Source organism: Vibrio sp. J2-4 (genome assembly GCF_021728155.1).
GTDB lineage: Bacteria > Pseudomonadota > Gammaproteobacteria > Enterobacterales > Vibrionaceae > Vibrio > Vibrio diabolicus.
In genome coordinates this window covers 171,642-229,312 of the sequence record NZ_JAKKCN010000005.1, presented here as the reverse complement: position 1 = coordinate 229,312, position 57,671 = coordinate 171,642, and the positions used below count along the sequence as shown (strand labels likewise).

General features: G+C 46.0%; 51 protein-coding genes (1 of these 51 only partly in view). 36 read left to right on the top strand and 15 right to left on the bottom strand.

Features of this window, described 5'->3' with window-relative positions:
- The first annotated feature begins 18 nt into the window (after positions 1-18).
- The 8 genes from dctP (at position 19) to L3V32_RS18310 (ending at position 8,176) form a co-directional block, all read left to right on the top strand.
- Positions 19-1,032, top strand: a complete 1,014-nt coding sequence (gene dctP, locus L3V32_RS18345) for a TRAP transporter substrate-binding protein DctP (protein ID WP_237284860.1) — start codon at positions 19-21, stop codon at positions 1,030-1,032.
- A gap of 103 nt (positions 1,033-1,135) precedes the next feature.
- Complete coding sequence (locus L3V32_RS18340; protein ID WP_006741393.1) at positions 1,136-1,615, top strand: Lrp/AsnC family transcriptional regulator; 480 nt, start codon at positions 1,136-1,138, stop codon at positions 1,613-1,615.
- 155 nt (positions 1,616-1,770) lie between these two features.
- Positions 1,771-3,291: an NAD-dependent succinate-semialdehyde dehydrogenase gene (locus L3V32_RS18335; RefSeq protein ID WP_237284859.1), complete on the top strand. Its 1,521-nt coding sequence runs from the start codon at positions 1,771-1,773 to the stop codon at positions 3,289-3,291.
- 41 nt (positions 3,292-3,332) lie between these two features.
- Entirely contained in the window at positions 3,333-4,739 is a 1,407-nt protein-coding gene (locus tag L3V32_RS18330) for an aspartate aminotransferase family protein (RefSeq protein ID WP_053808062.1), read from the top strand.
- Between the two features lie 86 nt (positions 4,740-4,825).
- Positions 4,826-5,800, top strand: coding sequence for a hydroxyectoine utilization dehydratase EutB (eutB, locus tag L3V32_RS18325; protein ID WP_006741390.1), 975 nt, complete (start codon positions 4,826-4,828; stop codon positions 5,798-5,800).
- Between the two features lie 14 nt (positions 5,801-5,814).
- Positions 5,815-6,774: a cyclodeaminase gene (locus L3V32_RS18320; protein WP_237284858.1), complete on the top strand. Its 960-nt coding sequence runs from the start codon at positions 5,815-5,817 to the stop codon at positions 6,772-6,774.
- Positions 6,775-6,830: 56 nt separating this feature from the next.
- Positions 6,831-7,607, top strand: coding sequence for an Asp/Glu racemase (locus L3V32_RS18315; protein WP_237284857.1), 777 nt, complete (start codon positions 6,831-6,833; stop codon positions 7,605-7,607).
- A 47-nt stretch (positions 7,608-7,654) separates the two neighbouring features.
- On the top strand, positions 7,655-8,176 hold the full coding sequence (locus L3V32_RS18310; protein WP_006741387.1) for a DUF2058 domain-containing protein: 522 nt from the start codon (positions 7,655-7,657) through the stop codon (positions 8,174-8,176).
- Positions 8,177-8,269: 93 nt separating this feature from the next.
- Here L3V32_RS18310 and L3V32_RS18305 read toward each other — a convergent pair whose 3' ends face one another.
- The 3 genes from L3V32_RS18305 to L3V32_RS18295 form a co-directional block, all read right to left on the bottom strand.
- Positions 8,270-8,884: a LysE family translocator gene (locus L3V32_RS18305; protein ID WP_006741386.1), complete on the bottom strand. Its 615-nt coding sequence runs from the start codon at positions 8,882-8,884 to the stop codon at positions 8,270-8,272.
- Positions 8,885-8,962: 78 nt separating this feature from the next.
- Positions 8,963-9,355, bottom strand: a complete 393-nt coding sequence (locus L3V32_RS18300) for a ribosome recycling factor family protein (protein ID WP_237284856.1) — start codon at positions 9,353-9,355, stop codon at positions 8,963-8,965.
- 3 nt (positions 9,356-9,358) lie between these two features.
- Complete coding sequence (locus tag L3V32_RS18295; protein WP_237284855.1) at positions 9,359-10,228, bottom strand: LysR family transcriptional regulator; 870 nt, start codon at positions 10,226-10,228, stop codon at positions 9,359-9,361.
- Positions 10,229-10,333: 105 nt separating this feature from the next.
- On the opposite strand from L3V32_RS18295, the gene L3V32_RS18290 reads away from it, so the two are divergent.
- Both L3V32_RS18290 and ansB read left to right on the top strand, forming a co-directional pair.
- Positions 10,334-11,590, top strand: coding sequence for an adenylosuccinate synthase (locus tag L3V32_RS18290; protein WP_005373814.1), 1,257 nt, complete (start codon positions 10,334-10,336; stop codon positions 11,588-11,590).
- 370 nt (positions 11,591-11,960) lie between these two features.
- Positions 11,961-13,025 (top strand): L-asparaginase 2, encoded by a 1,065-nt coding sequence (ansB, locus tag L3V32_RS18285; protein ID WP_237284854.1) that lies wholly within the window; start codon positions 11,961-11,963, stop codon positions 13,023-13,025.
- An 84-nt stretch (positions 13,026-13,109) separates the two neighbouring features.
- Here ansB and L3V32_RS18280 read toward each other — a convergent pair whose 3' ends face one another.
- Complete coding sequence (locus tag L3V32_RS18280; RefSeq protein ID WP_005392709.1) at positions 13,110-13,946, bottom strand: pyruvate, water dikinase regulatory protein; 837 nt, start codon at positions 13,944-13,946, stop codon at positions 13,110-13,112.
- Between the two features lie 251 nt (positions 13,947-14,197).
- Between L3V32_RS18280 and ppsA the strand changes: the two genes are divergently transcribed.
- From ppsA to tyrS, 4 genes are all read left to right on the top strand, one after another.
- Positions 14,198-16,570, top strand: coding sequence for a phosphoenolpyruvate synthase (gene ppsA, locus L3V32_RS18275; protein WP_226420388.1), 2,373 nt, complete (start codon positions 14,198-14,200; stop codon positions 16,568-16,570).
- Positions 16,571-16,740: 170 nt separating this feature from the next.
- Complete coding sequence (locus L3V32_RS18270) at positions 16,741-17,520, top strand: hypothetical protein (RefSeq protein WP_006741381.1); 780 nt, start codon at positions 16,741-16,743, stop codon at positions 17,518-17,520.
- Between the two features lie 193 nt (positions 17,521-17,713).
- Positions 17,714-18,520, top strand: a complete 807-nt coding sequence (locus L3V32_RS18265) for a response regulator transcription factor (protein ID WP_046876144.1) — start codon at positions 17,714-17,716, stop codon at positions 18,518-18,520.
- 82 nt (positions 18,521-18,602) lie between these two features.
- Complete coding sequence (gene tyrS / locus L3V32_RS18260; protein ID WP_237284853.1) at positions 18,603-19,862, top strand: tyrosine--tRNA ligase; 1,260 nt, start codon at positions 18,603-18,605, stop codon at positions 19,860-19,862.
- Between the two features lie 78 nt (positions 19,863-19,940).
- On the opposite strand, the gene L3V32_RS18255 is transcribed toward tyrS, so the two are convergent.
- Positions 19,941-20,300, bottom strand: a complete 360-nt coding sequence (locus L3V32_RS18255) for a DUF6559 family protein (RefSeq protein WP_181869521.1) — start codon at positions 20,298-20,300, stop codon at positions 19,941-19,943.
- Between the two features lie 112 nt (positions 20,301-20,412).
- On the opposite strand from L3V32_RS18255, the gene L3V32_RS18250 reads away from it, so the two are divergent.
- The 5 genes from L3V32_RS18250 (at position 20,413) to L3V32_RS18230 (ending at position 27,493) form a co-directional block, all read left to right on the top strand.
- The gene (locus L3V32_RS18250; RefSeq protein ID WP_005392703.1) at positions 20,413-21,294 is read left to right on the top strand and encodes a LysR family transcriptional regulator; all 882 of its coding nucleotides are present in this window, start codon (positions 20,413-20,415) and stop codon (positions 21,292-21,294) included.
- Positions 21,295-21,398: 104 nt separating this feature from the next.
- A complete protein-coding gene (locus tag L3V32_RS18245; protein WP_237284852.1) occupies positions 21,399-22,481 on the top strand; it encodes an efflux RND transporter periplasmic adaptor subunit in 1,083 nt (360 codons plus the stop codon).
- 10 nt (positions 22,482-22,491) lie between these two features.
- The gene (locus L3V32_RS18240) at positions 22,492-25,554 is read left to right on the top strand and encodes an efflux RND transporter permease subunit (protein WP_237284851.1); all 3,063 of its coding nucleotides are present in this window, start codon (positions 22,492-22,494) and stop codon (positions 25,552-25,554) included.
- The gene (locus L3V32_RS18235) at positions 25,551-27,053 is read left to right on the top strand and encodes an efflux transporter outer membrane subunit (RefSeq protein ID WP_237284850.1); all 1,503 of its coding nucleotides are present in this window, start codon (positions 25,551-25,553) and stop codon (positions 27,051-27,053) included. The genes L3V32_RS18240 and L3V32_RS18235 overlap by 4 nt, the downstream gene beginning before the upstream one ends.
- Positions 27,054-27,238: 185 nt before the next feature.
- Positions 27,239-27,493: a hypothetical protein gene (locus L3V32_RS18230; RefSeq protein WP_046875806.1), complete on the top strand. Its 255-nt coding sequence runs from the start codon at positions 27,239-27,241 to the stop codon at positions 27,491-27,493.
- A 101-nt stretch (positions 27,494-27,594) separates the two neighbouring features.
- Here the strand turns inward: L3V32_RS18230 and L3V32_RS18225 are convergent, their stop codons facing one another.
- Positions 27,595-30,003, bottom strand: coding sequence for a glycoside hydrolase family 2 protein (locus L3V32_RS18225; protein ID WP_237284849.1), 2,409 nt, complete (start codon positions 30,001-30,003; stop codon positions 27,595-27,597).
- 304 nt (positions 30,004-30,307) lie between these two features.
- On the opposite strand from L3V32_RS18225, the gene L3V32_RS18220 reads away from it, so the two are divergent.
- Entirely contained in the window at positions 30,308-31,894 is a 1,587-nt protein-coding gene (locus L3V32_RS18220; protein ID WP_005392697.1) for a BCCT family transporter, read from the top strand.
- A gap of 62 nt (positions 31,895-31,956) precedes the next feature.
- Here the strand turns inward: L3V32_RS18220 and L3V32_RS18215 are convergent, their stop codons facing one another.
- The gene (locus L3V32_RS18215) at positions 31,957-32,685 is read right to left on the bottom strand and encodes a UTRA domain-containing protein (protein ID WP_046873801.1); all 729 of its coding nucleotides are present in this window, start codon (positions 32,683-32,685) and stop codon (positions 31,957-31,959) included.
- A 210-nt stretch (positions 32,686-32,895) separates the two neighbouring features.
- On the opposite strand from L3V32_RS18215, the gene L3V32_RS18210 reads away from it, so the two are divergent.
- From L3V32_RS18210 to L3V32_RS18185, 6 genes are read left to right on the top strand one after another with little or no spacing between them, the layout of a single operon-like run.
- A complete protein-coding gene (locus L3V32_RS18210; RefSeq protein WP_005392695.1) occupies positions 32,896-33,963 on the top strand; it encodes an ABC transporter substrate-binding protein in 1,068 nt (355 codons plus the stop codon).
- A gap of 12 nt (positions 33,964-33,975) precedes the next feature.
- Positions 33,976-34,800: an alkaline phosphatase family protein gene (locus L3V32_RS18205; RefSeq protein WP_046873802.1), complete on the top strand. Its 825-nt coding sequence runs from the start codon at positions 33,976-33,978 to the stop codon at positions 34,798-34,800.
- On the top strand, positions 34,797-35,687 hold the full coding sequence (locus tag L3V32_RS18200; protein ID WP_047102769.1) for an ABC transporter permease subunit: 891 nt from the start codon (positions 34,797-34,799) through the stop codon (positions 35,685-35,687). Before L3V32_RS18205 ends, L3V32_RS18200 begins: the two co-directional genes overlap by 4 nt.
- Before the next feature lie 2 nt (positions 35,688-35,689).
- Positions 35,690-36,478, top strand: coding sequence for an ABC transporter permease (locus tag L3V32_RS18195; protein WP_006741368.1), 789 nt, complete (start codon positions 35,690-35,692; stop codon positions 36,476-36,478).
- Positions 36,475-37,494 carry an ABC transporter ATP-binding protein gene (locus L3V32_RS18190; RefSeq protein ID WP_237284848.1) on the top strand — a complete coding sequence of 340 codons (1,020 nt, stop codon included), beginning with the start codon at positions 36,475-36,477 and terminating at the stop codon, positions 37,492-37,494. Before L3V32_RS18195 ends, L3V32_RS18190 begins: the two co-directional genes overlap by 4 nt.
- 2 nt (positions 37,495-37,496) lie before the next feature.
- On the top strand, positions 37,497-38,156 hold the full coding sequence (locus tag L3V32_RS18185) for an HAD family phosphatase (RefSeq protein ID WP_237284847.1): 660 nt from the start codon (positions 37,497-37,499) through the stop codon (positions 38,154-38,156).
- A 643-nt stretch (positions 38,157-38,799) separates the two neighbouring features.
- Here L3V32_RS18185 and L3V32_RS18180 read toward each other — a convergent pair.
- The 3 genes from L3V32_RS18180 to L3V32_RS18170 all read right to left on the bottom strand — a co-directional run bounded on the left by L3V32_RS18180 (position 38,800) and on the right by L3V32_RS18170 (position 43,732).
- Positions 38,800-39,066: a hypothetical protein gene (locus L3V32_RS18180; RefSeq protein WP_046873807.1), complete on the bottom strand. Its 267-nt coding sequence runs from the start codon at positions 39,064-39,066 to the stop codon at positions 38,800-38,802.
- Positions 39,067-39,408: 342 nt separating this feature from the next.
- Positions 39,409-42,561 carry an efflux RND transporter permease subunit gene (locus L3V32_RS18175; protein ID WP_237284846.1) on the bottom strand — a complete coding sequence of 1,051 codons (3,153 nt, stop codon included), beginning with the start codon at positions 42,559-42,561 and terminating at the stop codon, positions 39,409-39,411.
- Positions 42,562-42,574: 13 nt separating this feature from the next.
- Positions 42,575-43,732, bottom strand: a complete 1,158-nt coding sequence (locus L3V32_RS18170) for an efflux RND transporter periplasmic adaptor subunit (protein WP_085343282.1) — start codon at positions 43,730-43,732, stop codon at positions 42,575-42,577.
- A 518-nt stretch (positions 43,733-44,250) separates the two neighbouring features.
- On the opposite strand from L3V32_RS18170, the gene L3V32_RS18165 reads away from it, so the two are divergent.
- Together L3V32_RS18165 and L3V32_RS18160 are read left to right on the top strand one after the other, a co-directional pair.
- A complete protein-coding gene (locus tag L3V32_RS18165) occupies positions 44,251-45,768 on the top strand; it encodes a phospholipase D family protein (RefSeq protein ID WP_046873810.1) in 1,518 nt (505 codons plus the stop codon).
- An 88-nt stretch (positions 45,769-45,856) separates the two neighbouring features.
- Positions 45,857-46,444: a bifunctional 2-polyprenyl-6-hydroxyphenol methylase/3-demethylubiquinol 3-O-methyltransferase UbiG gene (locus L3V32_RS18160; protein ID WP_237284845.1), complete on the top strand. Its 588-nt coding sequence runs from the start codon at positions 45,857-45,859 to the stop codon at positions 46,442-46,444.
- 50 nt (positions 46,445-46,494) lie between these two features.
- On the opposite strand, the gene L3V32_RS18155 is transcribed toward L3V32_RS18160, so the two are convergent.
- Positions 46,495-46,965, bottom strand: a complete 471-nt coding sequence (locus L3V32_RS18155; RefSeq protein WP_237284844.1) for an ASCH domain-containing protein — start codon at positions 46,963-46,965, stop codon at positions 46,495-46,497.
- Between the two features lie 200 nt (positions 46,966-47,165).
- Here L3V32_RS18155 and L3V32_RS18150 point away from each other — a divergent pair, with 200 nt between their 5' ends.
- A complete protein-coding gene (locus L3V32_RS18150; RefSeq protein WP_005392681.1) occupies positions 47,166-48,011 on the top strand; it encodes a tetratricopeptide repeat protein in 846 nt (281 codons plus the stop codon).
- A 13-nt stretch (positions 48,012-48,024) separates the two neighbouring features.
- Positions 48,025-48,420 carry a DUF2391 family protein gene (locus L3V32_RS18145; RefSeq protein WP_031780282.1) on the top strand — a complete coding sequence of 132 codons (396 nt, stop codon included), beginning with the start codon at positions 48,025-48,027 and terminating at the stop codon, positions 48,418-48,420.
- A gap of 9 nt (positions 48,421-48,429) precedes the next feature.
- On the opposite strand, the gene soxR is transcribed toward L3V32_RS18145, so the two are convergent.
- Positions 48,430-48,861 (bottom strand): redox-sensitive transcriptional activator SoxR, encoded by a 432-nt coding sequence (gene soxR / locus L3V32_RS18140; protein ID WP_005392679.1) that lies wholly within the window; start codon positions 48,859-48,861, stop codon positions 48,430-48,432.
- Positions 48,862-49,062: 201 nt separating this feature from the next.
- On the opposite strand from soxR, the gene L3V32_RS18135 reads away from it, so the two are divergent.
- The 5 genes from L3V32_RS18135 to fusA all read left to right on the top strand — a co-directional run bounded on the left by L3V32_RS18135 (position 49,063) and on the right by fusA (position 55,776).
- Positions 49,063-50,271 (top strand): MFS transporter, encoded by a 1,209-nt coding sequence (locus L3V32_RS18135; RefSeq protein ID WP_074190012.1) that lies wholly within the window; start codon positions 49,063-49,065, stop codon positions 50,269-50,271.
- A gap of 156 nt (positions 50,272-50,427) precedes the next feature.
- Entirely contained in the window at positions 50,428-51,309 is an 882-nt protein-coding gene (locus L3V32_RS18130; protein WP_237284843.1) for a LysR family transcriptional regulator, read from the top strand.
- A gap of 101 nt (positions 51,310-51,410) precedes the next feature.
- Positions 51,411-52,415 carry an N-acetyltransferase DgcN gene (gene dgcN / locus L3V32_RS18125; protein ID WP_237284954.1) on the top strand — a complete coding sequence of 335 codons (1,005 nt, stop codon included), beginning with the start codon at positions 51,411-51,413 and terminating at the stop codon, positions 52,413-52,415.
- A gap of 50 nt (positions 52,416-52,465) precedes the next feature.
- On the top strand, positions 52,466-53,458 hold the full coding sequence (gene dgcA / locus L3V32_RS18120; RefSeq protein WP_237284842.1) for an N-acetyl-D-Glu racemase DgcA: 993 nt from the start codon (positions 52,466-52,468) through the stop codon (positions 53,456-53,458).
- 293 nt (positions 53,459-53,751) lie between these two features.
- Complete coding sequence (gene fusA / locus L3V32_RS18115) at positions 53,752-55,776, top strand: elongation factor G (RefSeq protein WP_100088706.1); 2,025 nt, start codon at positions 53,752-53,754, stop codon at positions 55,774-55,776.
- Positions 55,777-55,847: 71 nt separating this feature from the next.
- On the opposite strand, the gene L3V32_RS18110 is transcribed toward fusA, so the two are convergent.
- Positions 55,848-56,042, bottom strand: a complete 195-nt coding sequence (locus tag L3V32_RS18110) for a hypothetical protein (RefSeq protein ID WP_005392673.1) — start codon at positions 56,040-56,042, stop codon at positions 55,848-55,850.
- Positions 56,043-56,252: 210 nt separating this feature from the next.
- Between L3V32_RS18110 and L3V32_RS18105 the strand changes: the two genes are divergently transcribed.
- Positions 56,253-57,047 carry a phosphotransferase gene (locus L3V32_RS18105; protein WP_237284841.1) on the top strand — a complete coding sequence of 265 codons (795 nt, stop codon included), beginning with the start codon at positions 56,253-56,255 and terminating at the stop codon, positions 57,045-57,047.
- Here the strand turns inward: L3V32_RS18105 and nqrM are convergent.
- Positions 57,025-57,234: a (Na+)-NQR maturation NqrM gene (nqrM, locus tag L3V32_RS18100; protein WP_005392671.1), complete on the bottom strand. Its 210-nt coding sequence runs from the start codon at positions 57,232-57,234 to the stop codon at positions 57,025-57,027. The two genes, L3V32_RS18105 and nqrM, sit on opposite strands and share 23 nt — an antisense overlap.
- 1 nt (position 57,235) lies before the next feature.
- Positions 57,236-57,671: the 3' portion of a NifB/NifX family molybdenum-iron cluster-binding protein gene (locus L3V32_RS18095; protein WP_237284840.1), read on the bottom strand. The gene runs 80 nt beyond the window's last position; 436 of the gene's 516 nt are visible here — the last part of the coding sequence; its start codon lies off the right edge, out of view — the gene reads right to left on this strand; the stop codon is at positions 57,236-57,238.

Sequence of the window (57,671 nt, the reverse complement as noted above, 5' to 3'; positions counted from 1 at the left end):
TGATTAAGGAAGAAATGGATGAATCCGATGAAACACAGCTACCTAACGAGTGCCGTACTGATCGCTGCCAGCTTTGCCACCAGCAATGTTTATGCAGAGACGTGGAAATTCGCTCTAGAAGAAGTCAAAGGCTCGGTGCAAGATGCTTATGCGCAAGAGTTTAAAAAGCGCATCGAAAATGCAACCGATGGCGACGTCACAGTGGAAGTCTATCCATACGGTACATTGGGTCAGTCAGAAGATCTTACCGAGCTTACTGCGAACGGTATTATCCAATTTACCAACGCATCGCCAGGTATTTTTGGTTCATTCGTGCCCGAAATGCAGGTTTTCTCCATCCCTTACCTTTTGTCGCAAGACAATGATGTGAATAAAAAAGTGCTGAGTTCAAGCCCTACTATCTATGACACACTCGGCGGAAAGCTAGAACAGAAAAACCTCAAACTTCTCACTATGTATCCAGAAGGTGAAATGGTGTGGACGACCAACCGTGAGATTCGTTCTCCAAAAGATTTTGATAACTTCAAAATGCGCGTGATGGCATCGCCAATGCTGGTTGAGGCTTATAAATCGTTTGGAGCCGACCCTACGCCTTTACCCTACTCAGAAGTCTATGGTGCTCTGCAACTTAAAATGATCGATGGTCAAGTAAACCCCGTTTTTGCTATCGAAGAAATGAAGTTCTACGAAGTGAACGACTACATGATCTGGGCAGGACAGCAACAATTTACTACGACTGTCATTACCAACAACAGTTGGTTCGAAACCCTCCCACAAGCCCGCCAAGATCAGGTCAATAAAGTCATCGCTGGTATGACTGACTTTATATTTGAAAAACAGGATGAGTTTAACCAAAAACGTCTTGATCAAATTAAGCAAGCCAAACCAGATATGCAGATGATCAAACTCGACAGTGACGAACGTGCAGCATTTAAACAAGCCTCTATGTCAATGCGGGACAAATACATCGAGCTTACAGGCGACAGCGGTAAAGCGGTGCTGAGCTCACTGGAACAAGAGTTCAATCAATAACAGAATCAATAACAGAAAAAGGAGTGGCCTTCGGGCCACCTTATAGCGGTTGACCAGTCATCAACTATTCTGAACTGATTGGTATTTTACAGGGAGACCAATTATGCGCCTCGATCGCTACGACGTAAAAATTCTACAAATACTTCATGACAATGGCCGTATTACCAAATCTCACCTTGCCGAGGCCATTAACCTATCCGTGAGCCCTTGCTGGGAGCGTGTCAAAAAACTGGAAGAAGCAGGCATCATTGAAGGCTACGGGGCAAAAGTAAATACCGATGTTTTGTTCAAACGAACGTCGGTCATGGTTGAAGTTACGCTCAAAGAGCACAGCGCCCAAGCGTTCAAACGTTTCGAGCAACTGGTTCAACACTCACCAGAAGTCACTGATTGTTATGCCACAGGCGGCGGTGTCGATTACATCCTCAAAATTCAGTCGGAAGATATTGATCAATATCAGCGGCTTATCGACAACTGGTTAGAGTCAGAAGTGGGCATTGAGCGCTACTTTACTTACATCGTGACGAAAACAATCAAACGTGATGCAGGCACATTAGAAGTGAACCAAAACGCCTTGTTCTAAAAGGGAAAACACGCTTAAAAGACGACCAGAAAAATCACCATATCTAACGGTGTGGAAAAGAAATTTTTGATGGTTTAAACCTCGGCATCAGAAATTATTTCGGTCACTTCTCCATTACAGTTTAACTATGGACAACGACGCTGGGAGAAGGACTCATGACAGCACTGCACAGCTTACATGCTGAGGAATTAAAAGCCTCGCACGACATGATGGCGATAATGAAAGACGTACGTTTGGTGAGAGGTTTAGCGTACATAAATGGCAAATGGGTAAGTGGTGACCAATTTCATCCGGTGGATAATCCAGCGGATGGTACGGTCATCGGCTACATCACCAAGCTATCTCAGCAACAACTCTATCAAGCGATTGATGAAGCCGACCAAGCCTTTCGTCAATGGCGAAAAATGCAAGCAGAAGAGCGCGCTGAAATTCTCATGCGTTGGCACGATCTGATTTTAGAATCAAAACAAGATCTTGCTCGTTTGATGGTTATGGAGCAAGGCAAAACATTAGGTGATGCTTTGGGTGAAATCGACTACGGCGCATCTTTTGTTCGTTGGTTTGCAGAGGAAGCACGCCGCAGCTATGGCGAAACCATCCCAAGTCATATTCCGAATGCGCAACTATCGACGGTACGCGAACCGATTGGTGTCGCTGCACTGATTACACCATGGAATTTTCCTAATGCAATGGTCACCCGTAAAGCCGCCGCAGCATTAGCGATAGGCTGTCCGGTGCTCATCAAACCTGCCAGTGAAACGCCTTTCTCCGCATTGGCCTTGGCAGAATTAGCAGACCGAGCTGGCTTTCCACCTGGTGTATTTAACGTGATCACTGGCGATGCGGTGATGGTGTCACAAACCTTGTGTCACTCCGATAAAGTCAAAGCGCTCTCGTTCACAGGTTCAACTCGAGTGGGTAAGTTGCTGCTGCGCGACGCGGCACAAACCGTGAAGAAATGCAGTATGGAGCTCGGTGGTAATGCCCCTTTCATCGTGCTGCCAGATATGGATGTCGAGCAAGCAGCCAAAGCCGCCGTCGATGCCAAGTTTCAAACTGCAGGACAAGACTGCTTGGCTGCAAACCGTATCTTCGTCCCTGACGATAAGTACGAAGCGTTTTTGGAAGCGTTTGCCAAAGAAATGAACCACATTGTTTTGGGCAATGGTTTAGATGAAAAAACCACCATGGGGCCGATGATCAATCGCGCTGCGGTGGATAAAGCGCATGATTTGGTGCGTGACGCACTCGACAAAGGCGCGCGATTGGTAGCGGGATACCACCAGCCCGTACCAGGCGAAAACTTCTTCGCGCCGACATTGCTGGCCGATGTCACCCCTGATATGGCGGTGTATCGCGAAGAGAATTTTTGTCCTGTGGCAGGCGTGTTGCCTTACCAAGACTTAGATACCGTGATTGAAATGAGCAACGACACTGAGTACGGCTTAGCTGCCTATGTTTATGGCCACGATATTCACCAAATTTGGCGCTGCATGCGTGGTTTGGAATTTGGCATGGTGAGCGTGAACTCCGTCAAGATGACTGGCCACCCTATCCCATTCGGCGGCGTGAAACAGTCAGGGCTTGGACGAGAAGGCAGTCGCCACGGCTTTGAAGAATACAGTGAAATCAAATACTGCTGCTTAGGCGCTTTACCAACCGTCAGTGGCAGTTAAGGCACGAAATATGGATATCCAATTATTCGAGGAGAAGAATCATGAGCAACAAAACCCAACAACTTTTAGAGATCGACCGTCAGAGAGTATTTCATGCCTCAACCCACCTGAAGCAGTATGCGGCTGGGGAGCTTTCGGGAAGAATTATCTCGAGCGGAAGCGGAATACGCATCACCGATTCAGAAGGCATCGAGCTGATAGACGGCTTTGCCGGGTTGTATTGTGTGAACATTGGCTATGGTAGGACTGAAATGGCCGATGCCATTTATGAACAAGCCAAAGAGCTGGCGTACTACCATACTTACGTCGGTCATACCAACGAAGCACTAGTGACACTGTCAGATCGCATCATCAAAATGGCGCCTGAAGGCATGAGTAAAGTCTACTACGGCATGTCAGGCAGTGATGCGAACGAAACTCAACTTAAGTTGGTGTGGTATTACAACAATGCTCGTGGTCTACCAGAGAAGAAAAAAATTATCTCCCGTGATCGCGGCTACCATGGTTCAAGTATCGCTTCGGGTTCAATGACAGGGTTGCCTCTGTTCCACGCACATTTTGATTTACCGCTTGAGCGCATCAAGCACACCATGGCGCCGTATTACTATCGCCGTGAAGACGAGAGCATGTCTGAGCTTGAATTCTCTCAATATTGTGCGGATCAACTCGAAGCGATGATCTTGGAAGAAGGCCCTGAAACGGTGGCAGCGATGATTGCAGAACCAGTGCTCGGTACTGGTGGTATTGTGCCACCACCAGAAGGATACTGGCAGGCGATTCGCAAAGTACTCGACAAATACGATGTACTCTTGATTGCGGATGAAGTGGTCTGTGGCTTTGGCCGCCTCGGCTCCGATTTTGGTTCGCTGCACTACGACATGAAACCGGATCTCATCACGGTAGCGAAAGGGTTAACCTCTGCGTATCAACCGCTGTCTGGCGTGATCGTCGGTGAACGAGTTTGGAGTGTGCTAGAAAACGGCACCGACCAATGGGGTGCTATCGGACACGGTTATACCTACTCCGGTCACCCAATGGGAGCGGCAGCCGCGAACTGCAACCTCGATATCATTGAACGTGAAGGCCTGGTGCAAAACGCAGCCGAAGTCGGCGCTTACTTGCAGCAACGTATGGCGGAGACGTTTAACGATCATCCATTGGTCGGTGATACTCGTGGCGTTGGCTTGTTGCATGCGTTGGAGTTTTCTTCAGACAAACTCCGCCGAGCACACTTTGATCCAAACTTGAAAGTGGGTCCGCAAATCGCGGCAGCCTGTTTAGAGCAAGGCTTAATCGCTCGTGCCATGCCACATGGTGACATCCTCGGCTTTGCTCCACCGCTTATCGCGAACCGTAATGACATCGACACTATTGTCGACAAAGCGCACCAAGCGGTCAATAAAGTGATGGATAACCTCGTCACGTCTAAACAGTGGCAGCCAAAATAGCCGCGAATTAACCAACTCACAAACCTACCAATGATTACCGCCCCCTCTGACCAAATTAGAGGGGGCGGTCCTAAGAGACGTACTACATGGAAACACAAGCAATCTTTGCCGCAAAGAAAGCGATTAACGGATTAGTCAGTCGCACACCATTACTTCACTCACCACTGTTATCGCAACAATATCAATGTGAAATTTGGTTAAAACTGGAAACACTACAACCTATTGGTGCTTTTAAATTGCGTGGAGCGACTCATGCCATGAACAAACTGAGTGAGGAACAAAAACAACATGGCGTCGTCACTTGCTCTACTGGTAATCACGGCCGTGCCGTGGCTTATGCTGGGCAACGACTAGGAGTCCGCACCGTGATTTGTATGTCCAATTTAGTGCCACAAAACAAAGTCGACGCAATTAAAGCATTAGGCGCAGAAGTTCGAATTGTTGGGCAAGCTCAAGACGACGCGGAGCGAGAAGCATTGAGGCTAACAGAAGAAGAGTCGATGACCTATCTCTCACCATTCGAACACCCAGACATCATCGCCGGACAAGGGACCATTGGGCTAGAAATCATTGAAGATCTTCCTGATGTCGACGTCATTTTCGCCGGGTTATCTGGCGGCGGATTGATTGGTGGTATTGGCTTAGCCGCAAAATCAAACAGCAGCAAAGTGAACGTGTATGGCGTTTCCATGGACAAAGGCGCTGCGATGGTAGAAAGCATTAAAGCAGGAAAACCAGTACAAGTTGAAGAGCACGAATCGTTTGCTGACAGCTTAGGTGGCGGCATAGGTTTAGACAATCGCTATACCTTCAAACTCGTGCAAGAAGTCATGGATAAAGCGTTTTTAGTCAGTGAACACAACATCGCCAAAGGCATGGCAGATATTTTCGATGCAGAAAAATTTGCCGTAGAAGGCGCAGCCGCAGTGGGGCTTGCCGCCATTCACCAGCATCAACTGGACTTACGCGGTAAGAAAGTCGTTTTGGTGCTCAGTGGAAAAAACGTCTCTTCAGACACTTTTGAGACGGCATTAAAAATTGGCCGCCAAGTCAAAGAATAACCGAGGTCGTGCGAATGAAAATCTATAATAAATCTCAGATAGAGCAAGTGACTCAGTTAGATCTTAATGCGTTAGCGGCCGTGGAAAATGGCTTCAAAGCACTTGGGCAAGGCAACGTCACCATGCCTCCGATTCTTAGTATGGCAATCGAAGAACATAACGGCGAAGTGGATGTAAAAACGGCGCATATCAAAGGCAATGAGCGCTTCGCGATAAAAATCAGCCCAGGTTTTTTTGATAACCCAAAACTGGGACTACCCAGCCTAAATGGTTTGATGGTGCTCTTTAGCGCGAAAACAGGGCTGGTTGATAGCGTATTGTTTGACGAAGGGTATCTAACCGACATTCGTACTGCTCTCGCCGGCGCTATCTCCGCGAAATACCTGTCGAACTCAGAAGCATCCAAAATTACGGTTATTGGCAGTGGGCTTCAAGCAGAACTACAAGTCGCTGCAATAAAATTAGTTAGGCCAATCTCCCAAGTGAACATCTGGGCAAGAGACAACACAAAATCGCAGGCTTACAAACAACGTATGGAGCAACGATACGATCTATCCGTATCCGTACACTCCTCTATCCAGCAAGCATGCCAAGAAGCCGACATTATTGTCACGACAACACCATCAAAAGAACCTTTGCTGAATTGGGAAGATATCCCATCCGGAGCACACGTGATCGCTATGGGTTCAGACAGCCCTCATAAACGTGAGCTTGCCACCTCAGTCATCCTAAATGCTGAGCATCTGGTGGTTGATCGAATCAGTCAGTCAGAATCACTTGGCGAATTACGCAGTGTAGACAAACCGCTCACCCGTAGCCTAGTCGAACTTGGCGACATCATTTGCGGCAAACACCCCTACTCAAGGCGTGTTGACGATGTTTCGGTATGTGATTTAACAGGGACTGGCGTTCAAGACACCGCAATCGCTGACTATACCGCTCAACAACTCACCAGAATTCAATCCACGATGTAACTTATTCCCTGTGACTTTGGCGGTGGGCAACCACCGCACTTTTTGAGGGCCGTAACATGCCAGAGCTCTGTACGTTTCAATCTTTAACCACTCAGTTTGATTTTTCGGCGGATGTATCCGCTTATCAACGTTCAATCGGACTCATTCAACTCGCGACCGACTATGTGCTAGAAAACGAATGGCGCGAGCATTTACCCGCAGATGTCCGCTTATACACTTCACGCTTTCTCACTACAGGTACTGTCGATCCTCTGCACTTAACAGACATGCAAAACAGTATCCGCGAGTGTGCACGCACCATCGTGCCAATGTGGCCAATCAACGTCATGGCGTTTGGCTGTACGTCAGCTAGTGTGCTCATTGGCTCCGATCAAATCACTGATTTAATTCGTCAAGAGAGACCCGAAGCCATAACAACTAACCCTTGGCAAGCCGCACTGAGAGCGCTTGAACACCATCAAGCTCAAAGAATCGTTATGCTGACGCCGTATACCAATGACGTCAATCACCCACTTTATGAGTCCATGACCGAACATGGCATTGACGTTCTGGCCTTTGGGTATTTCAATCTCGACTACGATCCCCATATCCCAACCATCGGAGGACAAGACGTAGAAAATGCCTTAGCGCAGCTGCTTGAGTCGATTGATTGCACTGTGGACGCGGTATTTATTTCATGCACGAACATGCGAGTCATGCATCTACTGCCTTATTTCTCAAGCCGCTTTGGCATTCCTGTACTAAGCTCCAACCAAGTGATGCTTTGGGACGCATTGCGTTTGCTTGAGTCCGATAATTTCTCCGACGTGTCATCATCGCCCTTTCCTTGCTGATAAGGACTCGCTAAAATGCACAAAATTGCGCACTAACTGGATGAAACATGGCAAAACTTACCCTTCAAGAACAAATGCTAAAAGCTGGCTTAGTTAATGAAAAGAAACTAAAGAAAGCGAAGAAAGGCTCTAAAAAATCACGCGTTCAAGCACGCGAAGTAAAAGCGGCGGTTGAAGAGAATAAACGCCAACAGTTAGAGCGTGATAAACAATTGAGCGAACAGCAAAATGCCGAGCGTTTGAATAAAGAGATCAAAGCGCAGATCAATCAATTGATTGAGATGAACAAGATCGACTTAAAAGATGGCGATATTAAGTACAACTTCACCCATGGCACCTTGGTTAAGTCACTGTATGTTGATGCTCTCATCCGTGAACAGTTGATTAAAGGCATTCTAGCCATTGCGATTGTCGGTGAAAGCTACGTTGTCATTCCACGCGGAGTAGCGAATAAAATTGCTCAACGTGATGAATCCGTCATCATCGAACAGAAAGAACCAGAATCGGACATTCCAGCAGAAGACGACCCATACGCAGATTTCGTCGTGCCAGATGACTTGATGTGGTAACAACAAACAATAGATGCATCAACGAAAAGAGCCGCTGATATAACATCAGCGGCTCTTTTTAATAGAAAAAATACGCGACAGAAATGATGTGCGTTATTGCTTACTTAGTAGTAAATTCACACCAGATGCGGCTAAAAACAGCGAACATCCGCGATTGAAACGTTTCGCCATTTTTGGATTTGAAAACCAATGTCTAAGGTACAAACCAAAAATCGCGTAAATTGAAATGGCGACCATTTCTAAAATCAAAAATGTGGAGCCAAGGGCAAAAAACTGCTCTTGAACGTTGGCATTCACATCAACAAACTGCGGCAAAAACGCAGTAAAAATAAGAATCGCCTTCGGGTTACCGGCGGCAAGCGTAAACTCTTGTTTCGCAAGCCCTGCATAGTTGCGTGAGTTAGTTAACTCAGAGATCGGGCTCGATTCCGAACGCCAAAGGTTGAATGCAATCCACAATAGATACAACGCCCCCACCAGCTTTAACGCTAAAAACAGCATTTCTGATGTGTACAAAATCACGGCGAGCCCAGAGGCAGACAACGCGATCATGCCAGAAAATGCCGTAATACGCCCTAAACTAGCGACAAACGCGGCACGAAAACCGTAACAACGCGCATTATTCATTGCCAATAAGTTGTTTGGGCCTGGAGTCATATTCAGAGCAAAGCAAGCGGGAATAAAAAGGAGGAGCTTCCAAATATCCATGATAAAAAATGGCCTTAATTTTTAGTAATAGCCCGCACCGTAACATTGGCTGCTAGAATGAGTAAATAAAATTCTACGCTAGAGCATTTCCTCTTCAAACCGAGCTGCTCTGGCTTGCGCAATCGTACAGTGCGTTTCTGTCATCAACTCCGCCAAGGTGATATTTGGGTTTTGCACCACCAACCGAATCAGTTTTTCTTCCAACGGTTCCAGTTTGTCCTGATGAACGGATAACCCTTTCTCCAACTTATTCATCACAAACCTTAGCTCTTCACACTGTCCTGCTTTTAGCTGATCAAGTAACGCTTTTAAGTTCAAAGCTTCTCCAGAAACTTGCCAATGACGAGAGCGCCTAACTCGCTTAACGTCACACCCACAATCCGCCGCAATGACTTTAATGCGTTTAGCATTCTCACCGCCAATGCGATGAATCAGAGAGGGCAGCGAAACAATAATGTCGTCATCTTTCATCCGTTACTCTCCCACCACTGACACATTCTCTCCAACCCAAGTGAGTAGCTGTTTGGCGGCTTTGGAGAGCACCTGATTTTGGCGCACAATGTAGCCGAAATCGGTGTTTGGAAAACTAGGCAAAGGCGTGACTTCTCGGGAAAGCGTTAACTTCGGATCAAGAGAGAAATCCGGCACAATGGCGGTACCAAATCCTGCTTCTGCCCAGTCGATTTGTGCTTCCACACTGCCCACTTCCATCACGCGATGCTTAGGCAGATTTAACTCAGGTAAAGACGCATCAATCAGCTCTCGGGTTCGAGTATCGTGCCCTAGCAGAATCAGCGTTTGGCTCTCTTTTCGATTGTCCTGCCACTCAAAAATGTTATCGCCAAACGCACACCAGTGAATCTGCGTGAGGGGCGTAAAATGCAGCGGTTGACTCTCTTTTTGTGCGATAACAAAGCCGATATCGGCACGCGCACTTTTCACCAAGTCCACTGCTTGAGAAGACGTGGTATTGAACAATGCCAAGTCGATACCCGGGTATTCACTTTTGAATTGCTGAAATGGTTTGATAAGCAGTAAACGTGAAACGATATCGCTCGCCGCAATAGAAAGCGTTCCTTGCGTAAGATCGTTGATGGCATTGAGATCCGACTGACAAATTTGCAGCTCATTGAGCATTCGCTGCGCCGTATCTAACAAACGCTTTCCCGCTTGTGTCAACTGCACAGGATTTCGCTCAATCAATTTCGTGCGCGTGGCCTGCTCCAACTGCTTGATATGCAAGCTGACGTTCGGCTGTGTCATGTGCAGTTCCGTCGCTGTTTTGCCGAAATGCTTTACCTCTGCAAGAGTTACGAAGGTTCGCAGCCAGTTCAAATCTAACATTGCCAATTCCGATATGAGATTCTTATCAAGTTAATGAGTATAATTAATTTCTCTTATTATGGCGAACATCTTAAGATTTTTGCATCTGTTTTTGGAGATTAAATTATGTCGTCTATCGTTGTTGTGGGTGCAAACTGGGGTGATGAAGGCAAAGGCCGCATCGTTGACTTTTTGGCAGAGCAAGCTTCTGCAAGCATTCGTTTCCAAGGTGGTAACAACGCGGGTCACACCGTGGTTAACGACCTAGGTACGTTTAAGCTGCACCAGCTACCAAGTGGCGTTTTCAACCCAGACTGTTTGGCAGTATTAGGTCCGGGTATGGTTATCAGCCCTGCGTTGCTGTCTCAGGAGATTGCGGAAGTTGAAGAAGCGGGTGTAAAAGTGAATATGTGCATCTCTGATCGCGCAACACTGTGTCTACCTCTACACGCACTAGAAGATACGCTAGAAGAACAACGTTTAGGCGACAAAGCATACGGCTCAACTCGTCAAGGTATTGCACCTGCGTACGGTGACCGCGTAATGAAGAAAGGCATCCTAGTTGGTTGGTTGAAGCAACCAGAAGTATTGGTTGAACGCCTTCAATTCATGATGGATTGGAAACTGCCACAACTGCGTGCGCTTTACCCGACGTTCGAGTTTGAACAAACCGCTGAAGAACTGGCGAACTGGCTGCTAGAAGTCTCTGCACCTTGGCGCGATTCAATTTGCAACGTAACGCTTCCTCTAAAAGAACTACAAGCGAAAGACAAAACTCTATTGTTCGAAGCGCAGCTTGGCGCGGGTCGTGACCTTGTTTACGGTGAGTACCCTTGGACAACATCTTCTAACGTTGTATCAATGTACGCGGGTATCGGCAGTGGTCTTCCAGCACTTCGTCCTGAACGCGTTATTGCGGTTGCAAAAGCATTCAGCTCATCAGTAGGTACTGGTACGTTGATCACTGCAATGGAAGAGCAAGATGCTTTCCGAGAACTTGCAGGCGAGTTCGGTGCAACTACAGGTCGTCCGCGCGATATGGGTTACTTCGACGCAGTCGCTACGAAGAATGGCGTTGAACTGCAAGCCGCAACTGAAATTGCACTAACGAAAGTAGACTGTTTGACTGGCCTTAACGATCTGAAAATCTGTGTTGGCTACGAAGGCGACCACAGCGAAAACCCAATCTGGCCTCAAACTGCATCTCTTGCGCCAATCTACGAGAAGATGGAAAGCTGGAGCGAGGACATCACAGGTTGTCGTAAGTTTGAAGAGCTTCCAGTAGCAGCACAAAAATACGTTCTACGCATTGAAGAACTGATGGGCGTACCAGTAAAAATGGTCTCTGTTGGTCCTGGTCGTGAACAAATGATTATGCGATAAGATGTGAATTAACACATCATTGGCAAGCGGCTTTTATCTGTTCCGGGGTAAAGCCGCTTTTTTTTACACTGTAAACTTTGAAGAAATTGCACTTCTCAATTCGTGTTTAGTAACCTAATCGCGCCTACCTTCCCTCTTTATTTATCAATCAATAGATTAGAGCATATAACGCATTGTGCACGTTATTAGTACATCTCACTTGTTAAAGAAGCACGTTATTTAAGTTAATTGTTTGAATTAATGTTCTTTAACTGATTGCTTGATCACGATCTTCATCTGCAATTTGTTGAACTAGTGCTCAAAAAATCTAACCCGCTGTTTTTAGGATAGATGAGTTCCCCAACATCCAACCTAACAGCAGGTGATTCCCATGACGAAAAATCTTTTCCGCCTCAGTACAATAACTCTCGGTTTATGCATCAGTTCGTTCTCTTTCGCGCAATCCGATCTTCCGAACATTAAAATCCTTGCCACTGGTGGCACCATAGCAGGCGCAGGTCAATCTGCGACAGAGTCAAACTACACCGCAGGTAAAGTCGGTGTCGAATCATTGATTTCTGCCGTTCCGAGCATGACCAACATTGCCGATATTTCCGGAGAGCAAGTGGTCAGTATTGGTTCACAAGATATGAATGATGAGGTATGGCTTAAATTAGCCAAACGCGTCAACGAACTGCTCGCTCAAGATGATGTTGACGGTATCGTCATTACTCATGGTACCGATACATTAGAGGAAACCGCTTACTTCCTTGATCTGACCGTCAAGAGCAAAAAGCCAGTCGTGATTGTCGGTGCAATGCGTCCTTCCACCGCAATGAGTGCTGATGGCCCAGTTAATTTATACAACGCCGTCGTGACAGCAACCGATGAAGATTCTGAAGGGCGCGGCGTGTTAGTCGCGATGAATGACACTATATTCGATGCGCGAGACGTAACTAAAACAAACACCACTTCCGTCAGTACTTTCCAGTCACCTAACTTTGGCCCTATCGGCTACATTCATAATAGCGATGCCAAATATCAACGAAGCCCAGAGCGTAAACACACCACAGAAACACCATTCGATGTATCAAAACTCAACACACTACCTAAAGTAGGCATTGTTTATAACTATGCAAATGCGTCGAGCTTACCAGTCAAAGCCTTTGTGGATGCGAAGTTTGACGGTATTGTAAGTGCTGGTGTGGGTAATGGTAACTTGTACCACACGGTCTTTGATGAGCTAGAAAAAACGAGCAAAAATGGTGTTGTTGTTGTAAGGAGCTCTCGCACACCAACCGGCTCAACCACTTTGGATGCTGAAATTGATGACGACAAATATGGCTTTGTTGCCTCAGGCACACTAAACCCACAAAAAGCACGTATCTTACTGATGCTGTCACTTACTCAAACCAAAAACTATCAAGACATCCAAAAGATGTTCCAATACTATTAAATCATTCTGTGTAAGGCATCTTTAGATGCACAAGAGGAGGAGTTACTCGCCTCCTCCTGCACACGACGATGTTGGTGCCCCTTGTTAACCAAACAAACGGCGCTTCATCCCTGCTTTTTCAAGAATACGCGTGGTGATCTCTTCCACAGAGAGAGAGGACGTATTGATATATGGGATCGCCTCTCTTCTAAACAACGCCTCTACGGTGTCTAGCTCCAGCTTACACTGCTCAGTACTGGCGTAATCACTTCCAGACAAACGATTCTCACGGATTTCAGTCAAACGTTCAGGGTCGATAGTAAGCCCGAATAATTTATGACGATGGATCTCAAACTCAGGCAACAAACGCATCATCTTCACATCTTCCGCAATGAACGGATAGTTCACGACACGTAAACCAAACTGCATCGCCATATATAGGCTGGTGGGGGTTTTTCCGCTGCGCGATACTCCAAGTAAGATGATATCGGCTTGTTCCAGCCCTTTTAGCGTGATGCCATCATCATGCGCCAATGTATATTCAATGGCCGCGATACGATCGAAATAGGTATCGGAATCTTTCCCCACACTGCGAGAACGTTGCAACTTGGGTTTTGGCGCCATCTGAATGTCGTCTTGCACTTTCTGTACAATGCTTTCCAACACATCGTAGCTGTATGCAGGCGCTTCCAGCAGCATTTCACGTACGTCTGGCACCACGATAGAGAAAAACACCAGAGGTTTGACGCCATTGCGTTGGTAGGAAGTTTCAATTTCTTTTACAACGTCAGCAACTTTGTCCTGGCTTTCTACGAACGGAAAGGTTTTTTCGTTAGGAATGAACGGAAATTGACCGAGAACAACATGCCCTAATGTCTCACATGTTATCGCCGTACCGTCAGAAACATAGAACACATCACGACTTTGGTTATTTATTTGCATTTCTGTTTAATTTTTCAAAATCTTTTGAGTAGGATGGTAAACATAATATTAATAAATCAGTTTGGCTTTCAGTTAGGTTCACCACAGCTTTAAAAATTCTTTTGAATTTTTTTCAGCCAGAACGTAATCGTTTGCCTTTGATATCAATCTAAATGAAGCAATGTATGGTCAACGTGTAATAACAGCCAACATGCGATTGTTTAGAGCGATTTAAGTCCCCCTACTAAGCTGCAATGTTTCTGGAGAAAGACATGCAAAAGAACACCCTCTGGTTCAATGGCCTATCCATGGATGATGTCGACAAAGTCGGCGGTAAGAATGCTTCACTTGGCGAAATGGTTTCTAACCTAGCGAACGCAGGCGTTTCTGTACCAAATGGTTTTGCGACAACCTCATACGCGTTTAACCAATTCCTTGACCACGAAGGTTTGGATGAGCGTATTCACCAATTACTTGATGAACTAGACGTTGAGGATGTGGAAGCTCTGCGTAAGACAGGTGCAACCATCCGTCAATGGGTATTAGAGGCCCCTTTCCCTGCGGACCTTGAACAAGAAATCCGTGAAAACTACCAAGAACTGATTGAAGGCAACCCTGAGCTTTCAGTCGCAGTTCGTTCATCTGCTACGGCAGAAGACCTGCCTGATGCCTCTTTTGCTGGTCAGCAAGAAACGTTTTTGAACGTGAAAGGCATCGACGCAGTACTAGAAGCAACTAAGCACGTTTACGCTTCTCTATTTAACGACCGTGCGATCTCTTACCGTGTACACCAAGGTTTCGACCACCGTGGTATCTCGCTATCGGCGGGTATCCAACGTATGGTGCGTTCAGACAAAGCTTCTTCGGGTGTAATGTTTACGCTTGATACTGAGTCTGGTTTCGACCAAGTTGTCTTCATCACCTCTTCATGGGGCCTAGGTGAAATGGTCGTTCAAGGCGCAGTAAACCCTGATGAATTCTACGTTCATAAGCCAATGCTTGAAGCAGGTGAGCACCCGATCGTTAAGAAAACATTTGGTTCTAAGTTGATCAAAATGATCTACTCAAACAACCAAGAGATCGGCAAACAAGTTGATATCGTTGATACTTCTGATGAAGAGCGCAACACGTTCTCACTGAACGACGAAGAGATCAAAGAGCTCGCCAAACAAGCGATGATCATCGAGAAGCACTACCAGCGTCCAATGGACATTGAGTGGGCAAAAGATGGCATCGACGGCAAGCTGTACATTGTTCAAGCGCGTCCTGAAACCGTATGTTCACAAACGGAACAAAACGTGATTGAGCGCTACGAGCTACAGAACAAAGCAGATGTTTTGATTGAAGGTCGTGCCATCGGTCAACGTATCGGTAAAGGTGCAGTACGTTTGGTTGACTCTCTGGACCAAATGTCATTGGTTCAAGAAGGTGATGTGTTAGTTACAGACATGACTGACCCAGACTGGGAACCAGTGATGAAGAAAGCTTCTGCTATTGTTACCAACCGTGGCGGACGTACTTGTCACGCAGCAATCATTGCTCGTGAACTTGGTATTCCTGCAATCGTTGGCTGTGGCGATGCGACAAGCAAACTGACTGATGGCGCAACAGTGACAGTATCTTGTGCAGAAGGCGAAACGGGTTACGTTTACCAAGGTGAACTTGAGTTTGATGTAAAACGCTCTTCTGTTGATGAACTGCCACTACTGCCGACCAAAGTGATGATGAATGTGGGCAACCCAGATCGCGCATTCGACTTTGCTCAGATTCCAAACGAAGGTGTTGGTCTTGCTCGTCTAGAGTTCATCATCAACAAGATGATCGGTATTCACCCGAAAGCATTACTTAACTTTGATGCGCAAAGCGATGAGCTAAAAGCAGAAATTAAACAGCGCATTCGTGGTTACAAAGATCCTATCGATTTCTACGTGAGCAAGCTGACTGAAGGCATCGCGACTATCGCTTCTGCTTTCTGGCCAAAACGCGTCATCGTTCGTATGTCTGACTTTAAGTCGAACGAATACAGCAACTTGGTTGGTGGTAAAGCCTACGAACCGCATGAAGAAAACCCAATGCTCGGCTTCCGTGGTGCGTCTCGTTACATTTCTCCAGTGTTTGAAGATTGCTTCGAGTTAGAAACTCAAGCTATCAAGCGCGTTCGTAACGAAATGGGTCTGAAAAACGTTGAAATCATGATCCCATTCGTGCGTACACCAAGCGAAGCAGCATCAGTGATTGATTTACTAGCGAAGTTTGATCTGCGCCGTGGCGACCAAGGTCTTAAAGTCATCATGATGTGTGAACTGCCATCCAACGCGGTACTTGCCGATGAGTTCTTGAAGTACTTTGACGGCTTCTCGATTGGTTCAAACGACATGACTCAGCTAACGCTTGGTCTGGACCGTGATTCTGGCGACGTGGCACATCTGTTTGATGAGCGTAACGCAGCAGTGAAAATCATGCTGAAAATGGCAATAGACGCAGCAACCAAAGCTGGCAAGTACGTGGGTATTTGTGGTCAGGGCCCATCAGATCATGAAGATTTGGCGGAATGGTTGATGGAGCAAGGCATCAGCTCTGTTTCACTAAACCCAGACACCGTTATCGATACTTGGTTACAGCTCGGTAAAGTTAGCAGCAAGTAACGCGCTAAAAACTCAAGCCCTCACACTCCCCTTGTGAGGGCTTTGTTATTCATACGTCATTTCGCAATCAGTTCGTGATTCCTCTCTCAAGATCGCCATTTAGTCAATTTCATTATCAAAGTCTGATGACCTAGAATGAATGATGTATCGACAACTCCAGAGAGAATTTGATGAAAAAGTCTATCGCACTCATTACCACATTGATGCTCCTAGCATCTCCCGCTTACGCAGATTGGGATGATATTTCCAACAAAATGTCTGAGCTAGGCGAAGCGGTTTCTGATACTGCGCAAGATGCTTGGGACGATACCAAAGCCTTTTCAAAACAAGCGTGGCAAGATTTCACGAACTGGTCCGAGGAAGCAATCAATACCGCGGGCGAGTGGACAGAAGCCAGTATTGAGAAAAGCAAAGAATGGATAGATGCAGCCGACAAGAAAATTGATGAACTGATGGAAGGCGACACGCCAGAAGAAGCTCGCCAAGCCGTAGACTTAATGGCGGATAGTGCTTTACTCAAGTTGTTTAATGAAAAGCCGGAGGCCAAAGCCATTTACGACAACGCTTACGGCTACGCGGTTTTTGATTCTCGTAAACTGTCTTTGTTGTTTCACACCAACTCAGGGTCAGGTGTCGCAGTCAATAAGGAAACAGAAAAACGCACTTATATGAATATGTTTGGTTTGGGCGTCGCACTTGGGGCTGGCGGCAAGTTTTACCAACAAGTGATTCTGTTTGAGAGCAAAGAAGACTTTGATACGTTCGTCAACGAAGGATGGGAAGCGACCAGTGAAGCCTCTGCTGTAGCTGGCGAAGACTCAGAGCAACTTTCAAAACAATTTAACAGTGGCGTCGCCGTTTATCAGTTGAATGCAAAAGGCTTGCTCATCGATGCCAACGTGTCTGGTTCTAAATATTGGGTTAACGAAGAGCTCACCAACTCGCAGTAACGCATAGCAACTAATCGCTTAAACAGAACGGTTGTTATGCACCCTTATCAATAAGTTAACGCAGCTATGACTCCTCAAAACTGAGTACTTGTGCAACTTTCTCATGGGAAGTCACCAGAAGATGGTGACTTCCCTTTCTCGTTGGATGGCTTTTCGTTATGCTTGCCCAAAACCATCTGCGATTCGGTATCCCATGCCTGACAATAACTTTAATAATCTGCTGGCAGAAGCAATTTCTGCTCTTAATACGCCTAACTTTACTCCTAAGCTTATGCGTGTCATTCGCACTCTTTTTCATTTTGATTGCGCGGTTATTTTAGGTTATCGAGAAGGTAAACATCCTATTTATCTCTACGACTCGATTGAGAACGAGCGAGAATTACTTTTTCAACGCTACCTTACCGATTCATTTCAAAATGACCCTTTTTTTCTCAAACTAAACGAGACAAAGCAACAAGGCGTATTTACGCTCAAAGACGTAGCACGCAAAGGCGTTGATTTTACTTCCTACTGCGAACAGTTCTACCATCAGACAGGGTGGAAAGACGAACTGAGCATGCTAGTCGAAGTCGAACCTGGCCGTTGGGTCATGTTGTACTTCGGGTATATGAATGATGGAAAATACTTTTCTCAACAGCAAATCAATAAATTAAAGCCCTACTTCCCGATAATTCAATCGCTTTGTCAGCAGCACTGGAAACAAACGGAGTTTACCTTTTCTGAGCCTGTTTTTGCCCAGAGTGCTTATTCTGGCAGTATGCGATTAGCCATTGAGCAAGCTTTAGCAACATTTGGCGTAGAATCACTCACTCGTCGCGAGCAAGAGGTGGCTTCACTTCTCGCTCAAGGGTTTGACACCAAAGAAATTGCCGCGCGGTTACACTTAGTGCAAGGCACAGTCAAAAATCATCGAAAACGCATTTACTCGCAGTTAAATGTGTCTTCATTGAGTGAGTTATTCCAGCTTTTCCTCAATCACCTTATTCTCCATTCAAGATAAAAAACTGTCCCTTAAGGGATATATCGACAAAAGGTGTCGCGTTTTAGTCTGAATACAACAACCACTAAGACAGACAAAAAGAATGACGACACCATTACTGCAAGATTTACAAGATCGTGGCTTGATCGCACAAGCCAGCGATTTGGAAGAAATTCAGACACTTCTCTCACAGCCACAAACCGTTTACTGCGGCTTCGATCCTACAGCAGGCAGCTTGCACATCGGCCACCTCGTGCCTTTGATTATGCTTAAGCGCTTTCAAGATGCCGGACACCAGGCTATAGCCTTGATTGGCGGCGCAACGGGCATGATTGGCGACCCAAGCTTTAAAGCGACCGAGCGCAGTCTGAATTCTTCAGAAATCGTCTCAGGTTGGGTTAACGATCTTTCTAATCAAATTCAGCAGTTGATGAATCACCAACTGACCAAGCCAATGATCATGGTGAACAATGCTGACTGGATGAAAGCGATCAACGTCATCGACTTCTTCCGTGATGTAGGTAAGCACTTCTCGATCAATACCATGATCAACCGGGAGTCGGTAAAACAACGTCTGCAACGCCCTGACCAAGGTATCTCCTTCACCGAATTTAGCTACGCTCTGCTGCAATCGTACGATTTTGCCGAGCTAAACCGTCAATACGGTTGCCGTCTGCAAATCGGTGGCAATGACCAATGGGGAAACATCGTCAGCGGGATCGATTTAACTCGTCGTCAAAATGGTGAGCAAGTATTTGGCTTAACTCTGCCGCTGATCACCAAATCCGATGGCACCAAATTTGGCAAAACCGAAGGCGGCGCAGTATGGCTAGATCCTAGCAAAACCTCACCTTACGCCTTCTACCAGTTCTGGCTTGGCGCAGAAGACGCCGACGTTTACCACTTCTTGCGTTACTACACGTTCTTGAGCTGCGAAGAAATTGCCAGCATTGAAGCGCAAGACCAAGTAAGCCAAGGCAAGCCACAAGCACAACGTATTCTCGCTGAAGAAATGACGCGATTTGTGCATGGCGAAGACGGCCTATCTAGTGCCGAGCGCATCACTCAAGCACTGTTCAGCGGTAATGTACAACAACTGAGTTTAGGTGAATTAAAACAGTTGGAGTTAGATGGTTTACCAAGCATTGAGAGCACACAACAAGATTTGATTGAGCTATTGATTGAGTCGGGCTTAGCAAGCTCGAAACGTGTTGCGCGCGAACACATCAGCAACAACGCCATCAGTGTAAACGGTGAAAAAGTGTCGGCTGATAACCCGAGTTTAAGCTTCCCACTGTTTGACCAATACTGGTTACTACAGCGCGGTAAAAAGCACTTCTGCCTCGTAAAGCGTGCCGCTTAACAAAGCATCGGAGTGACACCTCACAAGGCAAAGTGATATAGCGAGTTAACTGACAAGACTTTATAAGGTTAGCTCGCTCTAGTATCGGCTGTGCATACCAAAATGATGAGACATTCCATCTTCCATTCGGCCGCCTTTCCAGCCACCAGCACCGAATAAATTAAGCACATCTTGAGCGGTATAATCGGCACCAGCAAAGAAGTCATTCGCCACATCAGAGCGGATCGCTTGCAACTCTGGTTGATTTTCCAAATCAAGATCTTGCGGATTCGCGAACAGCGCCAACGCAATTTTTTGTTGGCACGAGCTTAACTCGCTGGTGCTCGTCTTTACCTGACCGACGGAAAAGTACTCACGACTGCCGTATCCCACCACCAATCTGGTACTCATTAGCTTAATCACTTTCTTAATGCGGCGACGTTGTATAAATCTCAACATGTTGAAGCCCTTATTTATATTTCGATAATTAATAATAAGTTTTGTATACCACACATCAATACTCTAGAGTGTCAGGGTTTAGCACGGCGCTCAAAGAGTATGGAGTTCAAGAGTGAAAATTGACGATCTAAAACTGTTCACCAAAGTCGTCCAACTTGGTAGCTTTACAGCGGCAGCCAATGCTTTGGACTTGCCACGAGCAAATGTTAGCCGACGCATTGGAGAACTGGAACGTTACCTCGGAACGCAACTTTTTCACCGCACCACTCGCAGCCTTTCGCTGACAAACAAAGGCGATGCCTACTACCAAGATCTGCAAAAAGTGCTCACCTTACTTGATTCGGCAAACCAGCAAGCCAGTAACGAAAGCATCGAGGTCAGAGGCAAAATCAAACTTGGCCTTCTGCCAGAAACCTATGAACCTCTTCAACCCATTTTGTTTGAATTTCAGGATCAATATCCGCAGGTTGAGCTCGACATTCGCAATATCAACAATGGCTTTATTGATATGTTTCAGCAGGGGTTGGACATCGCGCTGCACGGCGGCATGCTGTTTGATTCAGACATTGTCGCCAGAAAGATCTTAACGCTAGACCGATGTGTCGTTGCCTCACCGAACTATCTTCAAACTCACGGCACGCCCGCTACATTAGAAGAGTTGAGCGATCATCAGTGCATTTGTTTTCGTTGGCCAAATGGCAATGTCGACAACCTTTGGCATTTTCAGGAACAAAACGTAGCGCTCAAACCGAAACTCATTTCCAACAACATCGGCTTTATCAAAAGCTCCACAGTGCTTGACCGCGGCATTAGTTATATCCCAAAACTGTTGGTAAAAAATGAGCTCGAATCCGGTGCATTGGTGCAAGTATTGTCTCAATATGCCGTCACAGAAGAAACGGGGTGGTTGCTCTACCCTAAGCCGAAAACGCTGAACCAAGCTAGTCGATTACTTATTGAACACTTGTGCAATAAAATACCAAAACTTTTGTAGTTTACATTTATTGTCATAAATTTTGTGACATTGAATCATGCGTACGCATGATTATCTGAACATCTGTGAATTATAAGATGGCGCCGAAATTATGGAGCCATCTTATGAATCATCAAATCAAAACCGCTGCGCTGAGCACTATCGCGCTCTCTCTACTCGGCTGTAATCAAGCTCAACCCCAGGTTGAGGAGCCAAGCGCATCCAGACCCGTTCAAGTAATTGAAGTCAACGAAAGGAATGAAGAACTCAACAAATCATTCAGCGGGATCGTAAAAGCAAAAGAAACCGCCTCACTCTCTTTTCGTGTACCTGGCACCGTGGAAAGCGTGTTCGTAAATAAAGGCAGCTTGGTAGAAAAAGGCCAAGTCATTGCCACGCTGGACAAGCACGATTACCAAGTCTCACTAGAAGAATTACAAGCACGTATGTTAGAAGCACAATCAGCACACAAACTCGCGAAAGCCGAGTTAAAGCGCGTAAAACAAGCGACTTCTGATGATGCCATTGCCAGCGTAAACTTAGACCGAGCCATCAGCAGCTACGAGCGTAGCCTCTCTGCTGTCAAAGTGGTTGAGAAAAACATCCAACGTGCAAAAGATGCCCTACGTTACACCACTCTACGTGCGCCATTCACTGGCATTGTTGCCGACGTTTCTGTTGATCCACATGAGCAAACCTTGCCGGGCGGCAGTGTTGTGTCAATTCAGCAAGAAGGCAGCTGGGAAGTCGACATCGACGTGCCGGAAAATATGATTGCGCAATTCGCACTAGGTCAGCCAGCATCGTTGACTTGGTATGATTCGGAGCAATCCTACCGAGCAACCGTGGCAGAAATCGCGCCGAAAAAGCACCTGCTCAAACAAACCTATACCGTCACGCTAGACATCGATTCCATTTCCAGCGCGCTATTCAACGGTAAAGCAGTCACGGTAAATACCGCGCTCAACACCAGCAACTCAAGCCATTGCTTCCCTTATTCTGCAATTTTGGGGGAGAAACAAACTCTGCACGTGAATGTGGTTCGTGATGCGGTTATTCATTCAGAGCCGGTCAATCTTGACTCTATCGACGCATACCAAGCGTGTGTGACCGGAAGTTTTGAGCAAGGCGATTATGTGGTGATCAGCGGTAGCCATTATCTGAGCGAGGGCGATGCCGCCCCAAACCTGACCATCAAGACGTTGTAGGTGCGAATCCATGATCAATTTAGCTGAATTCGCGATTCGCCAACGTAAGTTCGTTCTGTTCTTTATCGTATTGAGCGTGATCGCTGGCATCTATTCTTACTTCGACTTAGGCAAGTTGGAAGACCCGAGCTTTACGGTAAAAACTGCGGTAGTCGTGACCCTTTATCCGGGTGCATCTGCCGAAGAAGTCGAACACCAAGTCACCGATACCGTGGAAACCAAATTGCAGGAAATGGCAGAGTTAGATCGCTTGCGCTCATTGTCTCGCCCCGGTTTATCTATGGTCTTTGTTGACCTCAAAGAGAGCCTTAATTCCAAAGCACTTCCGCAGGAATGGGACTTATTGAGACGCAAAGTAGACGATGTAAAACTGCAGTTGCCTTCCAGCGCGCAGATCAGCGTAGTGCAAGACGAGTTCTCTGAAGTCTACGGCATGCTTTTCTCTATCCACAGCACAGATGCTGCACCAGAAGAGTTGCGTCGCTACGCCGAAGATCTGCAACGCCAAATCAAAGCCGTCGACGGCATCAAAAAGATCGAGCTACACGGCGTTCAACCTCGCGTTGTACACATCGATATGCCAGACGAGCGCTTGGCTCAATATGGTTTATCGATCGCACAAGTTTGGAACCAACTGAGCACACAAAACAGCACGTTCGAAGCGGGAAAATTCGATGCAGGTACAGAGCGTATTCGTATTGCGCAAACCAGTGAGTTTCAGTCTCTAGAAGACATCCGCAATTTAATCATCAATGGTGGCACCGACGAGTTTGGCTCGGGGTTGATTCGTCTTGGTGACATCGCCGACATCACCATGGGTTATCAAACACCAGCATTGGCAGAAAACCGCTACAACGGAGAGCCCGCAGTCACCTTGGCGGTGAGCCCAGTTCAAGGCATTAACGTAGTGTCACTTGGCGATACGATTCAAGACATCATCGCTAACTACCAGGCAACGCTGCCGCTGGGTGTCGACATCTCGACCGTTGCTTATCAACCTGAAGAAGTACAAAAGTCTATCGACGACTTTGTTGGTAACCTGCTTGAAAGTGTCGCGATTGTTTTTGTGGTGTTGTTGGTTTTCATGGGCTTTAAGAGTGCGACCATCGTTGGCGCAAGCTTGCTCCTGACGATTTTGCTCACGCTTGTATACATGAACATCGCCAGCATCGATTTGCACCGTGTCTCGCTAGGTACGTTTATTCTCGCACTGGGCATGTTGGTGGATAACGCCATTGTGATCACCGATATGATGATCGCTAAGCTCAACAAAGGTATCGAGCGAACTCGCGCCGCGATTGATTCCGTCAAAGAAACCGCCGTGCCACTTTTAGGTGCAACTGTCATCGCGATTATGGGCGCAAGCCCAGTGTTGTTCTCCAAAACCGACTCCGCCGAGTTTGCGAGCTCTGTGTTCTACATTGTGGCGTCGTCACTGTTGCTTTCATGGATCGTCGCGATGACGTTTACGGTATTAATGGCGTGGATGTTCATCAAGCCAAAAGCTAACAGCGAAGAGACCAAACCGAGCCGTTATAAACAGTTGGTATTCTGGACGGTGGACAACCCGCGTAAAGCATTAGCCGCTTTGGTTCCGTTGATTTTAGTCACCGCCGTGGCAATCCCGTATGTGGCCGTGAACTTTATTCCTCAGTCGGATCGCTCAATTGTGTTTCTCGATTACTGGCTACCCAATGGTGCCAAGATTGAACAAACCTCGGCAGACATGCGCAAAGTTGAAGAATGGTTGGTCGCACAACCAGAAGTGGAAAGTATCTCTAGCTACGTCGGCACCAGTGCACCTCGCTTCTCGGTAACGGTAGAGCCTGAGCCACTCGACCCTGCCTACGGCCAGATTCTGATCAACACCAAAGACTACGAGAGCATCAGCCACTTGGTGACGCGTGGTGATGATTGGCTGAAAAAGGCGTTTCCGGATGCCGAACCTCGCTTCCGAGCGCTGAAGCTGGCAACCAAAGATAAGTTCGCGGTTGAGGTGCGTTTTTCTGGTCCGGATGAAACCGTATTGCATCAACTAGCGGCGGAAGCGAAAACGATTTTTGCTTCAAACCCTGATGCAAAATACATTCGCGATGATTGGCGCCAAGAAAGCAAAGTGCTCAAGCCGATTCTAAACCAAGACAAAATGCGTCAAGCAGGCATTAACCGCGCCGATGTCGCTTTCGCGCTAAAACGTGCATCAGACGGCATGCCGCTCGGACAAATGAACCTGAATGATGAGCTGATTCCAATTCAGTTACGTGGCACATCGCAAAACATGGCGTCACTAGAAACGCTACCTGTGCGCTCGCTACTTGGCTTTAACAGCGTTCCGCTTGGTCAAGTGGTGGATGGATTCGAACTGGTCACCGAAGAGAGCATGATTTGGCGACGCGACCGCGTGAAAACCATCACGGTTCAAGCGGGTGTGAGCCGAGACTCCACACCAGCGAACGTTAGAAATGCCATTAAAGATCAGGTTGAAGCTATCCAACTTCCGGCGGGTTACAGCATGGAATGGGGCGGCGAATATTACGATGAAGACAAAGCGGTCACCGACATCATGAAGCAGCAACCAAAAGCAATGCTGATCATGGTGATCATCCTAGTCGCGATGTTCAACGGCTTTAAGCAGCCAACCATCATCCTCGCAACGCTACCACTGGCAGCATCAGGGGCTGTGTTTGCTCTGCTTGGATTCGATAAACCATTTGGCTTTATGGCGCTGATCGGAGCCATCACGCTGACCGGGATGATCATCAAAAATGGCATCGTACTAATGGATCACATTGAGCTCGAACGCACAAATGGCAAGAGCTTGTCTGACGCGATCAAAGAAGCCACGGTCAACCGTACTATGGCCATTTCTATGGGTGCGTTAACGACCGCGCTCGGCATGATCCCGCTGCTATCAGATCTGCTGTTTGACCAAATGGCGGCAACCATCATCGGAGGCTTGGCGGCCGCAACCATATTGTCACTGTTTGTCATGCCGGCACTGTATCGCCTTGCTTATAAAGAAAAAACACCATCCACACAAACCAACGCTGAGCTAGAGGAGGCGTCATCGTGAAAAAATTCATTCTAACGCCTGTCGTTCTAGCCCTGAGTTTAGCAGGTTGTGCAGTGGGTCCTGACTATCAAGTACCGACCACCAGTATGGCAGAAACCTACTTGAACGCCGAAAATGCAGGGTTGAGTACCGATTCACAACACGTTGAGTTTTGGTGGACTAAGTTTCACGATCCGGTGTTGAATCAAATGATTCAAGACATGCAGAGCCAAAACATTCCGCTGAAAGTGGCGGCCGAGCGGGTGAAAATGGCCAACAACTATAAAACCATGGTGGAGTCATTCAAGGTACCGACAATTAATCTCGGTGCGGGTTACATGAACTATCAGTTCAGTAAAAATGACTCTTCACTCGGTCCGATATTGAATCCACTCAGTGATTCCGTGTCGGGTCTGCCACCTCAAATTGGTAACGTCACCCTAATGGATAATCAGCACGATGGCGTATTTGCAGGCGCGAGTATCGCTTGGGAGGCTGATCTGTTTGGGCGCATCGACCGCCAAGCGAACGCGGCGCAAATTCGTCTCGAACAAGCTCAGATCTATCAAAGCGGCTTGAACACGGTGATCACAGCGGATTTGATTCACAACTACTTGCAATACCAAGGCGCGAGTGAGCGCCTTGAATTGGCAAAGTCGAACTTAGAAGATCAACGACGCACACTCGACCTCGTCGGAAAAGTCGTGCGCAGCGGCTACGGTTCTGATCTCGATTTAGCCCAAGCGAAGGCCACACTTGCGGCAATGGAATCGCTCGTTCCGCAGTTAGAGATTGCACAACAAGCGCACCAACATCGTTTAGCAGTATTGCTTGGTGAGCCGCTAACGCAAGTCGAAATTCGCCTGTCAAAGCAGCATAGTGTACCTGTCATGCAGGACATGGTGCCGGTCGGTTTACCTTCCGATCTGTTGAAACGTCGTACCGATATTCGCTTAGCCGAGCGCGAAATGGCCGCGCTCAATGAAGAGTTAGCAGCAAGCGTTGCTGATCAATATCCGAAGTTCTTTTTGACGGGCGCTCCGGGGTTGTCGGCGTCAAGCTTTGACGATCTTTTCAGTAGCGATTCTTTCGGTTGGATGGGCGCGGCAGGCGTAAGCTGGAACTTGTTCGATGGGGGGCGTGGCGAGGCAATTGAAGCCATCAACCAAGCGCGTTTTGATTCGGCGACATTGTCTTATCAACATACGGTAGAGGCGGCTTTGGCAGAAACCGAATCCTCGCTGTTTGCTTATGGTCGCAGCCAAGAAAATCAGCGCCGAATCGATGAGGCATTGAAAGCCACCAATAACGCCGTCAACAAAGCCAAGTCACTGTACCGAGCTGGCTTGATTGATCACTTATCAGTTTTAGATGCGCAACGTCAGCAACGCATGATGCAAGATCAGCGAGTCGCAGCAAAGTTACAAACCGCACAAGCTACGATTGCGCTCTACAAATCACTTGGTGGTGATTGGACGCTACAACCAGAAGCACAACCCGAAACGAATGCCAAAGGTTAGGTTTCTTACAAGCCTCACACCTTTGCATCACAACGGATGCCGTTAAATCGGTTAAAAAGAGGCCACTTAGATGGCCTCTTAGTTTGTGAGGCAAATATTTCTACCACCTATACCCTCTCTCGGTTGTATAATACAGACTCTGAAATATTTTGTTACGTTACCTAGGTAACACCTGAGATTACAACATGAACAACAGCAGATGGGTCGGCTTTATAGGCGGCACGATTGTCTTACTTAGTACCTTTATCCTCTTTGGATCTTCCGTCCACGCTGCTTGGTACCGAATCCCTGCGGAAGCCATTCATGGTATCGCCTTCACTCTGGCTTTTGGTTTAGGGTTAAACAGCCTACTGGCGTACGCGACAGCAATGCTTACTCTCGCAGCGCTATTCTACATAGGTTTTGTTGTTGGCTACCGTATTCACCAGAAACTTAAATAAACTTCTGTCTCAACCTGAGCTTAATAACGGATACTTGATAACTAAAAAGGGAGCAAAGGCCCCCTTCTCAGATATCAGCATATAGAGGTTCTATGCCCGTTTTAATCATTAAGGTGGTATACCCTCAACGACTGTTGCATGCCTAAAACATCATCACCTAAATACTCAACCGTCATTGGAACGTTGGTCAGCAGAGTAAAACTGGAGTCACTGAACCTGCCATCAACATCACTTTCCAAATGAACAAAAAACGTAGGCTTGTCAGCAATCAATGTAATTTGGCTTCCTTCAATAGAGACATCAATATTGGCTTTTGCCATAGGCAAGGTTTTTAGCTCGTGAGTACTAAACCATGTGTTGCTTATTCTGTCTTCACCGATTTGCGCTTCAACATAGAAGAAGCCTGACGTAAGTTCATCCTTCTCAACCGATTCATCCAATTGCCACAAAATCGTATTGCTGTCTGCTATGACTGTTTGTTCTAAGCTCCAACATTGCTTTTCTTCCCCTTGCCAATCTACCCACTTGAGCAGTGCGTTGACGCTTGCGGGCTCTTTGGCATCATTGAGCAAATGCAGGCTCAACTTGCCTGTATGCTCGGAAAATACCAAATACTGCGGCGCAAAAAAGCGTTTTGCATGGTAGTGCAACTGCTTCCAACGACCACTGTATTCCAAGCTAGACCAAGAACTGACAGGCCAGTTGTCGTTGAGTTGCCAATACAGCATACCGCGACAAACTGGAGAAATGGCACGCCAATGATCGCACGCAGTTTTGATCGCGATTGCCTGCTGAACTTGGCTTAAATACAGCATGTTCTCGAATCCAGAGGGAAAACGGAAATAACGCGTGAACATCTCTGTGATGATACTGTTACCACGAGGATTCTTCTGATGTTGTTCAAAGGTTAGGGACGTGATATTCCAATCTTGCTCCGGGACAAACTGCTTAACTTCTGCAAAAGACGGCCAAGATTGAAAACCAAACTCAGAGCAAAAACGAGGATTCACGTCAAGGTAGGCATTGAATGATTTTCCTGAGTGCCAAACGTCCCAAAAGTGCATATCGCCTTTACTATCATCATGCCACGCGTCACCGAAATCCAGTTCACCATTACACGGGGAACTTGGCCAGAAACGACGAACGCTATCTTGTTCGGTAATCACCTGCTCAATCATGCGGTTGAGGCGATCGTAGTTAACCGTGTATTTGACTTTATTGTGCTTAGATTCTTCGTACCACCCAATAGCTCCAATCACTTCGTTGTCACCACACCAAAGCGCTATTGATGGGTGCTCTTTAAGCCTAGGAATTTGGTATCGAAGCTCATCTTCGACCTCTTTTAAAAACTCGTCGTTTGATGGGTACAGTGAACATGCGAACATCATGTCTTGCCACACTAACAAGCCGAGCTCATCACACAGATTGTAAAAGATCTCGCTCTCGTACTGACCTCCGCCCCACACACGTATCATATTCATGTTGGCGTCAACCGCACTTTGCAAAAGGTTGCGATAACGTGTTTCGCACTCTCGCCCCGGCATTGCGTCAATAGGGATCCAGTTGGCGCCTTTGGCATTAATTGGTACGCCATTGACGATAAATTCCATCGCAGAGCCATGTTCATCAGCTTGGTTATTTAGGGTTAACTGACGCAAACCAACGTTGCGCGTTAACTTTTGCTCTCTGCAAGAAATGGTAATGGGGTAAAGATAAGCTTCGCCATAACCCGATGGCCACCAGCGTTTAGGCTCCGAAATGTGGAACTGGCAATGATAGTGACCACTTCCTTTTGTTTGAATACATTGACGCTCACCATTAAATTCAACAATCAGTTCATGGCGTTGACTGTCCGTTTCCACTTCAACTACTACATCAAGAAACACACTCTCATCGGCTTGCCATTGCTGCTCTGTCGAGAAGCCTTTGAGCCAAAGCTCATTCACAATGTCGATTTGAATGGGGTCGTAAATACCCGATACCATCAAGCAAATGCCCCAGTCCCATCCGGAATGACATTGCGTTTTTCGGATCAAATTCATGTGCGGAATTTGATTATTTCCCATTGCGGAAGGGATTGGGAAAGGCAATTTTTTAGCACGTTCCACACCTTCTATATCGACTCTTGCGAATTGAACAAGAACAGTATTTATGCCCTGTTTTAAATAAGGTTTGATATCAACTCGTTGTTGAGTAAACATGTTGCTGCAAGTTAGTGCTAACTCACCATTAATATAGAAGGTTGCCAAGGTATCGACACGAGTTAGCGTCATCCAAACTTGCTTGGCAGACAACGTAAACGCGTCGACTTCAAACTCACGCGAGATATGCCACTCACACTCTTCAATCCAACGAACTTTGTTTTCATTATCGGCAAAATAAGGATCCGGAATGCGCTCTGCTTGTAAAAGCGCCGAAAGATTATCGCCCGGAATAGACATTGGAATTTCAATATCGGGACGCTGTGGCGAGGTAAGTAACCACTGTCCATTAAGTTCGAAGTGAGCCATTGAGTAAACCTCAGTTTGGAGAAGAAACATGTTTGCTCAATGTAATCCTGAGTAATCCATGCAAAAACAAGGGAAATGTTATTTACATACGAAATGCGGTGCACTTCACGTAAAAACACTTTCCTTTGATCTCTACCCAAAAATCAGCAACTTGGCTAACCTGTTAAAAATTAATCGAAATCTAAGGTTATATTTGCAACTTCGACATGTTAACATCATCGGCTTTTTGAACATCCTCACACTTTTCGTCGAAACGATGTGAGGGGAAATGCACGGCTTCATAGCCCTAAAAAGCGAAGTAATTATGTCAAATATGACGAATGCCGCCTCCCACACAGCGCCTATTCAGGATGCTGACTATTCTGCTATTCATCCCCCATCTCTGCTCAAGCGCCTCGAACTCACCAATCCTGTCTTTTGGTTAAGTGGTAGCTTCCTCACTCTATTCGTTTTACTTGCCCTAACGAATACCGACTCTCTAACCGCAATGGTTAACACCGGCTTCGGCTTTGCTACTAAATATTTCGGAGCTTACTGGCAAGTACTGCTTCTTCTGAATTTCCTTATTGGTTTGGCTCTCGCGTTTGGTCGCACTGGTTATGTGCGTCTAGGTGGTCTAGCGAAACCTGATATTGATAACTTTAAGTGGTTGTCAATTGTACTCTGTACCCTACTTGCAGGTGGTGGTGTGTTCTGGGCCGCTGCTGAGCCTATCGCGCACTTTGTGACTGCCCCACCTTTATACGGTGAAGCTTCACCGAAAACTGCCGCAATCAATGCTCTATCTCAGTCTTTTATGCACTGGGGCTTCTTAGCTTGGGCGATCCTTGGTGGTCTATCTTCCATTGTCTTAATGCACTTGCATTACGATAAAGGCCTGCCTCTTAAGCCGCGTACTCTGCTTTACCCTGTGTTTGGCGATAAAGCCATTAAAGGCTGGATTGGTGATGTTGCTGACGCATGTAGCATTATTGCCGTAGCAGCAGGAACCATCGGTCCTATCGGCTTCTTAGGTTTACAAATTAGCTACGCGCTAAACTCATTGTTTGGCCTGCCAGATACGTTCGTAACTCAAAGCATGGTTATCATGGCAGCGATCCTGATGTATACCCTTTCCGCACTAAGCGGTTTGAGCAAAGGTATTCAAATCGTCAGTCGTTACAACATTATTTTGTCTGTGCTGTTAATTGGTTACATCCTGTTCTTTGGACCGACAAGCTTTATTGTTGATGGCTATGTACAAGGCGTTGGTCGCATGGTAGATAACTTCTTCCCAATGGCGCTTTACCGTGGTGATACGGGCTGGCTAAGCTGGTGGACAGTATTCTTCTGGGGTTGGTTTATCGGTTATGGCCCAATGATGGCGATCTTTATTGCTCGTATCTCTCGTGGTCGTACAATTCGCCAATTAATCATGTCTATTAGCATCGCGGCACCGCTGATTACTTGCTTCTGGTTTAGTATCGTTGGTGGCAGTGGCCTTGCGTTTGAACTTGATAACCCTGGTTTGATTTCATCTGCGTTTGAAGGCTTTAACTTGCCTGCAGCACTGCTAGCGATTACCGGTGAATTACCTTACCCAATGATCATTTCGGTTCTGTTCCTGATCTTAACGACAACATTTATCGTGACGACGGGTGACTCAATGACTTACACAATCAGTGTAGTAATGACGGGCTCAACAGAACCAAACGCAGTGATTCGCTCATTCTGGGGTTTGATGATGGGTATTGTCGCTATTGCGCTTATCTCAATGGGCTCTGGTGGTATTTCTGCATTGCAGTCTTTCATTGTAATTACCGCCGTGCCTGTGTCTTTCATTTTGCTGCCAAGCATTTGGAAAGCGCCTGGCATCGCAAGTAAAATGGCAAAAGAGCAAGGACTAGTTTAAACCGCCTCTCTAACCAATATGCGAAAAAGAGCCCTTCATTGGGCTCTTTTTAATTCTGCGCTTTATCCTACGCTATCAATGCGAATCATCACTGCATCTGGACGCCAATACTCGAATTCGCAGTCCATTAATTTGCCATCTTGTTTGTAGTTTACTCGACGAATTTTCAGGACGGGTTGTCCTTCAGCTAGGTTCAACGCCTTAGCGACATGAGCAGGCGCTGACGTTGGAATCACATCAAAACGAGAGCGCTTTGTCTCGTAGCCATACTTCTCACGATAAATACCTGTCAGTGACATGGTGAGGTTCTCGGACAATATACCTTCAAACAGTGCTGCTTTGAGTATATTTTCAACAAACAATACCGCTCGCCCATCAATAAAACGTAACCGTTCAATCACATAAATTGGGGTAATTCGCTCAACCTCTAACGATTTTGCATACTCACCTGCGGCCATTTCACTTCGTACGTTGAGTAATTTGGTTTCCGCAATACGATGCTGCTCTCGAATCATTTGATGGAAGTGAGAACGAGACAACGGGTTGTAACAGATACGCTCCGGAGATACGTACCAGCCACGACGCTCTTCTCGGTAAATCAGGCCTTCGGTTTCCAAAGACACCAACGCATCTTTGATAGTGATTCGAGTCGTAGAAAATAGTTCACTGAGCTCTCTTTCTGATGGCAATTTTTGTCCTTCCGACATGATGCCGGAAAGAATCTGCTGCTTTAAGCTGCTTCTAATTTTTCCTAATTGGGTACCAAATTGGCTGGTGCCTGTCGCTCTCATTCTGATCTAGTCCAACGATAATTTGATGAACAACATAAGGCGTGTACGTAACAAAAATATGACATTAATCAACAGAACACATATTGAGCGTATGAAATATAAGTGCCATAGAAATTCACAAAAACTGTCAAATTACTTGCGCTAAATCGTCACATTCCATCCATAGCATACAAAGCGAACTTACTGACCTAGTCCAGAAGGATGGAGACAATGAAAACTTTGCTAAGTCGTTCAATTACCGCACCAGCGGCAATCATCGCGGTAACGCTTGCAGCACCAACAGTAGCGAAAGAAGCCGATATTGAGTCATTGGTTACCGCAGCACAAAAAGAAGGGGCGGTTTACAGTGTAGGTATGCCTGACAGTTGGGCGAACTGGAAAGACACTTGGGCTGATTTAAAGTCAAACTACAACCTTAAGCACCAAGACACGGATATGAGCTCGGCTCAAGAAATCGCAAAATTCGAAGCTGAGAAGAAAAACGCGACCGCAGACATTGGTGACGTAGGCTTTGCCTTCGCACGTGTAGCGGTTAAAAAAGGCGTCACTCAGCCATACAAACCAACAACTTGGAATGACATTCCAGATTGGGCAAAAGACGAAGATGGTCATTGGGCACTTGCTTACACTGGCACTATTTCTTTTATCTCCAACAATAACCTCGTAAAAGACGCGCCAAAAACGTGGGATGACCTATTAAAAGGCGACTACAAAGTGACCGTAGGTGACGTCGGCGTAGCAGCACAGGCAAACAACGCAGTTCTCGCCGCAGCGTTCGCCAACGGTGGGGACGAATCCAACCTCAAGCCTGCGCTCAAGTTCTTTTCTGAACTCGCGAAGCAAGGTCGTCTTTCATTTACCGATCCGAACATCGCCAACCTAGAAAAAGGCGAAGTGGAAGTGGCGATCATGTGGGACTTCAATGCGTTGAACTACCGCGACAAAATTGACCGCGACCGCTTTACAGTGAGCATTCCTCAAGATGGCTCTGTGATTTCTGGTTATACAACCATAATCAATAAATACGCGAAGAACCCTAATGCAGCAAAGCTTGCTCGTGAGTACATCTTCAGCGATCAAGGGCAAATCAACTTAGCAGAAGGTTATGCGCGTCCAATCCGCACCAACATCACACTGCCTCAAGCAGTGCAAGACAAGCTAATTGCTAACGACCAATACAGCAATGTTCACCCAGTGACTGACTTCTCAGCTTGGGAAAAGTCCGCACGTAAGCTGCCACGTCAATGGCAAGAAAGTGTCTTAATCCACCAGCAATAAGAGTAAGTCGTTATGAGCAATAAGGTCATCCTTGTTGTTCTAGATGGACTGAACTATCAGGTAGCCCGTGATTGCATGGGCTACCTCAATGGTCTTCTAGAACAAAGTCGTTCCCAACAAGAAACTCGCGCAACGCTTTATCCTGTGCAGTGTGAGTTGCCCTCAATGTCTCGCCCACTTTATGAGTGCATTTTAACGGGCGTTCGCCCTGTAGAAAGCGGCATCGTAAACAACAATATCGTTCGTCTATCCAAACACGATTCCATTTTCAGTTTGGCAAAAGCCCAAGGCAAAGTGACCGCTGCGGCTGCCTACCACTGGGTCAGTGAGCTTTATAATCGCGCGCCATTTGAACCTGTTCGCGATCGTTTCACGCATGATGAAACTCTGAATATCCAGCACGGCTGCTTTTACCATTGGGATCATTATCCTGATGAAGCCTTGTTCCTGGACGCAGAGTATTTACGTCGAAACTATCAACCTGATTTCTTACTGATCCACCCGATGAATATCGACGATACAGGACATAAGTTTGGCCTAGACTCTCGCCAATACCGCAATTGTGCGCGAGGTGCAGACATTATTCTTTCCAACTACATCGAACAATGGCTTGCTGATGGGTATCAAATCATTGTGACCAGCGATCATGGCATGAACAACGATCTTTCTCACGGTGGGATTTTACCTGAAGAGCGAGAAGTTCCTCTGTTTGTCATTGGCGATAAGTTTACCCATCAGGATTGTCATATTAAGCAAACTGATATTTGTGGCACCGTTTGTCAATTGCTAAACCTTGACCACACGAAGCCATACACTCAGGAATTGTTAGCACTATGAGCAGTTCTGTCCTCTCCCCAAGCTCTAGCGAATCACGCTCAAATTTGGCAAGTACTTGGTTAAAGCGCTTTAAGCCAGCCATTTGGTTGGTGCCTTTCGCACTGTTTTTCTACCTATTTCAACTCGCACCGATGATTTGGGTACTGTTAAACAGCTTTATCTACGATGGCGAGTTTGCCTTCGATAACTACATTGAAGTGCTCGACTCCGCCTTTATGATGCAGGCGTTTGGCAACAGTTTGTGGTTAGCTGTATGGTCGAGCATTTTTGGCTTAGCCATTGCGACTTTGTTGGTCTCTTCTCTACGCAGAGTCGATTCTAAAGTCCGCGACGGTGTGATTGCGTTTACGAACATGAGCAGCAACTTTGCAGGCGTACCTCTGTCATTCGCTTTTATTATTATTTTGGGCACCAATGGGGCGATTACCCTTTTGCTCAAGCAGTATGGCTTACTCGGTGATTTCGACCTTTATGGTAAATGGGGCCTACTGGCCATTTATATCTACTTCCAAATCCCGCTGGCGGTGTTGTTGCTCTACCCTGCGTTCGACGCGTTGAGTGATGATTGGCAAGCAGCCGCTGCGCTACTAGGTGCCAAAACATCGCAATATTGGGCAAAAATCGCTCTGCCAGTGCTCTCACCAGCCTTGTTCGGTACCTTTATTATCTTAATAGCCAACGCGATTGGCGCATATGCGAGTGTCTATGCGTTGACCTCCGGTAACTATAACGTCATCACAATTCGAATCGCGAGTCTGGTATCAGGAGATCTGTTCCTTGAACCTAATCTTGCCGCTGCGATTTCAGTGATTCTAATGGCCTTACTTGCCTTTATCACAGTGATTAACCAATGGCTCATTTCGAAAAGCTATGCAGGTAGGAAGTAGTCATGCACAACGTTAATACTCGATTCCATAAAACGGTGGTTTATTCCATTGTTGGGATCATGCTCATCCCGATTTTAGCGACCTTTGTCTATTCGCTTTCATCACGCTGGGGCGCCACGGTGCTTCCGGATGGTTTCACTTTTGATTGGTACGTTAAATTGCTGACCGACCCACGTTTTTTGCAAGCGTTTGGGCGTTCGTTGTTTATTTGTATTGCTTCGCTAACCCTCAGTGTGCTTCTGGTTCTGCCAGCGATATTCGTGGTGTTTTACTACTTCCCGAAGCTCGATAAGCTCATGAACGTACTAATTTTGCTACCATTCGCTGTACCACCAGTGGTGTCATCCGTCGGCTTGCTTCAACTTTATGCTGACAGTGAAATATCTCTTATCGGTACCCCTTGGATTTTAATAGGCACTTATTTCACCATCGCGTTACCGTTCATGTATCGTGCGATTTCCAATAGCTTCGAAGCAATTAACCTTAATGATTTAATGGACGCGGCACACTTGCTAGGGGCAAGCACAACCAAAGCGTTTTTGATGGTCATTTTACCTAACCTCAAAAAAGGGCTGATGGCATCGCTTTTCCTTTCATTTTCATTTCTATTGGGAGAGTTTGTGTTCGCCAATATTTTAGTCGGCACACGTTATGAAACCCTGCAAATCTACTTGTATAACATGCGTCAGACGAGCGGCCACTTTACGTCTGCCTTAGTGATGACCTACTTCCTATTTATTTTTTTACTGACTTGGTTGGCAAGTCGTTTCAGCCGAGGAGTCAAACAATGAGCTACGTAGCAGCGAAAAATCTGACTAAACGTTTTGGTGATAACACTGTATTTGAGGACATTCACTTTAACATCGAGCAAGGTGAATTCATTACGCTTTTGGGCCCTAGCGGTTGTGGTAAATCGACGCTACTTCGCAGCCTTGCTGGGCTTAACCCTGTCGATGGAGGCGAGATTTGGGTAAACGGAGAAGATATCACGCATCAAGCCCCGCAAGAGCGTGGTATTGGGATGGTCTTTCAATCGTATGCGCTGTTTCCCAATATGACCGTTGAAGGCAACATTGCATTTGGCTTAAAAATGAAAAAGCTTTCGAATGATGATATTCGACGTGAAGTGGCTAAAGTCATTAAACTGGTGGATCTGGCAGGTAAAGAAAGACACTATCCGCATCAACTTTCTGGCGGTCAGCGCCAGCGTGTCGCACTCGCCCGAGCGTTGGTGGTGAAACCTCGCATATTATTGCTTGATGAGCCACTTTCTGCGCTTGATGCCAAAATCCGCAAACATCTTCGTCAGCAAATCCGAGATATTCAGAAAGAGATGAATCTCACCACTATCTTCGTAACTCATGACCAAGAAGAGGCGATGATTATGTCTGATCGTATCTTCCTAATGAGTAAAGGGGAAATTGTTCAAGCAGGAACACCTGAAGAAATTTATACTCATCCTGCTAACGAGTTTGTGGCCGGTTTCATGGGACACTACAACCTTGTAGAGGCCAATAAAGCCAAGCAACTCTTCAACATTGATACCGAATGGAAAGTAGCGATTCGCCCAGAGTCTATATATGTAAAAGAGCAAGGTCGTCAATATGATAGCCACATCTCAGCGCCACAAGTAGGTACGATCACCAACCACCAGCTTCTAGGTAATGTTATTCGCTACCAAGTGAACGTTGAAGAGTGTGAGCTCACTGTTGACTTACTTAACCGCTCTTCAGAACGCTTACTAGCGAATGGCAGCCAACTAGAGCTACTCTTTAACCTAAACGAAATACAACCAGTGAGAGCCTAAACATGTCCAAACCTTTGTATGTTTTTGATATGGATGAAACCCTAATAAACGCTGACTGCGCAATGATTTGGAACGAGTTTATGGTTGAGAGAGGCATCGCGACTGATCCTTTATTTATTAAGGAAGATCAGCGTCTAATGGCCTTGTACTCTGAAGGCAAAATGGACATGGAAGATTACCTAGCGTTCTCCATGAAGCCACTAGAAAACATGCCGATTGAAGAAGTAAACGCCTTGGTTGAAGAATGTGTTGAAAGCCATATTCTGGCTAAACAGTTTCCTCAAGCCAAAACTCTGATTGAGCAACTGTCTCGTGATGGTATAGATATGGTTATCATCTCTGCCAGCGTCACTTTTTTGGTGGAAGCCGTTGGTCGCCGTCTTAATATTCCAACCGCACTTGGCATTGATTTAATCGAGAAAAACAACAGTTATACTGCTGAAATCGACGGTGTCCCTAGTTATCGTGAAGGTAAAGTCACACGCTTAAAACAGTGGCTAGAAAATCAGGCTGAGCCTTATTCAGAAATCCACTTCTATACCGATTCAATCAACGATTTGCCGCTCTGTGAGTACGCGGACTACGCTTACCTGGTAAATCCATGCCCACGCCTAAAAGAACACGCGAATCGATCACATTGGACGCTATTACGTTGGAATTAGCCTTCGGTCTTTATAGCAATAAAGGGCAGCGAACTGCTGCTCTTTTCCTTTAATTGCCTGGTTATACGTGAACTCAAATTTGAGACCATCGAAAAACAAACACACCAGTAACAAAATGGCGTAAGCCATGTCGAATTATTAAAAATAATGAAGATTTAGCAGTGTGATATGACAAGATTTATATAACCAAAACGGATAAAGAAAGGGTCATCTATATCTCATGATGTATTCAAATTCGACAGTCAAGCATTCCAGGAACAATAGAACAACATATTCACAATCCAGACTAACGATAATGAAAACATTGATTGAAGAATTAACATTTTAACAATCATTGCAACAATGTTAACTTTAGCTCCGTTGGTCGCGCTGGTGGTAAGCCTCTCACCAAGCCTATTGTCAGTTTTATATGGACGTTCGACCACCTCCAAAATGAATAGACACCCAATTTGGTGCCCTTTATTACGCCCGCAGAGGAAATTCTTTGCGGGCTTTTTTCTTCCAGCTTTATTGGTCTGGTAGTAAAAACAAAAAAGCCAGCCTTAAAAGGCTGGCAAGTAGAGCAACAAGGTCAGTGCTTACTGCTAACTAGCACTGAACTCGTATTGGATTCATTTTCGTCTGTTAGTCTCTTTATCGGCGGTTATGACTTGCTTGCTTTCTCTTTGTGGCACGTTACCTTTACTAACTGTTCTTGCTCATCTTTAATGTTTTTCACGATACGCTCATCGCGTGCGTGGATGGCATCCATATTCATTTGCTGAATATCTGCTACAGCTTCATGCTTCATTTCAGAAAAGTCCTGACGTAAATCTGAGCTCCACTCCTCTTTGTCTAAAGTGTTAGCAGCAGCGATTGGTGATGACATTACAACAATAAGACTTAGAGTAGATAGAAATACGCTTTTCATAATAAGCTCCTTGAGGATTAGCAGTTCGTTTTAGTTACAATTTATATATTGCACATACGGTGCCAACTTTTATTTTGTTATTTTTCAATAACTTAATCAGAATCATGTATTCATCATTATCTCCATCTGGTAAATTTCGCTAACCAAGTGTTAAATTAACCAAGAAAATCAAACACGCAAAAGGTATTCATATAAAGAATGATATATCAGGAGATTTTCTCGCTGTTCTTTCATCGAATAAATTACGTAACAACCCACTCTAGAACTGCTTTGAATCAAAATACAGAAATAAAAAAGCAGCCCGAAGGCTGCTCCTAATCGTTAACATCAAGCTTGTTAACTCTATATATTTACTTCAACGCTCGACGTCACTGGCGACTTTCTGAAACGATTGATAAAGCGATGAATAAACCTCTTAATCGATCTGAAAATATTTTTAATATCTTCAAGCATTAAATACAAACAAGGCACCAGCACTAAAGTCAGAACCGTTGCGTACAACACCGCAAAGCCCAAAGCGACAGCCATTGGTATGACAAAACGCGCCTGCAAGCTCGTTTCAAACATAATCGGCAATACACCCGCAAACGTCGTTATTGAGGTGAGCGTGATCGCTCGAAAGCGTGCACAGCCCGCTTCAACCACCGCTTGTTTGATGTTCATACCCTTTTCTCTCACTTGGTTTACGTAATCTGTCATAACTAGAGAGTCGTTGATAACCACGCCCGCAGCGGCGATCAAACCAAATGTCGACATCATACTGATATCCAAACCTAGCCAGAAGTGGCCCCAAATCGCCCCCGTCAGACTAAATGGAATGACTGACATTACAATCAAAGGTTGGGTATAACTTTTTAACGGTACGGCTAACAAGATGTAGACGATGATCATGCCTGCAATAAAGAACAGAATCTGTTCATTACGCTGTGCTGCCTGCTCTTCAATATCACCACCCAATTCCGTTTTCACACTCGGGAAGACTTGCTTCATGTCCGGTAAGATATTGTCGTCGATGACCTTCACGATTTCTTGAGGTTCAACCAATTCTTCGTCTATCGAACCATAGACATAAACGGTTTGATACCCGCCTTCACGCCGAATGCTACTCACGCCCGGCTGCTCGTTGATCTTAACCACATCACCCAGCATGACCTTCTTACCTGCTGGCGTGGTAATCACAGCGTAACGTAATGATGAAAATGCTTCACGTGTCAGTTGCGGGTAACGCACCATAACTTTGATTTCTTCACCATCACGAATAAGACGCTGTGCTTCACCACCGTAGAAGCTGCCACCCACTTGCTCTGCGATCATGGTGAGATCCAGTCCGAGATCGTACGCTACAGGCGCAAGAGAAAGGAGCACTTCTTTGCTTCCTGAATCAATAGAAGATGAAATATCGTATAGCCCTTCTTCCTGCTGTAAACGCTCTATCAAGTAACGCCCAGCCTCGTTCAATTCATTAATATTAGAACCAAACAGCAAGTAACCAAACTCATCTCTGTCACCGCCACCCGCGCTCTGCTCGCGGATTTTGATGCTCTTCATTCCAGGAATAACTGGCATAGCTTCACGCCAACGTCGAGCAAGTTCAAATGTATTGAACGGGCGTAATTCCTCATCAACCAATGGCACCAAAACACGGCCTTCGGTGCGGCTTCGGTTGTACGAAAGCACATCACGAATCATGCCTTGACCATGTTCTGCGATGGTCTCAGATTCAATTTTTTGCATCACACGTTCGATGGTCTTAAGAGCACTGATTGTTTGCTCGCTTGAAACGGTATCGTTCATTTCAATAGTGATCGCAGGATAGTCAGTAGGCACTTTAGGGTTAGGGATCACCCGAACATAGTTCGCGTTGATCAAAGCCGCGCTGATCAGCAGTAAACCGCAAAACACAGCAAACACGGTCCAGCGCCAATGCGTACATGTCGTGACAAAGTTACGATAAGTGCCGTTTACAAAGCCAAAAAAGCGTTGGTTAAATCGGTCACGCCAGCCACCAGGTTTAACTGGCTTAAAGTGAGTATGTGCGAGGTGAGCAGGAAGGATTAACTTCGATTCAATCAAACTGAAGATCAAACAAAGAATCACAACGCCCGCAATACCATAGAAGAAAGCACTATCAATACCGCTAGACAACAAGAAAGGGGCAAACACGGCAATTGTGGTTAAAACGCCAAAAGTAGCTGGCGTGGCAACACGTTTGACACCGCGAACCACATTTTCGACGCCACCGCCTTTTTCTTCAATTTCGCTGTAGGCGCTCTCTCCCATCACGATGGCGTCATCGACCACAATACCGAGCACCATAATGAAGGCAAAAAGAGATACGATGTTTACCGTGATCCCTAATGCAGGCATCATCATCACCGCGCCAAGAAAACACACTGGCAGCCCAATCATTACCCACATTGCCAAGCGAAAGCGCAAGAAAATTGTCAGCATAATCGCCACTAGAGCAGCGCCTTGCAGCAAATTTTTCAACATCATGTCGAGACGACCGTTTAAATAATAGGTCGTATCCACTAAGACTTTGAGCTTAACGTCCTGCGGCAATGTCTTGTTTTTTGCTTCGATATAATTACGAACAGACTCGGCAACAGGGATAATGTTCTGATCACGAGTCGCTTCAACAGACATGTAGATCGCATTTTGCCCTGAGTATTCAAAGTAGCGCTCTTCTTCCGTAAAGCCATCTTTGATCGTGGCAATATCTTGCAGTAAAACCTTCGCACCATTTGCGCCAAGCTTTACTGGAATATTCCTAAACTCATCACCACGGTAGTACTGATTTTCAATCCTTACTGCGATCATCCCTGAGTTTGTTTTGACTTCGCCCGCAGAAAAGTTGGCAGAATAACGACTGATCGCGCTGCTGATATCGCTCAACGTCAAGTCGTATTTACGAAGAACGAGTGGATCAACTTCAATCGCTATCTCTTCCTCTGGTGCACTCAAATACACCAACATGACATTTTTGAGTTGAAGTAATTCATCCTCGACTTGCTTAGCAATGGGTTTGAGCTCTTCAAGCGGTCGGTCCCCAACTAACCCCATTTCGATTACATCTTGGCGCCACTCAACTTGGTAGACATTGATCGGTTCCATACCGGCAGGTAAGTTGGATAAAGTATCAATGCGTTGATTTACATCATCCAAGACACGCTTGATATCAGCATTAACGTCTACCTCGATAGAGACATACGCGCTACCTCTAGAGGCCGTTGAGACCGTTTTTTTAATCCCGGTGACATCTTTAATCGATTCCTCAACCTTAACGAGAATGCTTTCTTCAATTTCTTGAGGAGAAGCGCCAGGATAAGTCGCACGAACATCAATGTAGTTCACCTCAATGTTCGGAAACATCTGCCTTTGAATAAAGAGAAAACTCACCACACCCATGATGATGATGAACACCATCAAAAGGTTGGCAGCGACGGGGTTATTCGCAAAATAGGCAATTAAGCCCTTTTGTTTATTATCTTCCATGACAAACTCCTACTTACTGTACGACGGTTTCGGAGTCGTCACTCTTTTTTGCGATTTGTACCGCCATGCCTTTTTGAGGGTACTCCGGCAAGGTAAGTACCAACTTATCACTTTGCTCTAAGCCTTCCCCCACGAGTAAAAACTCACCTTCTGCTCTCAAGACCGTTACCGTCCGAGGTTGAAGTTGATTCTCACCATTCACTACCCATACCGTGCGATTTTTGACTAATTCCTGTGGCAGGCGATAGATATGCTTTAGCTCCTTACCTGTGAAGCTCACTTCAACGTAGGAGCCAAATTTAATTGGAGGCTGCTGATTATCAATACCATATGGGTCAGCGATTTGAATGACCATGTTAATCATTCGGGTAGCGCTATCAATCATGCCTAAATCACGAACAACTCGACCTTCTCTAGTGGTAGAAAATACACCTTGCTGCGTCACTTTCGCAGTGAGCTCATCAATGGATTCGGGTAAAAATGCACTATCAAAACCGGCGATTGGTACGTGCACCTCCGCCACTTCAATGTTGTTTAGCGTGGCAACTCGAGAGCCAGATGTGACAAATTGACCAACACCAATATCACGCTCAACAACCAGCGCATCGTAAGGTGCAACGACTTTGCAATTTTCTAAATCTCTTTTTGCTCGTTTGAGTGCCGCTTGAGCCGACTTCACTTGCGCTTGCGCGCTCAAAACGTGAGGCTTACGTAAATACAGGTCTGTCACTTGCTTATCGCTCAGTCTCTTAGCCTGGCGTTTTGCTACTTCCGCTTTGGCTTGCTCCTCAATCAAGCTCGCACGTGCGCTAGCTAAATTGGCTTCGGCTTGCAAAACCGACGCTTCGTAGTTGTCACTTTCAATCGTGAACAGCACTTCTCCCCGTTTCACGATCCCACCCGTTACAAAATTAGGGTGCCAACTTATCACTTCACCACTGACTTGCGCGGAAAGGTGTGTTTTTTCAAAAGGGACTAACTCACCATGGCTGGTTATCACCACTTTATGATCGGTAGGAAAAAGAGAAGAAGCCTGAACGGTAGGCTCTGTAATGGCATCTTTAGTTGACTCTTTTTCCGGAGCTGTCGCGGCGATTGCGGCATATCCTGCATAAGAGCCACCAACGACAACGAAAGGTAAAAGCCAACGTAATACGGGTTTTGCTAACATCGAAAATCCTTTTTTATTGTTGTTTTCATCACCATGCTTTTATTAAATCTTTGACTCCCTGTAAGCATGATGGTGAGGGAATTACATTTGAATAGACGTCAAAGCAGCGCGTACCTTGCTTTCTCGGTTGCTAACTACAGAGTTATTGCCAATTCAAAGTTAATAAAATTAACAAAAAATTAACCAACTTCGCAAGTTGCCCTGACTTAACTCTTCTTTTAAATAGCAAGGGACGTGCCAGGCATTTATTTATTAAAATTCAAATAGTTATTATTACTCAACTATTTTAACCAGTGTGCTATTGGTCATAATCACCAGATATTAGTGATTATGACCAATTCAGACACAATCATAATTAAAATAAATGATTATCTGCGTTCAAAAAGGTGAACTTAATCCCGAGAACATGACAATTCATTGATTAATAGCCCGTTATCCAACCTTGTTGGATGCACGCTGCGGCAACTTAGGTCTATAATTTCTGATAAGTAACACTCTGTAAGACAAGGAAATGTACTTTGTTACATACACTCGCTAAGCTGCTCTTCCCTTCTTTATTCACAATTTTATCGGCATGTTCATCCGTGTCATTGAACGATCCCAGTGAAAAATCCACTAGCTTCCAACTTGGGTATCAAGGTGACTCTGTGCTTGCACAGTACTTTGAAGCTTACGGGAAAGACCCAAAGTCAATCACTGGCTTTTCTCCTTTAAATCAAGGACACGATGCCCTTCTTGCTCGCACCTCTCTAATCGAGTCCGCACAAAAAAGCCTTGATCTTCAATACTATATTTACCGTGGTGACGAAACGAGTCAGCTAATAACGTGGCGCTTGTATGAAGCTGCAAAGCGTGGAGTCCGAGTAAGGCTGTTGCTTGACGATATGCAAAAGCGAAACGATGACGTGATGGCTGCCCTCAATGCACATCCTAATATCGAAATCCGCTTATTCAATCCGCATCAGTATCGCGACTCCCGCTGGTTCGCACTTGCCAGTGACTTTGAACGTCTTAATCGCCGTATGCACAATAAATCTCTGATTGCAGACAGTGTTTCTGCCATTGTCGGGGGTAGGAATATCGGCAATGAGTACTTTTCTTTTGAATCACAAGTCGAATTTGGTGATTTTGATCTACTGCTCTATGGTGAGGCGGTACAACAAACTGCAGATCAGTTCGACCTCTATTGGAATAGCGCCTATGCGATACCAATGGAATGGATAACACCGGACTCACAGCAAATTACCGACCTGGCGATTCAAAAGCAGGTCGACAAACTCCAGCTAGAGGAAAAGTTCTCAACCGGCCGTTATGACTTCACTAAACTGGATATGTACCAAGCTCTCAAACAAGGCAATCTCAAGCTCTACTGGGGAGAAGCAAAAGTATGGTTTGACTTACCCGATAAAGTTGCGACCCGAGAGAGCCAACTTATTGATAATTTAACGGAGCTGGTTAAAAGTGTTGAACATTCATTTGTTCTTATCTCCCCCTATTTCGTCCCAACCGAAGTCGGCACACAAGCATTGAGTAACGCGGCCAAGCGAGGCGTTGATATCACGATTGTGACCAATAGTCTCGCCTCTAACGACGTGTTTGCCGTGCATGGTTGGTACGCAAAATATCGAACAGACCTACTCGAAGCTGGGGTCAAGCTATGGGAAGTAAAAGCGAGCGCGAAACTCAAAAGCAAGTGGAGCTTAACGGGGAGCAGCAGAGCAAGTTTACACGCAAAAGCAATGACGATTGATGACAAGACGCTGTTTGTTGGCTCGATGAACTGGGATCCACGTTCAGCCGCTTTGAATACCGAAATGGCCGTTGTTATCGAACAGCCAGAATATGTGCAAATGTTTCTAGAACAACTGCCGAATCAATTGTCGAATAACGCCTATGCCTTAACTCTACGCGACGGAGACATTGTCTGGACTGACATAAAAACAGGCAAAGAATATGATTCTGAACCAGAGGCCGGAGTATGGCGAAAAATGGGCGCTTGGTTCTCCGGCATATTGCCAATTGAAGATCAGCTATAACAATTGCCAATGTTTCAAAACCTCCCCGATAAAGCAATACAAGAATGGACACTAGATTTGGGGAAACACAATAATACAAGGAAGTTCAATGTCAGCACAGTGGAACGAGTACTATCAGAAAATTTTAAACCAACCTCACCGCCCAAACGTAGAAAATGCCGTAAACCTACTGAAACTCGAGAGCAAAGTCGCTCTTGATGTTGGCTGCGGAATAGGTCGAGACAGTCATTTCCTCCTCGAACAGGGGTTTAACGTTCACGCATTTGATAGCCATGAAGATGCAGTAAAAACTTGTTTAACACGCTTTGAAGGCCAGAAGCGTTTCTCAATTTCACAGTGCTGTTTTACTGAGTTTGACTACCCTCAATGCAGCCTGGTTATCGCGAATGCCAGTTTGTTCTTTTGCCCGGACGAAAGCTTTGAGCAAGTTTGGACCAAAATAAGCAGTGCCTTACAACCTGGCGGTATCTTTTGCGGTGATTTCTTAGGAGTAAAAGACTCCTGGGTTGCATCAGAAATGCATCCGAACATTACCGCATTAACGAAAAAGGAAGTGGAAAGTTTATTCGAGGATTACGAACTCATTTCATTGAATGAAAGAGATGAAGACGGAACCACGGTAGTCGGAAGCCCAAAACACTGGCACATGTTTAGTGTAACCGCTCGCAAGCGCTAAAAGCGGTCTCTCAAGAAAGCAGCACTTCAAATCAGTGCTGCTATCAGCGATTAATTGACTGGATAAACCACTTCAAAACGCTCCAAAACTAGCATACGTTTCTCATGCCAATCTATGTTCAACTCATCGCATTCAGCTTTAAAAAATGCAGTATGCGCGTCACGCCACCAGTTTAAGGTTCTATCACCTTCGCCTTCTGCATAGGCAAACTCTGCGGTTACATCCTCATATTTGCATGTGCTGACATCAGTAATTCGTATCACACAAACGGGGTCCCCGTTCCAATTCGTGACGACTTGTAAATGGCCCACTTGTGGCATGCTTTCGCCATGCTCTCGATACCAAAGCTCCATACTGCAAGAGGCGGTTTTCTGTCCAATTCGAACCAAATCGGCGCATACGTTGGCGTTGTATTCATCGGCACAATAATAGTCAGCACTAACCGATGGTACGGCTGCTCTTTGTTCTGGTGATAATAATTTTAGATACTGCTCTAAGTAATCCTTAGCTCGCGCGTCCATGCTCACTCCATTAATCATAAATTCGCAAGGAGGATAAAAGATATCACGGCAAATAACCACAAGGAACAAACTGAAAAACAACAAGAATATGACTTTTACGTAGACGACAATTATTTCTTTTGTAATAACTTTGCTAAACGTTTGTGCTATTTGCTATTGTTGCATGGTCTATCTGTACTCTTCTCGTGAAAGGACGTTATATGCGCTTATTTATTGGTATTTTTTTCTCGCTGATACTTGCCTTGCCGACGATGGCATCGGACGAAAAGTATTCAGAATCGGATCTGTTAGATAGACCATTAATGGAACGCTATATTTTAGATGAGCTAAAAGCACTGCGTCAGGACTATCAGAGCCTGGAAAAACGAATGATCACAGAGATCACCGACCGCGAGCTGACGGTTGCGGATAAATCGTTGAACTATGCCAACGTGACCGTAACCTACTTCTTCTACATCATCGCAGGTGTCGCATCGCTGATCGCCTTTGTAGGCTGGCAATCTCTGCGTGAGTTTAAACACAACACCAAAGAGATGGCGGATAAACGATTAGAAAAGATCGCCCAAGAATACGAGAAGAAATTTGTAGCACTGGAGCGAGATTTAAAACGCAAAACTCGCATTATCAGTGAAAACAATAAAGAAATTGAGAAAATCAACGAGATCCATAACTTATGGTTGCGTGCGCAAAGCTCACAAACACCAGAGCAACGTATTGAAATCTATGATGAGATCTTGCTGATTCGCCCAGGTGATTTAGAAGCGTTAACTTACAAAGCAGACGCCGCGATGGAAATCAACGAATACCACTGGGCACTGAGCATCTGTAACCGCGTACTTGAAGTCGATTACACCAATGGTCCGGCACTGTATCAACGTGCTTGTGCATACTCTCGTCTTGGCATTGAAGAGCAAGCCATTGAAGACTTGGAACGCGCTATTGAATACAGTCCATCTATTCGTGACTTGCTTGCCGAAGAGCGAGACCTCGAATTGCTGCATGGTAACGAGCGCTTTGAAAAGCTCTTACACCTAGCAAACGAATAATGGAATGAGCAGCATGAGTAGCCACTTTAATTTAGAAGACGCCAGCCAAGTGTTGGTTGGCGCTTTTGCCCTAGCCGTCCCCATCTCTTTTTCTGAAGAGGCGTGGCGACTAGGTGAAAGCTTGCCAATGGCAAACCTGCTCATGCTGTTAAGCCTTTCTGTCATTTTCCTCAGTTTTTTCGCCTATCAAAGCGTGTTCCAAAGCCACATAAAAAATCGCGTATCCATTTTTATTTTTCGTGTGGTTATCGCCTATTCTATCGCCGCTATCGTAGTAGCGCTGGTGCTATTCTGCCTCGATAAATTACCGCTACTGTCTGACCCTCTGGTTGCGATAAAACGCGTTATCGTCATCACAATGCCGGCGTCAATGGGTGCAATTGTGGTGGACAGTTTCGACAAAGAATAGGAATAACACCTACTCTTCTAACGTTAAGTTAGAACCCGAGTGGTCTTTGCCTAACACATCTTCTGGGTTTCGCAGTGCGCAGGTTTCTAACGACAAACACCCGCAGCCAATGCATCCGCCCAAATCGTTTTGCAGGGCTTTGAGCTTTTGAATTTTTTGCTCCAACTGTTCATGCCAATGGCTCGCCATGACTTCCCATTGCTGTTTGTTTGGCGCTTGATGTTTCGGCAGCTCATCTAGCGCATGTTTGATCTCTTCTAACGACAACCCCACTTGCTGCGCCGCTTTAATCACCGCAACACGGCGCAAAACGCTGCGGTGGTAGCGGCGCTGATTACCTTGATTTCTCCAGCTCGAAATCAGTCCTTTTTGCTCGTAAAAATGTAGGGCAGATACTTTCACTCCAGAACGTTTTGCCACTTCTCCTACGCTGATTTCCATCCTTGACTCCCTGTGTATCAATTTTGTTAAAAAAATGCTTTACCTCAAGTTTACTTGAGGTTTTAAAGTTGCACCATCTTAATTAACGCTAAACCCAGATGGTCTCGAAATAATGCGTTCGAAATGAACAAGTTGGTCGACAAACACAGCACCGTTATAAGTCAACGTTTTGAAATCCAAAGGGAACTTGAGGCAAACATAATGAAAAATAAAACTCAGCCGTACTTAGCTGGCCGCTTCTTTGACAGTATCTCATCTGGCTTGTTCATGATGGCACTGCCATGGGTCATGCTTTCCGAGCCCAAAATGGGCACATTCGTCGCTTTAGTTTCTCTGAGCTGCACCGCGATTTCTTTTCTGGCAACGCCTTTCTTTTCCACTTTAGTTGACCGACACTCACGCAAAGCACTCCTCGTACTCAATCAATGGATTCAATCGGGAATGGCTTTGGTGGTGTTCATTGCTTATTGGTTAGGGTTTGAGTCCCACTGGCTGCTGGCTTTTGCGCAATTGGTGTATTGGGTTTCGAGTAACTTTGCATGGACGACCAACAACGCCTTCACTCAAGAAAATTATCAGCATCACGAATACGCAAAAATTTCGGGGCAGCAAGAAATCGTAATGCAATCCACGACCCTAGGAGCTGGTGCGTTGGGTATTGTTTTGCTTGAAATGTGGGGAATGAAAGAGTTTGCTTTGTTTGCAGCCAGCGCATCCGCTTTGGCGGCGATGTTTTATATTCTGACGCCGTATACCCAACAATTAAGGGCATCAAAATCTGTTGCTTTCATCGCACAACTCAAAGAGAGCAAACAAATATTCCGTCTCGAACCCCGCTTTTATGGCTTTATTCTGCTCTCTTGTCTCTCTTATCCTGCATTGACGTATTTGAGCAAATTGGTGCCGATTTGGTTTTCTGAACAAGGCATCTCTGGCGATTGGTTTGCAGGGTTCAACATCAGTTTTGGCCTCGGCTCGTTGCTAACCGGCTTTATTGTCACCAAAGTGCTAAGCCGAGCCTCCCATAGCCACATTATGTTTGCTTCGATGGTCATGGTATCTCTTGCGTTTATCGGGATGAGTTTTGCAATGAGTCCTCTCATAATCTTGTTGTTTACGGCTCTGTTTGGTGTGTTTAACGCGCTAAATCGCATTGCGAGAGTCAACTGGATGCATCACACCGTAGCGGTTCATCAACGTGGTCGTGTTGATGGCGGCATCAGCATGTTTTCCACCACCATTCAATCTCTCAGTTATGTATTAATCGCGATGTTGAGTCATTACGAACTAACACAATACGGTTTTGCAATCGCAGCTGTTGTCATGGTGTTAGCAGTGGTATTGATGGGATTACTCAGCCGAGACGTCGAGCCGTTTAACGACCAGCCCCTTCATGCAGCGGCAAAGTGAAGCATAGAAATTGAGAAGTTGAGAAATTGAAAAAGTGAGATAAGAAGATAACCAAAATCGTCTTCCTAATTTTCTACACCAGTACTTTTTTCCTCTATCGCTCATCAGCAAGGTTGGGTATTCTGAGGCGACCAACATGAGCAGAAGGAATTCGCAGTGAACTTAAGACAATTGGAAGTCTTTTACGCCATTATGCAAGCAGGAACGGTGTCAGGCGCGGCTCGCTTACTGCACGTTTCCCAACCTAATGTCACTCGAGTTCTCGCCCATACAGAACAACAACTGAGCTTCGCTTTATTTGAGCGTGTAAAGGGGCGCCTCGTTCCCACTCAAGAAGCCAAAGCCTTATTGCCAGAGGCAGAAAAGGTCTATCAACAACTCGGACAATTTCGCTCTCTGACCAACAAAGTCAAACAGGGAACTCAACATTTGCGAGTCGGTGCTCCGCCTGTTTTGGCCGCGCACTTGTTAGCACCGACTGTCGCCTTGTTGTCGAAAGAACACGGCATCTCCTTTGAGCTCTTAACGGCCAATCGCGATGAGCTGTGCTCAGGATTGCTGAAACATGAACTGGATGTCGCCATTGCGTTCGGTGAAGAAACGCCACCAGCGATCATGGGACACATGTTATTAAAAGAAAACTTGGCGCTAATCGCCCCTAAAAGCGCAGCGATACCCGAAGAAAAAACCGTCATTTTAGAAGAACTCATCAGTCACGATTTACCCATTATCGGTTTAGATAGCCGAGATCCTCTGGGCTTATTGCTGCATCAAACCTTATCGGCGCGTGACGAGCATTATCAACATGCCATTACCGTCCGCAGCTACTCCGCGGCGGCTGAACTGGTGAAAAACGAAGCAGGATTCGCCATTGTAGACCCATGGACCGCAAAACAATATTGCCAAGATGATGCCGTATCCGTGCATGCTTTGGAGCCAAACATGTCCTTCTCTGTCTCTATTTTATTCGCAGAGCACACACCTCAATCCATTGCGACAAAGCAATTTATCACCGCCCTAAAACAACAGATGGTTTAAAGGTATAACTTGAAGTTATACCTGCCTAACAAATAAGCATTCGGTTTCCTAAATCAGTCTGGCTACATTAATGAGCAATAACAATGACGAAGGGAACCATCATGCAAATTGCTCAACCTTACCTACTCTTTCTTGGCGATGTAACCGATCCACTCGCAGCAAAAACCGCGCGTGGCATTTACCAATGGCGACCTGAGATTTGTCTTGGCCAAATCCGCCTGACGCCAGAAACCGTATCGCTTGGTTTAACCGACATGACACTACAACAAGCGCAGCAGCAAGGAGCAAAAACGCTGGTACTTGGCACAGCAAACCCGGGGGGAGTCATTCCCGAAGCTTGGCAAGCAACCTTACTTGAAGCGGCAGAAATGGGATTTGAAATTGCATCGGGCATGCACCAACGTTTGGCGGAATTTGCTCCTCTTGCCGATCTAGAACAACGCGGATTAACCAAACTGTATGATGTTCGCCATTATGATGCCCCGCTCAAGGTCGGCAATGGCAAAGCTCGCGCAGGCAAGCGAGTACTTACTGTAGGAACAGATTGCTCCGTTGGCAAAATGTACTCTGCTCTTGCCATTGAACACGCATTAAAGCGTAAAAACTGTCGCGCAGAGTTCAAAGCAACGGGTCAAACGGGAATTCTCATCGCAGGCAGTGGCATTTCGATTGATGCTGTAGTTGCCGATTTTATCTCCGGCGCAGTAGAAGCGATCAGCCCTGAGTTCACCGATCACGATTGGGACATCATCGAAGGGCAAGGTTCATTGTTTAACCCTTCGTTTGCTGGCGTAAGTTTGGGCTTACTTCACGGCGCACAAGCGGACGCTCTGGTACTGTGCCATGAGATTGGTCGCCCACACATCCGCAACTTACCACATGCGAGCTTGCCAACCATTGAACAAACGATAGAAGCGAATCTGGCCGCTGCTCGCCTAACAAATCCAAAAGCTCAATTAGTGGGTATTTGCTTAAACACTTCGGCGATCAGCGAAGAAGATGCAGCCCAGCTATGCCAGGATTGGAGCGACAAATATCGGGTGCCCGTCACCGACCCTGTGCGTTTTGGCGTAGATGCGGTTGCAGATAGGCTCCTTACGATTTAAGAAACATTTACGGTTTAGAAAATAACTGCGGTTTAGGGAAAACTAGTGAGATGAAAATTCATGTAGAACCCGTCACGATTGCTATGGCGACACCATTTCGCATCTCTCGCGGCAGTCGGACAGAGTGCCACGTAGTCCGCGTGACAATTGAACACCGAGGCATGATCGCCCAAGGAGAATGCACGCCATACCCTCGTTATGGTGAATCAGTTGAATCGGTAATTAAGGCGATTTCTCACGCCGCGCATGAACTGCAAAGTTTGTACGCCAAAGGTGACGCTGATGTGATGGCTCTCAAAAGCCAGCTTCAATCATTATTGCCCGCAGGAGCGGCAAGAAATGCGTTGGATTGCGCCCTTTGGCATCTTCTTGCGCTTTTGAGCCACAAGCAACAAGTTCACGACCTCTTTACGTTACCTGAGGCGATTGTGACGGCGATGACGGTTTCTATCGATACGCCGCAAGCGATGGCAAAACAGGCGCAAGCTTACCTTAGCCAAAGCGCAAAACTGCTTAAGGTAAAACTGGATGGTGAACACGTGATTGAGCGCGTTGCAGCAGTGCGTGACGCCGCACCGCACACGCAAATTGTCTTAGATGCGAATGAAGCATGGCAAAACCTCGACCTCGCTACGGTATTTGCTCAACTCGAACCGTTTAATATCACCATGATCGAGCAACCGTTGCCACAAGACTGCGACGACGTACTCGCCAGCATTCCGCACCACATTCCACTTTGCGCCGATGAAAGTTGTCACACCAGAGAGCAATTACCTCAGCTGGTTGGCAAATATGAAATGGTGAACATTAAGCTAGATAAAACGGGAGGGCTCAGTGAAGCATTATTGCTGGCCGACGATGCAAAAGAACTCGGTTTTAGCCTCATGTCCGGTTGTATGTTGGGGACGTCGCTGGCAATGCGAGCTGCGTTACCTATTGCTGCTCAGGCGAGCGTTGTCGATCTTGATGGCCCGGTGTTGCTCGGACAAGATATAACGCCGAGCTTAGTTTATCGCGACGGCGAAATCGTTCTTTCCAAATAGCCTAAACAATCCAGAGGTTTTGATCGAAAAGTCAGAACCTCTGAGTTTATGATATCGATTAAAAAACAATCAGCCCCATCATGAAATAAGTCACATAAATTATACGGTTATTACGGCATGCTAAGATTACAGTAGTCCAAGAAGGTGGTCTTATGCATCGAGTCATCCGGAAAATGACATGGAAGACGAATAGGCGGTAATCCCGCCCTACTCCAATGCAGTGCGTGGGTTTCTATAGCAACCCACTTCCTAGCAATTCGTAGGTTTTTCATGCCATCTTGCAAGGAGGCTCTATGCCTATCAACAAAATACGCAATATCGCTTTTGTCGGCCAAACCGGGACCGGTAAAACCACGCTGATAGAAAAACTGCTCTTCACCTGCGATGCCACTCACCATTTAGGCAGCGTAGAAAAAGGCGATACCGTTACCGACTTCGACCCTCAATCCATCCAATATCAACACAGCATTGAAGCAACGCCAGTCGCACTGCGCTGGAATAAACATCGGCTCAATATCATCGACACTCCGGGACAAAACGAGTTACTTGGCCGTACGATCAGCGTCTTTCCTGCCGTTGAAACATCCGCCCTTGTCATCGACCCTCAAACCCCACTAAATCAAACTTCCGATCGCTTATTCACCTTTGCTAAAGAGCAGCAAAAATGTCAGATGATCATCATCAATAAGCTCGATAACCACGGTAGTCAGTTAGAAAGATTGATGGAGAACATCGTTGAGCATTTTGGGGACCACTGCTTGCCGATCAACTTACCTTCGGCTGACGGGGAATCTGTAGTTGACTGCTATTTCGAACCAGAATTGGGACGAGAAACCTTACTTGCGACGGTAGATGAAGCTCATGAGACCTTGATTGACCAAGTTATCGAAGTCGATGAAGAACTGATGGAACTGTATCTGGAACAAGGTTCCGAACTCACCGCAGAGCAACTGCATGATCCGTTTGAAGAAGCACTGAGAACTGGACATGTGATTCCGGTCTGTTTTGTCTCAGCACAAACCGGCGCGGGCGTCGAGCTTCTGCTTCGTACCTTGGCGGAGATCATGCCCATGCCAAACGAAGGTAACCCTCCTCTATTGGAAAAGAACGGCAAAAAAATCAAAGTAAATTGCGAAACCTTAGAGCACACCGTCGCACACGTGTACAAAGTCAGCGTCGACCCATATATGGGAAAACTTGCCTACTTACGTGTGTATCAGGGTGAAATCAATGCGGGCAGCCAGCTTTATATTGGCGAAAGCAACAAGGCATTTAAAGTTGGGCACTTATATCAACTGCAGGGCAAAGATAGAACCGAGATCCCTCGCGCGCTTGCCGGCGACTTCTGCGTTTTAGCCAAAGTGGATGATCTCGAATTCGATTCAATCGTTCATGACTCTCACGAAGAAGATGGTGTTCAACTCAAGACGTTGGACCTTCCTGACTCCATGTATTCTTTGTGCTTGAAGCCTCTTAAGCGTGGAGATGAGCAAAAATTAGGCGATGTACTGAATAAAATCGCCAGCGAAGATCCTTCGCTGCGCATCGAACATCGCGCTCGCACCAACGAAACCATCATCAGCGGCCAAGGGGAATTTCACCTCAAAGTCGCATTAGAAAAGATGGCGAACGTGTACAAGCTGGACGTCGAAACCTGCCAACCAAGCGTCGAATACTTTGAAACCATCACCAAACCTGCCGAAGGGCATTATCGACACAAAAAACAAAGTGGCGGTGCAGGCCAGTTTGGTGAAGTGCAATTGAAGGTTCGTCCACTCGAACGTGGCGCCGGATTTAAGTTCATCAACAAAGTGGTGGGTGGCGCCATTCCAACCGCGCTTATTCCCGCGGTCGAAAAAGGTATTTTACAAGTACTCGAAGAAGGGGCGATTTCTGGCAACCCAATCAAGGATGTGGAAGTCACCGTTTATGACGGTAAATATCACTCTGTCGATTCAAAAGAAATTGCGTTTGTCATCGCAGGTAAGAAAGCCTTTTTAGACGCGATCAACAACGCTGATCCTATTGTGTTAGAGCCCATTGTCCAAATGGAGTTACACGTCCCAACCACAAACGTCGGTGACGTGTCTGGGGATTTGTCAGGTAATCGAGGATTAATAGAAGGCACCGAACCGATTGATAGCCAATTCACGTTGTTGAAAGCCAAATCGCCAGTAAACGAGTTGCAAGATTACGCTCGTCGATTGCGAGCTATCACGGGTGGTGAAGGCAGTTTTAGTATGACTTTAAGCCATTACGAGCCCGCGCCACCAGCAGTGCAAAAACAAGTCTGCCAAGGCAGTGCTCAACAAGGTTAATTCCCTACGATTCAAATCAATCAAATAAAAAAGCGCCCTCAAAATGAGGGCGCTTTTAGGTAAATTAAAATTTATTTATCGAGAGACAAACCGATCTGACTGATTTTATTTTCAAACTCTTCGATGCTGTTCGCTTTGTAAGTCGGAGCACCGTTAAAGTAGCGCGGTTTCTCTGGCAGCATCGCATTTTTCAGCTCTTGTTCTTGATCGACATTGTCATGATAAACCGTTACACGATTTGGAATATCCTGCTTTATTACAGCCATATTGGTTCTCCTTGTTTAAATCGAATATTAAGCGTAGAACGTGGTTAACGATGCGTAAAAGCCACTGTGTAAAATTTAGACACCAGCGACAATTTTATACTCAAACCATTGCATTATTTTGTTTCAATGTTCTCTTTAAGTATTCTTGGAGCACACACCTTTCGCGTTTAAGGTAAGTGAAGGTTCCACCATCAAAAGACAGGATGTCTCATGTCAAGGCAAGAGCTTAACCAGATGGGCAGTGCCAAAGTTTATCTGGTAGAAAAACACGGCATTTCATTCATTGAAAAGCAACAGGTAGAACAGGTTGAGGTCGCTTTTTATCAACACCAGGCTAAACCATTCAATGAACTTGGCATTCTTGTACCTGAGCTCATTGATTACGATCACCAACAAAATACGTTACGAATCGAGTATATCCCGCACTCTGTCAATCAAGAATTCCTGCTTGAAGAGCCGCGCGTGATAGAACAACTAGCTAAAATACACAGACTATCTCCGACATCAAATGGTGTTTATCATCCTCATCAGTGGGCACAACCAGCCACTTCCCAAGCTTTAAGCACGCTCAAACTAGACGCAAAAACAGAGCGGTTCTTTTATCAGCTACAAGAGCAATCCGGCCCGCTTTTCAACGCCAAAAATTTGATCTCTGGAGACACCAATGCCGGGAACTGGGGGCGACGAGATAATGGCGATTTGGTGCTGTTCGACTGGGAACGTTTTTCGACAGGGCATATCGCGATAGATTTAGCACCACTAGTCAAAGGCATGGGCACATTCGAAGATTATCTTGGTGTGGCGCATACCTATACCAAGACGGCAAAGCAAGGCGATGCGAGTAATTTAGCAAGAACGATTGCAATAGCTAAAACGTGGATGGTGGTAGAAGTGGTGAATATACTGGTCTCGAGACAGAACCCTCAGACCAGTAAATACATTGACTGGTTTAAACAAACCTTACCGAAATGGGCAAAAGATCTTAGCGCTCAGATGACGAATTAGGTTCGGATATTTGATACAAACGTCTTTCAGGCTCGGCACAAGAGGTTTCACAATTGCACACCTTATCAACACCGACATTATTCAATCCGCCACAACTCCCTTGAATACGCTTGTTGTGGAAAATGACGCCAAGCGACATCAACAAAATGATTGCGAGAAAACCAAGAAAGGTAAATAACCAAACCATATTAACCTGCCTTATTAGCCATCGTCTTTAGCCTAAGTATAGCAGGGCGAGATGTCACTTTAAGTAGCCCTGCTGGTGCTTTCGGTCTTGCCAGCAAGGAGGGTTTGGATTTTTTGCCACCACAACCACAGGAACCGCAATCGCCTTTTGGCTTGTGAGCACTTTTCTTATGATTGTTTGAGGGACGACCTTGAGACGGCTCAATGAGAGGCTCTCTTGGAACCGCAAGTACATCTTCCAATGAGCTACGGGTAGAAAGCCTGAATACTTGCGTGCCACTACGAAGTAATTTGGCTAGTGCACGTTCACCGATATTTCGTACAAGTACAGCATCCACATTGTACTCTTGCAGAGACTGAATTAACTGAGACTTCGCATTGCAACCTGCTTGTGGCATCGAAGCAATGTTCGCTAAGTTTTTTAGCATGCCGTCAGTA

What these genes read in the sequence shown, in the direction of transcription:
- ansB (WP_237284854.1), top strand. Translation starts at nt 11,961, where the DNA reads ATGACGAAAAATCTTTTCCGCCTCAGTACAATAACTCTCGGTTTATGC.
- L3V32_RS18105 (WP_237284841.1), top strand. Translation starts at nt 56,253, where the DNA reads ATGTCAAGGCAAGAGCTTAACCAGATGGGCAGTGCCAAAGTTTATCTG.
- dgcA (WP_237284842.1), top strand. Translation starts at nt 52,466, where the DNA reads ATGAAAATTCATGTAGAACCCGTCACGATTGCTATGGCGACACCATTT.
- L3V32_RS18320 (WP_237284858.1), top strand. Translation starts at nt 5,815, where the DNA reads ATGAAAATCTATAATAAATCTCAGATAGAGCAAGTGACTCAGTTAGAT.
- L3V32_RS18180 (WP_046873807.1), bottom strand. Translation starts at nt 39,066, where the DNA reads ATGAAAAGCGTATTTCTATCTACTCTAAGTCTTATTGTTGTAATGTCA.
- L3V32_RS18110 (WP_005392673.1), bottom strand. Translation starts at nt 56,042, where the DNA reads ATGGCTGTAATAAAGCAGGATATTCCAAATCGTGTAACGGTTTATCAT.
- L3V32_RS18310 (WP_006741387.1), top strand. Translation starts at nt 7,655, where the DNA reads ATGGCAAAACTTACCCTTCAAGAACAAATGCTAAAAGCTGGCTTAGTT.
- L3V32_RS18205 (WP_046873802.1), top strand. Translation starts at nt 33,976, where the DNA reads ATGAGCAATAAGGTCATCCTTGTTGTTCTAGATGGACTGAACTATCAG.
- L3V32_RS18160 (WP_237284845.1), top strand. Translation starts at nt 45,857, where the DNA reads ATGTCAGCACAGTGGAACGAGTACTATCAGAAAATTTTAAACCAACCT.
- L3V32_RS18315 (WP_237284857.1), top strand. Translation starts at nt 6,831, where the DNA reads ATGCCAGAGCTCTGTACGTTTCAATCTTTAACCACTCAGTTTGATTTT.
- L3V32_RS18170 (WP_085343282.1), bottom strand. Translation starts at nt 43,732, where the DNA reads ATGTTAGCAAAACCCGTATTACGTTGGCTTTTACCTTTCGTTGTCGTT.
- eutB (WP_006741390.1), top strand. Translation starts at nt 4,826, where the DNA reads ATGGAAACACAAGCAATCTTTGCCGCAAAGAAAGCGATTAACGGATTA.
- L3V32_RS18270 (WP_006741381.1), top strand. Translation starts at nt 16,741, where the DNA reads ATGAAAAAGTCTATCGCACTCATTACCACATTGATGCTCCTAGCATCT.
- L3V32_RS18135 (WP_074190012.1), top strand. Translation starts at nt 49,063, where the DNA reads ATGAAAAATAAAACTCAGCCGTACTTAGCTGGCCGCTTCTTTGACAGT.
- L3V32_RS18155 (WP_237284844.1), bottom strand. Translation starts at nt 46,965, where the DNA reads ATGGACGCGCGAGCTAAGGATTACTTAGAGCAGTATCTAAAATTATTA.
- L3V32_RS18265 (WP_046876144.1), top strand. Translation starts at nt 17,714, where the DNA reads ATGCCTGACAATAACTTTAATAATCTGCTGGCAGAAGCAATTTCTGCT.
- L3V32_RS18280 (WP_005392709.1), bottom strand. Translation starts at nt 13,946, where the DNA reads ATGCAAATAAATAACCAAAGTCGTGATGTGTTCTATGTTTCTGACGGT.
- dctP (WP_237284860.1), top strand. Translation starts at nt 19, where the DNA reads ATGAATCCGATGAAACACAGCTACCTAACGAGTGCCGTACTGATCGCT.
- L3V32_RS18305 (WP_006741386.1), bottom strand. Translation starts at nt 8,884, where the DNA reads ATGGATATTTGGAAGCTCCTCCTTTTTATTCCCGCTTGCTTTGCTCTG.
- ppsA (WP_226420388.1), top strand. Translation starts at nt 14,198, where the DNA reads ATGCAAAAGAACACCCTCTGGTTCAATGGCCTATCCATGGATGATGTC.
- L3V32_RS18220 (WP_005392697.1), top strand. Translation starts at nt 30,308, where the DNA reads ATGTCAAATATGACGAATGCCGCCTCCCACACAGCGCCTATTCAGGAT.
- L3V32_RS18210 (WP_005392695.1), top strand. Translation starts at nt 32,896, where the DNA reads ATGAAAACTTTGCTAAGTCGTTCAATTACCGCACCAGCGGCAATCATC.
- L3V32_RS18215 (WP_046873801.1), bottom strand. Translation starts at nt 32,685, where the DNA reads ATGAGAGCGACAGGCACCAGCCAATTTGGTACCCAATTAGGAAAAATT.
- L3V32_RS18300 (WP_237284856.1), bottom strand. Translation starts at nt 9,355, where the DNA reads ATGAAAGATGACGACATTATTGTTTCGCTGCCCTCTCTGATTCATCGC.
- L3V32_RS18145 (WP_031780282.1), top strand. Translation starts at nt 48,025, where the DNA reads ATGAGTAGCCACTTTAATTTAGAAGACGCCAGCCAAGTGTTGGTTGGC.
- fusA (WP_100088706.1), top strand. Translation starts at nt 53,752, where the DNA reads ATGCCTATCAACAAAATACGCAATATCGCTTTTGTCGGCCAAACCGGG.
- L3V32_RS18195 (WP_006741368.1), top strand. Translation starts at nt 35,690, where the DNA reads ATGCACAACGTTAATACTCGATTCCATAAAACGGTGGTTTATTCCATT.
- L3V32_RS18330 (WP_053808062.1), top strand. Translation starts at nt 3,333, where the DNA reads ATGAGCAACAAAACCCAACAACTTTTAGAGATCGACCGTCAGAGAGTA.
- L3V32_RS18290 (WP_005373814.1), top strand. Translation starts at nt 10,334, where the DNA reads ATGTCGTCTATCGTTGTTGTGGGTGCAAACTGGGGTGATGAAGGCAAA.
- L3V32_RS18335 (WP_237284859.1), top strand. Translation starts at nt 1,771, where the DNA reads ATGACAGCACTGCACAGCTTACATGCTGAGGAATTAAAAGCCTCGCAC.
- L3V32_RS18255 (WP_181869521.1), bottom strand. Translation starts at nt 20,300, where the DNA reads ATGTTGAGATTTATACAACGTCGCCGCATTAAGAAAGTGATTAAGCTA.
- L3V32_RS18340 (WP_006741393.1), top strand. Translation starts at nt 1,136, where the DNA reads ATGCGCCTCGATCGCTACGACGTAAAAATTCTACAAATACTTCATGAC.
- L3V32_RS18225 (WP_237284849.1), bottom strand. Translation starts at nt 30,003, where the DNA reads ATGGCTCACTTCGAACTTAATGGACAGTGGTTACTTACCTCGCCACAG.
- L3V32_RS18245 (WP_237284852.1), top strand. Translation starts at nt 21,399, where the DNA reads ATGAATCATCAAATCAAAACCGCTGCGCTGAGCACTATCGCGCTCTCT.
- L3V32_RS18190 (WP_237284848.1), top strand. Translation starts at nt 36,475, where the DNA reads ATGAGCTACGTAGCAGCGAAAAATCTGACTAAACGTTTTGGTGATAAC.
- soxR (WP_005392679.1), bottom strand. Translation starts at nt 48,861, where the DNA reads ATGGAAATCAGCGTAGGAGAAGTGGCAAAACGTTCTGGAGTGAAAGTA.
- L3V32_RS18230 (WP_046875806.1), top strand. Translation starts at nt 27,239, where the DNA reads ATGAACAACAGCAGATGGGTCGGCTTTATAGGCGGCACGATTGTCTTA.
- dgcN (WP_237284954.1), top strand. Translation starts at nt 51,411, where the DNA reads ATGCAAATTGCTCAACCTTACCTACTCTTTCTTGGCGATGTAACCGAT.
- L3V32_RS18150 (WP_005392681.1), top strand. Translation starts at nt 47,166, where the DNA reads ATGCGCTTATTTATTGGTATTTTTTTCTCGCTGATACTTGCCTTGCCG.
- nqrM (WP_005392671.1), bottom strand. Translation starts at nt 57,234, where the DNA reads ATGGTTTGGTTATTTACCTTTCTTGGTTTTCTCGCAATCATTTTGTTG.
- L3V32_RS18200 (WP_047102769.1), top strand. Translation starts at nt 34,797, where the DNA reads ATGAGCAGTTCTGTCCTCTCCCCAAGCTCTAGCGAATCACGCTCAAAT.
- L3V32_RS18185 (WP_237284847.1), top strand. Translation starts at nt 37,497, where the DNA reads ATGTCCAAACCTTTGTATGTTTTTGATATGGATGAAACCCTAATAAAC.
- L3V32_RS18240 (WP_237284851.1), top strand. Translation starts at nt 22,492, where the DNA reads ATGATCAATTTAGCTGAATTCGCGATTCGCCAACGTAAGTTCGTTCTG.
- L3V32_RS18175 (WP_237284846.1), bottom strand. Translation starts at nt 42,561, where the DNA reads ATGGAAGATAATAAACAAAAGGGCTTAATTGCCTATTTTGCGAATAAC.
- tyrS (WP_237284853.1), top strand. Translation starts at nt 18,603, where the DNA reads ATGACGACACCATTACTGCAAGATTTACAAGATCGTGGCTTGATCGCA.
- L3V32_RS18295 (WP_237284855.1), bottom strand. Translation starts at nt 10,228, where the DNA reads ATGTTAGATTTGAACTGGCTGCGAACCTTCGTAACTCTTGCAGAGGTA.